Source organism: Cytobacillus sp. EB106-05-05-XG126 (assembly GCF_058791715.1).
In genome coordinates this window covers 26,515-78,031 of record NZ_JBYTDU010000012.1, presented here as the reverse complement: position 1 = coordinate 78,031, position 51,517 = coordinate 26,515, and the positions used below count along the sequence as shown (strand labels likewise).

General features: G+C 45.8%; 47 protein-coding genes. 37 read left to right on the top strand and 10 right to left on the bottom strand.

Translation table 11 applies throughout. The features are described 5' to 3' along the window. Nucleotides 1–124: 124 nt before the first annotated feature. A complete protein-coding gene (gene gerQ / locus AC3WTL_RS21245) occupies nucleotides 125–559 on the bottom strand; it encodes a spore coat protein GerQ (RefSeq protein WP_492369990.1) in 435 nt (144 codons plus the stop codon). Nucleotides 560–811: 252 nt separating this feature from the next. Continuing rightward, nucleotides 812–1,555, bottom strand: a complete 744-nt coding sequence (gene hemQ, locus AC3WTL_RS21240; protein ID WP_035328069.1) for a hydrogen peroxide-dependent heme synthase — start codon at nucleotides 1,553–1,555, stop codon at nucleotides 812–814. Nucleotides 1,556–1,939: 384 nt separating this feature from the next. Between hemQ and pta the strand changes: the two genes are divergently transcribed. Both pta and lipL read left to right on the top strand, forming a co-directional pair. Continuing rightward, the gene (gene pta / locus AC3WTL_RS21235; protein ID WP_197249046.1) at nucleotides 1,940–2,917 is read left to right on the top strand and encodes a phosphate acetyltransferase; all 978 of its coding nucleotides are present in this window, start codon (nucleotides 1,940–1,942) and stop codon (nucleotides 2,915–2,917) included. 256 nt (nucleotides 2,918–3,173) lie between these two features. Beyond that, complete coding sequence (lipL, locus tag AC3WTL_RS21230) at nucleotides 3,174–4,016, top strand: octanoyl-[GcvH]:protein N-octanoyltransferase (protein ID WP_492369989.1); 843 nt, start codon at nucleotides 3,174–3,176, stop codon at nucleotides 4,014–4,016. A 121-nt stretch (nucleotides 4,017–4,137) separates the two neighbouring features. Here the strand turns inward: lipL and AC3WTL_RS21225 are convergent, their stop codons facing one another. Then, nucleotides 4,138–4,890, bottom strand: coding sequence for an RsfA family transcriptional regulator (locus AC3WTL_RS21225; RefSeq protein ID WP_492369988.1), 753 nt, complete (start codon nucleotides 4,888–4,890; stop codon nucleotides 4,138–4,140). Nucleotides 4,891–5,245: 355 nt separating this feature from the next. Here AC3WTL_RS21225 and AC3WTL_RS21220 point away from each other — a divergent pair, with 355 nt between their 5' ends. From AC3WTL_RS21220 to AC3WTL_RS21210, 3 genes are all read left to right on the top strand, one after another. Next, on the top strand, nucleotides 5,246–5,470 hold the full coding sequence (locus tag AC3WTL_RS21220) for a YuzB family protein (RefSeq protein WP_048009460.1): 225 nt from the start codon (nucleotides 5,246–5,248) through the stop codon (nucleotides 5,468–5,470). Between the two features lie 282 nt (nucleotides 5,471–5,752). Further along, a complete protein-coding gene (locus AC3WTL_RS21215) occupies nucleotides 5,753–7,054 on the top strand; it encodes an HD domain-containing protein (protein WP_048009459.1) in 1,302 nt (433 codons plus the stop codon). 41 nt (nucleotides 7,055–7,095) lie between these two features. Then, entirely contained in the window at nucleotides 7,096–7,605 is a 510-nt protein-coding gene (locus AC3WTL_RS21210) for a YwgA family protein (protein WP_197217520.1), read from the top strand. A gap of 300 nt (nucleotides 7,606–7,905) precedes the next feature. On the opposite strand, the gene thmT is transcribed toward AC3WTL_RS21210, so the two are convergent. Then, entirely contained in the window at nucleotides 7,906–8,091 is a 186-nt protein-coding gene (gene thmT, locus AC3WTL_RS21205; RefSeq protein ID WP_009332324.1) for a 2-hydroxymuconate tautomerase, read from the bottom strand. A 184-nt stretch (nucleotides 8,092–8,275) separates the two neighbouring features. Between thmT and AC3WTL_RS21200 the strand changes: the two genes are divergently transcribed. Both AC3WTL_RS21200 and AC3WTL_RS21195 read left to right on the top strand, forming a co-directional pair. Next, entirely contained in the window at nucleotides 8,276–8,935 is a 660-nt protein-coding gene (locus tag AC3WTL_RS21200; RefSeq protein WP_048009457.1) for a site-2 protease family protein, read from the top strand. Between the two features lie 37 nt (nucleotides 8,936–8,972). After that, on the top strand, nucleotides 8,973–9,485 hold the full coding sequence (locus tag AC3WTL_RS21195) for a YwhD family protein (RefSeq protein ID WP_076257049.1): 513 nt from the start codon (nucleotides 8,973–8,975) through the stop codon (nucleotides 9,483–9,485). Nucleotides 9,486–9,668: 183 nt separating this feature from the next. Here AC3WTL_RS21195 and AC3WTL_RS21190 read toward each other — a convergent pair whose 3' ends face one another. Continuing rightward, nucleotides 9,669–11,738, bottom strand: coding sequence for a transglycosylase domain-containing protein (locus AC3WTL_RS21190; RefSeq protein WP_492369987.1), 2,070 nt, complete (start codon nucleotides 11,736–11,738; stop codon nucleotides 9,669–9,671). 258 nt (nucleotides 11,739–11,996) lie between these two features. Here AC3WTL_RS21190 and speE point away from each other — a divergent pair, with 258 nt between their 5' ends. From speE to AC3WTL_RS21155, 7 genes are all read left to right on the top strand, one after another. Next, nucleotides 11,997–12,824 carry a spermidine synthase gene (speE, locus tag AC3WTL_RS21185; RefSeq protein ID WP_095243190.1) on the top strand — a complete coding sequence of 276 codons (828 nt, stop codon included), beginning with the start codon at nucleotides 11,997–11,999 and terminating at the stop codon, nucleotides 12,822–12,824. Nucleotides 12,825–12,881: 57 nt separating this feature from the next. Next, the gene (speB, locus tag AC3WTL_RS21180) at nucleotides 12,882–13,763 is read left to right on the top strand and encodes an agmatinase (RefSeq protein ID WP_226618759.1); all 882 of its coding nucleotides are present in this window, start codon (nucleotides 12,882–12,884) and stop codon (nucleotides 13,761–13,763) included. A gap of 429 nt (nucleotides 13,764–14,192) precedes the next feature. After that, nucleotides 14,193–14,645, top strand: a complete 453-nt coding sequence (locus tag AC3WTL_RS21175) for a YwiB family protein (protein ID WP_035328037.1) — start codon at nucleotides 14,193–14,195, stop codon at nucleotides 14,643–14,645. After that, nucleotides 14,632–16,299 (top strand): arginine--tRNA ligase, encoded by a 1,668-nt coding sequence (gene argS, locus AC3WTL_RS21170; RefSeq protein WP_252220368.1) that lies wholly within the window; start codon nucleotides 14,632–14,634, stop codon nucleotides 16,297–16,299. Before AC3WTL_RS21175 ends, argS begins: the two co-directional genes overlap by 14 nt. A 128-nt stretch (nucleotides 16,300–16,427) precedes the next feature. Further along, nucleotides 16,428–16,607, top strand: a complete 180-nt coding sequence (locus tag AC3WTL_RS21165) for a XapX domain-containing protein (protein ID WP_009332314.1) — start codon at nucleotides 16,428–16,430, stop codon at nucleotides 16,605–16,607. Nucleotides 16,608–17,069: 462 nt separating this feature from the next. Beyond that, nucleotides 17,070–17,972, top strand: a complete 903-nt coding sequence (locus tag AC3WTL_RS21160) for a DMT family transporter (RefSeq protein ID WP_222501454.1) — start codon at nucleotides 17,070–17,072, stop codon at nucleotides 17,970–17,972. A gap of 25 nt (nucleotides 17,973–17,997) precedes the next feature. After that, on the top strand, nucleotides 17,998–18,540 hold the full coding sequence (locus tag AC3WTL_RS21155) for a cysteine dioxygenase (protein ID WP_248350057.1): 543 nt from the start codon (nucleotides 17,998–18,000) through the stop codon (nucleotides 18,538–18,540). A 29-nt stretch (nucleotides 18,541–18,569) separates the two neighbouring features. Here the strand turns inward: AC3WTL_RS21155 and uvsE are convergent, their stop codons facing one another. After that, nucleotides 18,570–19,526 carry a UV DNA damage repair endonuclease UvsE gene (gene uvsE / locus AC3WTL_RS21150; protein WP_222501458.1) on the bottom strand — a complete coding sequence of 319 codons (957 nt, stop codon included), beginning with the start codon at nucleotides 19,524–19,526 and terminating at the stop codon, nucleotides 18,570–18,572. Between the two features lie 30 nt (nucleotides 19,527–19,556). Continuing rightward, complete coding sequence (gene cls, locus AC3WTL_RS21145; protein ID WP_248350049.1) at nucleotides 19,557–20,759, bottom strand: cardiolipin synthase; 1,203 nt, start codon at nucleotides 20,757–20,759, stop codon at nucleotides 19,557–19,559. 257 nt (nucleotides 20,760–21,016) lie between these two features. Here cls and AC3WTL_RS21140 point away from each other — a divergent pair, with 257 nt between their 5' ends. From AC3WTL_RS21140 to pyrG, 11 genes are all read left to right on the top strand, one after another. Further along, nucleotides 21,017–23,128 (top strand): (Fe-S)-binding protein, encoded by a 2,112-nt coding sequence (locus AC3WTL_RS21140; protein ID WP_222501462.1) that lies wholly within the window; start codon nucleotides 21,017–21,019, stop codon nucleotides 23,126–23,128. Between the two features lie 322 nt (nucleotides 23,129–23,450). Beyond that, entirely contained in the window at nucleotides 23,451–24,638 is a 1,188-nt protein-coding gene (locus tag AC3WTL_RS21135; protein WP_222501463.1) for an acetyl-CoA C-acetyltransferase, read from the top strand. A 102-nt stretch (nucleotides 24,639–24,740) separates the two neighbouring features. Then, nucleotides 24,741–24,902, top strand: a complete 162-nt coding sequence (locus AC3WTL_RS21130; RefSeq protein WP_222501465.1) for a hypothetical protein — start codon at nucleotides 24,741–24,743, stop codon at nucleotides 24,900–24,902. Between the two features lie 38 nt (nucleotides 24,903–24,940). Then, entirely contained in the window at nucleotides 24,941–25,792 is an 852-nt protein-coding gene (locus tag AC3WTL_RS21125; RefSeq protein ID WP_197206421.1) for a 3-hydroxybutyryl-CoA dehydrogenase, read from the top strand. A gap of 48 nt (nucleotides 25,793–25,840) precedes the next feature. Further along, the gene (locus AC3WTL_RS21120; protein WP_197246459.1) at nucleotides 25,841–26,971 is read left to right on the top strand and encodes an acyl-CoA dehydrogenase; all 1,131 of its coding nucleotides are present in this window, start codon (nucleotides 25,841–25,843) and stop codon (nucleotides 26,969–26,971) included. Between the two features lie 277 nt (nucleotides 26,972–27,248). After that, a complete protein-coding gene (locus tag AC3WTL_RS21115; RefSeq protein ID WP_492369986.1) occupies nucleotides 27,249–28,388 on the top strand; it encodes an acyl-CoA dehydrogenase in 1,140 nt (379 codons plus the stop codon). 324 nt (nucleotides 28,389–28,712) lie between these two features. Continuing rightward, nucleotides 28,713–29,357, top strand: a complete 645-nt coding sequence (locus tag AC3WTL_RS21110) for a TetR/AcrR family transcriptional regulator (protein ID WP_035328010.1) — start codon at nucleotides 28,713–28,715, stop codon at nucleotides 29,355–29,357. A gap of 49 nt (nucleotides 29,358–29,406) precedes the next feature. Then, nucleotides 29,407–32,673 carry a fused isobutyryl-CoA mutase/GTPase IcmF gene (gene icmF / locus AC3WTL_RS21105; protein ID WP_248350039.1) on the top strand — a complete coding sequence of 1,089 codons (3,267 nt, stop codon included), beginning with the start codon at nucleotides 29,407–29,409 and terminating at the stop codon, nucleotides 32,671–32,673. Nucleotides 32,674–32,808: 135 nt separating this feature from the next. Further along, the gene (locus AC3WTL_RS21100; RefSeq protein ID WP_197246462.1) at nucleotides 32,809–32,985 is read left to right on the top strand and encodes a hypothetical protein; all 177 of its coding nucleotides are present in this window, start codon (nucleotides 32,809–32,811) and stop codon (nucleotides 32,983–32,985) included. Nucleotides 32,986–33,465: 480 nt separating this feature from the next. After that, entirely contained in the window at nucleotides 33,466–34,044 is a 579-nt protein-coding gene (gene rpoE / locus AC3WTL_RS21095) for a DNA-directed RNA polymerase subunit delta (RefSeq protein ID WP_222501471.1), read from the top strand. Between the two features lie 273 nt (nucleotides 34,045–34,317). Beyond that, the gene (gene pyrG, locus AC3WTL_RS21090; protein WP_048009442.1) at nucleotides 34,318–35,925 is read left to right on the top strand and encodes a CTP synthase; all 1,608 of its coding nucleotides are present in this window, start codon (nucleotides 34,318–34,320) and stop codon (nucleotides 35,923–35,925) included. A gap of 125 nt (nucleotides 35,926–36,050) precedes the next feature. On the opposite strand, the gene AC3WTL_RS21085 is transcribed toward pyrG, so the two are convergent. Next, nucleotides 36,051–36,572 carry a DUF2529 domain-containing protein gene (locus tag AC3WTL_RS21085; RefSeq protein WP_222501473.1) on the bottom strand — a complete coding sequence of 174 codons (522 nt, stop codon included), beginning with the start codon at nucleotides 36,570–36,572 and terminating at the stop codon, nucleotides 36,051–36,053. A gap of 211 nt (nucleotides 36,573–36,783) precedes the next feature. Here AC3WTL_RS21085 and AC3WTL_RS21080 point away from each other — a divergent pair, with 211 nt between their 5' ends. The 9 genes from AC3WTL_RS21080 (at nucleotide 36,784) to AC3WTL_RS21040 (ending at nucleotide 46,485) form a co-directional block, all read left to right on the top strand. Then, nucleotides 36,784–37,158: a response regulator gene (locus AC3WTL_RS21080; protein ID WP_172581936.1), complete on the top strand. Its 375-nt coding sequence runs from the start codon at nucleotides 36,784–36,786 to the stop codon at nucleotides 37,156–37,158. Nucleotides 37,159–37,415: 257 nt separating this feature from the next. Next, nucleotides 37,416–38,273 carry a class II fructose-bisphosphate aldolase gene (locus AC3WTL_RS21075; protein WP_048009440.1) on the top strand — a complete coding sequence of 286 codons (858 nt, stop codon included), beginning with the start codon at nucleotides 37,416–37,418 and terminating at the stop codon, nucleotides 38,271–38,273. 146 nt (nucleotides 38,274–38,419) lie between these two features. Continuing rightward, nucleotides 38,420–39,064 (top strand): fructose-6-phosphate aldolase, encoded by a 645-nt coding sequence (gene fsa / locus AC3WTL_RS21070; protein ID WP_048009439.1) that lies wholly within the window; start codon nucleotides 38,420–38,422, stop codon nucleotides 39,062–39,064. A gap of 734 nt (nucleotides 39,065–39,798) precedes the next feature. Further along, complete coding sequence (murA, locus tag AC3WTL_RS21065) at nucleotides 39,799–41,085, top strand: UDP-N-acetylglucosamine 1-carboxyvinyltransferase (RefSeq protein ID WP_048009438.1); 1,287 nt, start codon at nucleotides 39,799–39,801, stop codon at nucleotides 41,083–41,085. A gap of 167 nt (nucleotides 41,086–41,252) precedes the next feature. Further along, nucleotides 41,253–42,215, top strand: coding sequence for a class II fructose-bisphosphatase (gene glpX / locus AC3WTL_RS21060; protein WP_035327992.1), 963 nt, complete (start codon nucleotides 41,253–41,255; stop codon nucleotides 42,213–42,215). A gap of 606 nt (nucleotides 42,216–42,821) precedes the next feature. Continuing rightward, on the top strand, nucleotides 42,822–44,087 hold the full coding sequence (gene rho, locus AC3WTL_RS21055) for a transcription termination factor Rho (protein WP_009332281.1): 1,266 nt from the start codon (nucleotides 42,822–42,824) through the stop codon (nucleotides 44,085–44,087). 166 nt (nucleotides 44,088–44,253) lie between these two features. Then, a complete protein-coding gene (gene rpmE, locus AC3WTL_RS21050; RefSeq protein WP_009332279.1) occupies nucleotides 44,254–44,466 on the top strand; it encodes a 50S ribosomal protein L31 in 213 nt (70 codons plus the stop codon). A 161-nt stretch (nucleotides 44,467–44,627) separates the two neighbouring features. Then, nucleotides 44,628–45,248, top strand: coding sequence for a thymidine kinase (locus tag AC3WTL_RS21045; RefSeq protein WP_035327985.1), 621 nt, complete (start codon nucleotides 44,628–44,630; stop codon nucleotides 45,246–45,248). Between the two features lie 796 nt (nucleotides 45,249–46,044). Beyond that, nucleotides 46,045–46,485, top strand: coding sequence for a hypothetical protein (locus AC3WTL_RS21040; protein WP_222501958.1), 441 nt, complete (start codon nucleotides 46,045–46,047; stop codon nucleotides 46,483–46,485). Between the two features lie 26 nt (nucleotides 46,486–46,511). On the opposite strand, the gene AC3WTL_RS21035 is transcribed toward AC3WTL_RS21040, so the two are convergent. After that, a complete protein-coding gene (locus tag AC3WTL_RS21035; protein ID WP_492369985.1) occupies nucleotides 46,512–47,474 on the bottom strand; it encodes a DMT family transporter in 963 nt (320 codons plus the stop codon). Nucleotides 47,475–47,485: 11 nt separating this feature from the next. Next, nucleotides 47,486–48,139, bottom strand: a complete 654-nt coding sequence (locus tag AC3WTL_RS21030) for a GntR family transcriptional regulator (protein WP_197217556.1) — start codon at nucleotides 48,137–48,139, stop codon at nucleotides 47,486–47,488. 205 nt (nucleotides 48,140–48,344) lie between these two features. On the opposite strand from AC3WTL_RS21030, the gene prfA reads away from it, so the two are divergent. From prfA to spoIIR, 3 genes are all read left to right on the top strand, one after another. Then, nucleotides 48,345–49,418 (top strand): peptide chain release factor 1, encoded by a 1,074-nt coding sequence (gene prfA, locus AC3WTL_RS21025; protein ID WP_035327978.1) that lies wholly within the window; start codon nucleotides 48,345–48,347, stop codon nucleotides 49,416–49,418. Between the two features lie 7 nt (nucleotides 49,419–49,425). Continuing rightward, entirely contained in the window at nucleotides 49,426–50,280 is an 855-nt protein-coding gene (gene prmC, locus AC3WTL_RS21020) for a peptide chain release factor N(5)-glutamine methyltransferase (protein WP_197217558.1), read from the top strand. Between the two features lie 116 nt (nucleotides 50,281–50,396). Beyond that, nucleotides 50,397–51,071 carry a stage II sporulation protein R gene (spoIIR, locus tag AC3WTL_RS21015; protein WP_226618822.1) on the top strand — a complete coding sequence of 225 codons (675 nt, stop codon included), beginning with the start codon at nucleotides 50,397–50,399 and terminating at the stop codon, nucleotides 51,069–51,071. Nucleotides 51,072–51,517: the final 446 nt, after the last annotated feature.

Sequence of the window (51,517 nt, the reverse complement as noted above, 5' to 3'; positions counted from 1 at the left end):
AAATGAACCGCCGTATACCGAACGGTACGTACGGTGGTGTGAGAGGTCGGGGGTTAGTCACCCCCTCCTACTCGATTGCTGAAGATGGCTGAGTTTTTAGCCTTCAGAAGCAAGGCCTTTCCTGTTACCTCGGCGAATATTGCGACAATCCCTGTCCTCCGCCAAATGGGTATTCATATTCGATTTCCTCATCAAACGTCACATAGTCTAAGTAGATCATTGGAAGAAGGATACGCTGCCCTGTTTGAGGATCGCTCAGAATCAGGTGATCCCGCCCGGCTGCCTCAATGAGGCCTTTGAATATTTTGGCGTTCCATTCCGTATTGTTCTCAAATGTGGCATATACTGTGGCAAGTTTCCCTTTGTTCAGGCGAAGAATGTTTTCGATATAGGATTGTTCAAGCGGAAGCATTCCCGGAATAGATGGAGCAGCTGCCATGCCGCCCATGCCAGCGCCTGCACCTGCACCTGGAAACATTCCCCCTGAGCTCGCATTTGGCATGGCTCCGCCTGTTTGTGCCGGCTGAAACTGCGGCTGGGCCTGAAAGTTCTGCGGCATTTGCGTGCCGTCGCTATAACGCTGCTGGTAACCATAATAAGGGTATTGACCATAATTTGATTGACTCAATTTAGTCCCTCCTAAGTATTAAAATCAGCATTTTCTATCCGCGTATTTGAGAGTAGACTGTCGGACAGTCCTGCGGGTTGAATTTAAAATAGAAACTCACTATTTCATTACTATGTAAGGGCATGTTTTTTTATAACCGGAAGAAAAAGAAAAACTCCCAGCCGAAGCCGGGAGCTTTACTTATTATATGTGAAGGAACTTTTCTACTTTGTCCTCTTCCAGGATGTTTCCAACGAAGAAAGAGCCGAATTCGCCGTAGCGTGCACTTACTTCATCAAAGCGCATTTCATAAACAAGCTTTTTAAATTGAAGGACATCGTCAGAGAATAGGGTAACGCCCCATTCGTAATCATCGAAGCCAACAGAGCCTGTGATGATCTGTTTTACCTTTCCGGCATACTGGCGGCCGATCATGCCATGGCTGCGCATCATATTGCGGCGGTCTTCCATCGGAAGCATATACCAGTTGTCATTGCCCTGGCGGCGCTTGTCCATCGGATAGAAGCAGACATGCTTCGCTTTTGGCAATTCAGGATAAAGGCGTGCCAGGATCTGCGGATTCTGGTATGGGTCTTCTCCTGCAGGCAGGTAGTTGCTCAGCTCGACAACAGACACATAGGAATGAACTGGAATCGTGAATTCAGCTAATTTTGATTTGTTGAATTCGTTTTCAATTTCATTCAGCTCTTCCATAGTAGGCCTTAAGATCATCATCATAAAATCAGCTTTTTGGCCGACAATTGTATAAAGGGCATGACTGCCGTTTTTCTCGCTTTGTGTTGTGTTCCACTTGTCCACTAGGGCCATAAATTCGTGGATCGCTGCCTGGCGCTCTTCGCTGGGTACCATTTTCCAAGTTGTCCAATCAACTGTGCGGAAGTCATGTAAACAATACCAGCCATCAAGCGTTACTGCTGCTTCACTCATTATAATCACTCCTAATATGTACTGAAATTCTCATCCCTACTATACCATAGTTTCTCCAATTAACATGTGTACAAAACTTGAAATGTTGGAATTCCTCATGGTGACAGGTACCTATACCAGCTCGCCTAAATGGTGAAGGTGCCTGTCACCGCAAAACCCCGTTTACAAAGAGGGCATTATGGATATCTTAAAAAAGGTATGAAGCTGCGGCAGCAGAAGGATATTTATTATTGGAAATTTACCGAAAACAAAAACATTTTATTTGTAAACGCTAACAGCGGGTGAACTCCTTGAAATTCTTAGGATGAAGAGTATTCTAAGGGAGTATATAGGAGAATTTCTATTAATTTGAACGGAAAAATTATGGCCGTAGGAGGAATTAGCATGAGTGACTTATTCACAGTATTGAAAGAAAAAGTAACAGGGCAGAATTTACGAATCGTTTTTCCGGAAGGACAGGATGAGCGCATTTTAGCGGCTGCCGGCAGATTGGCTGCAGAAAAAATCATCACTCCAATCCTGATTGGAAACATCGCGGAAATTGAAGCGAAAGCAAAAGACATGGATATCAGCCTGGATTCAGCTGAAATTTATGACCCAAACAGCTTTTTAATGATGGATGAGCTTGTGGCTGCATTTATTGAAAGACGCAAAGGCAAAGCGACAGAAGAAGATGCGCGCAGAATCCTTCTGGATGAAAACTATTTCGGAACCATGCTCGTCTATGCGAATAAAGCAGACGGCCTGGTGAGCGGTGCAGCGCATTCGACAGCTGATACAGTGCGCCCGGCACTGCAAATTATTAAAACGAAAGAAGGCGTGCGCAAAACATCGGGTGTCTTTATCATGGTCCGTGATGATGAGAAATATGTTTTTGCCGATTGTGCCATCAACATCTCGCCTGACAGCCAGGATCTGGCGGAAATTGCGATTGAAAGCGCGAAGACAGCCAGAATGTTCGATATCGAACCGCGTGTAGCAATGCTGAGCTTCTCGACAAAGGGCTCTGCCAAGTCTCCTGAAACGGAAAAGGTTTCGGCAGCACTTGAAGCAGCTAAAGTTCGTGATCCGCTATTGATCATCGATGGGGAATTCCAATTTGATGCGGCATTTGTTCCATCTGTAGCAGAGAAAAAAGCTCCGGATTCACCAATCCAGGGTGATGCGAATGTATTTGTTTTCCCTAGCCTGGAAGCCGGCAACATCGGCTACAAAATTGCCCAGCGCCTTGGAAACTTCGAGGCAGTGGGACCAATTCTTCAAGGCTTGAACCGCCCGGTTAATGACCTGTCCCGCGGCTGCAACGAGGAAGATGTCTATAAGCTTGCTTTAATTACAGCAGCTCAGGCTTTAAATCAATAATACAGCATTTTAGAAGCCGGTCCCTTGTGACTGGCTTTTTTGCTATAATGTATCTGGATATGGCTATTGGCCGATAAAGTCTCGATTTTGGCCTGTAAAAAATGATATTTGGCCGGTAAGGGTTCGAATATGGCCGATAAAAGAGATCATTAACCGATAAAGCTGCAGTTAGTCCATCAATCTAAAGGATACTGCGATTAAATAGATAAATTCTGCCGATTAACTCCAAATATCGGCAAAAGGGGATCAAATAAAGATGAATTCGCAACAAGATTTGCTTTTTCAGGAAGAATGGCGGGTCATTGACCAGTCTGCTGCGGGAATCCACTTAAATGCCCTGCACTCATTTGGAATGGATGATACGCTCTGTGCTTCTGTCGGAGCCGGCGGGGCGCCTGCCACTGCGAGGACATGGGTGCATCATAATACGATCGTGCTTGGCATACAGGATACGAAGCTTCCTTTCTTGAATGAGGGCATAAATTTTTTAAAAAGCCAGGGCTATGAAGTGATCGTCCGAAACTCCGGCGGCCTGGCTGTTGTTCTGGATCAGGGAGTCCTGAATATTTCGCTGATATTTCCTGAAAGGGAGAAGGGAATTGATATAAACCGCGGATATGATGCGATGTGGGTGCTCATCCAGGAGATGTTTTCCGATTTTAATATAGAAATAGACGCGCGTGAAATTGTCGGCTCCTATTGCCCAGGAAGCTATGATTTAAGCATCGGGGGACAGAAGTTTGCCGGCATTTCGCAGAGGCGCCTCCGCAATGGGGTGGCTGTGCAAATCTATTTATGCGTGGATGGCAGCGGAAGTGAGCGGGCCGATCTGATTGGCAAATTCTATTCTCTTGCCAGAAAAGAAGAACAGACGAAATTCCAATACCCTGAAATTCAGCCGGCTGTCATGGCATCACTGTCGGAATTGCTGGGGACAGAGCTGACGGTTCAGGATGTGATGCTCCGCTTTCTCCAATCCTTGAAAAAGAAATCCGGCCGCCTTTATGCAGGGCAGCTGACAAATGAGGAGGCAGGCCTGTTTGAGGGCTATTCACGCCGTGTAATGGAGCGGAATGAGAAAGTGCTGGGCAGCGAATAAATAAAAGAAGAGCCGCAGTCGTTATCGATCTGCGGCCCTCCTTGAAAGGAATTGCTGCCATTTTCTCCTGCTCCCGATGCCGGGAACTTCAGCGCCTTGAGGGCAAGGCGCTTCCGCTTTTCTATTCAGCGACTCTCTCCAAATTGCCGTTGCGGTCCATTTTGAACTTGGATGCCGGCCTTTCTTCTTCATCAAACAGAACAAAATTGCGGGCTCTGTTCATGATTTTCATCAGTGTCTCGTAATCTTCCTGAATGGTTACTGTATTCTGCTCCAGCTTGCCGATTTTGCTCTCAAGCTCTTCATTTTGGCTTCTGAGATCCGCATTTTCGCGCTTCAATCTTTCATTCTCATTCTTTAGTATATCAACCTGAATTCCAGAATGATTCAATGTTTGCAAGTATGCGATAACGGTATCCATATCCAGCTGTGCAGGTGCCGTGTAAACCGGATCTGAATAGGTGTAGGATGGAACCGTTTCTGTCTGCACAGGCGCTTCATCCTCTGTGCGCTCCTCGTAAAAGTCTGCTGGTGACGGCGGTACGATTGCATTTGTCTGAACTGGTGCTGCTGAGACCTCCTGCATCGTCGGAACCGGCGGAGAGTATAAGAGTTTTTTCTTGCCGCCCTGATCCTTTCCTAGCATTCTTTGTCTCTGCTTGCGCTGTTTTTTGGCCAGCCCAAGCGCTTTTTCATATTGATGCCTCACCACAGCGTTCCAGCGGAATCCGCATGCTGCTGAGGTGCGGTTCAGCTTGTCTCCAACTTCCTCAAAAGCGTTTAACTGTGTGCTGCCTTCCCTCACATGCCGTAAAACGGTCTCTGCAAGCAATAAATCGTTTTCATCTGTCCAAGCGTCCTGACGTATTTTCATATAACCTCAACTCCCTAAATGATTACTTTTTGCTGTTGCCTTAGTTAAAGGATGGACAAACCTGGCAGATTTTATACAAAGGTGATTAAAAGGATAGTAGATTATTTTAAAAAATTTTATTTTCGCTAGATACGTATGGCAGTTTTGTGAAGTTTACTAAGATTCACCACCCAAGTTAATGATTACAGCTTGCAATGAAGGTCGATTAGTTTTAAAATAGCCTGTAGCAGTTGGGCAGGGCAGTCCTTTACTTTGAATAGGAATGCCGTGCAGCGGACATGCTTTAACGAAGAAGATAAGGCGCAAAAAGCGCAGGGATATATAAAAGATTGACCGCAGAAAGGGTTGTACGAAGATGGCAAACGAATTCCGTGTTTGCGACGATTGTCAGGCAGTAAATCTGAAGACATTGGTACCGCGATTAAAAGAAATAGATCCAGAAGCAAAAATTGATGTCGGCTGCCAGTCCTATTGCGGACCAGGCCGCAAAAAAACATTTGCTTTCGTCAATAACCGTCCCCTTGCCGCACTGACGGAAGAGGAATTGATGGAGAAAATCAATAAAAAGCTGAAAAAATAAAGATCACCCTGACTCCTGTCCTGCGGTGATTTTATTTTTTGCCTGTGTTTATGATTTAACCCTGATTGGTAAATAGACTTAGGAGGCAATATTGTTTTTAGAAAAGTCGAAAAATATTTCTTGGCCTGATGATTGATGTATCGCGGTTTCTGTCGAACAGCCATGAAAAACGGTGAATTTTGTGATGAATTGACACTATAATCGGGATATAATAAGTATACGCCAGAAATTGGGAACAACAGGTTCGGCGTGCGTGGAAACAGGAAAAGCGGAGGGTACGGAATGGCATATTCAGCGGAAAAGTTAAATGAGGAAAAAGTATTCAAAGACCCCGTTCATCGGTACATACACGTCAGGGACAGAGTCATCTGGGATTTAATCGGGACAAAAGAGTTTCAGCGTCTCAGAAGAATTAAGCAGCTCGGGACAACTTATTTAACCTTCCATGGTGCTGAGCATAGCCGCTTTAATCACTCGCTCGGAGTTTACGAGATTGTGCGCCGCATTTCCGATGATGTCTTTTTGGGAAGGCCGGAATGGGATGAAGAAGATCGCATCCTGACTTTATGCGCGGCACTTCTCCACGATTTGGGGCACGGTCCGTTCTCGCACTCTTTTGAAAAAGTATTCGACCTGGATCATGAACATTATACGAGGGCGATCATTCTCGGAGACACCGAGGTCCATCATGTGCTTACAAGGGTAAGTGCCGATTTTCCTCAGAAGGTGGCGGATGTGATTGCCAAAACATCTAAAAATAAGCTGGTCGTCAGCCTGATTTCCAGCCAGATTGATGCGGACCGGATGGATTATCTGCAGCGGGACGCTTATTTTACCGGTGTCAGCTATGGCCATTTTGATATGGAGCGGATCCTGCGTGTCATGAGGCCGCGGGAAGATCAGGTCGTGATTAAGCAGAGCGGGATGCATGCTGTTGAGGATTACATAATGAGCCGCTACCAGATGTATTGGCAGGTGTATTTTCACCCGGTTACCCGGAGTGCAGAGGTCATCCTGACGAAAATCCTGCATCGCGCAAAAGATCTGCATGAACAGAAATACAAATTCAAATATGATCCAATCCATTTTTATTCTTTATTCAATGGGGAGATCACTCTTGAGGATTATATAAAGCTTGATGAAGCTATTATTCTTTATTATTTTCAGATGTGGCAGGAAGAAGAAGATCCGATTCTAAAGGATCTCTGCTGCCGCTTTATGGACAGGAATTTATATAAATACGTGGAATTCGACCCGGCGAAAGAATACAAGAAGCTGGCCGAGCTGTCGGCATTGTTTAAAAAGGCAGGCATGGATCCTGAATATTACCTGGTCGTCGATTCTTCATCTGATTTGCCTTATGACTTTTACCGTCCGGGGGAGGAAGAAGAAAGATTGCCGATTCATCTGCTGCTGAAAAATGGGGATATCCGCGAGCTTTCCCGTGAATCAGAGATCGTAGATGCTATTTCCGGGAAACGCCGAACGGATCATAAGCTGTACTTTCCGGCTGATTTTATTGCAGACGACAGTAAAAAGCCAAACATTAAAAAGCAGATTAAAATGCTGCTGGAAATTGACTAAAACATAGATACGGGAAAAAACGGAGTAGGAGATGAAGAGCTTTGTTAAAGGATCACGCCAAACTAATGCACGCCATTGCAGTCTCTGAAGAAATCGTGGGACGGAAAAAGCTGCAGAAAATGATTTATATCGCCAAGAACATCGCCTTTCCCTTTCAGGAAAGATTTCAATTTCACTTTTACGGGCCATATTCGGAAGAATTGACACTAAGGGTCGAAGAGCTTTGCAACATGGGATTTTTAAACGAAGTAAAGGAAAAAAAGGGCGGTTACTATCAGTATCGCTATACGCTTACTGAAACCGGCAAGGAATTTTTGGGCATCAACACAGTCGATATGCCGAGCCTTCAGGAATGCCTGCTCGATATGAACGGCCAGAATGCCAGATTCCTTGAACTCGTCTCAACGGTGCTTTATTTCAATGACCTGCCTAAGGAAGAAGTGAAAGAAAAAGTCTTCACCCTGAAAAGCAAACAGCGCTACACGGATGAAGAAGTGGAACAGGCGTATCAATATATTGAAAGCTTAAGAGAAAAAGCCGGGCTGCATTGAGTGCCCGGCTTTGTTTTTTGCTGAAAGAGTCTTACCGCACATAAATAGTATTATGAGCGCTGAAATTGGGCTGTGCGCATAGAAAAATTTTTATGTGCACAGAAATTTGTGCTATGTGCACATAAATTCCGGCTATGTGCACAGAAATTTTTTATGCGAAAGTAAAACCATGCTATGCGCAAATAAATTTTTTTATCCGCAAGTAAAATCGTGCTATCCGCAAATATAACCGCCCATTATGCAAAAACTCATAGAAAAAGGCAGTCTCCGTTATAGGAAACTGCCTCTTTTTACGCAATTCTACTGGTCGCTTAAGCGTTTTCCGCCGACAGCGTAGTGGTTTTTGGACATTTCTTCGATAAATACGACGATTTTGTCTTCTGGTGCTCCAGTTGTTTCACTGACGGCCGCTGTTACTTTTTCAGCGAGCGCTTTTTTCTGTTCCTCAGTACGGCCTTCAAGCATTTTCACGGTTACGTATGGCATTTCTATTCCTCCTCATTATGTATGCTTGTTTGTATTTTTCCACTTTTTCCTGCAATGTGCAAGCCTGATTCCCTTTGACCAGGCGTTCATGTATACTTTTAGGTAAATAGCAGCGGCTTTTCCTACATAGTATGTATAAATAAAGCCTGGCTTTTTTAGCCGGCAGGAGAGGGAGTTTTGGCTTTTGGAACAATTTTTGGCGTTTTCTCTCAGGGAGATTCCCTATGTGGCGGTAACATTGATGATTGCCTTTACGGTTCATGAATTTGCCCACGCCTATATGGCTTATAAGTTTGGGGATTCCACTGCAAAAAACCAGGGAAGGTTAACGTTAAATCCCATGCAGCATCTGGATCCGATTGGGACGATCCTGATTTTTATTGCCGGTTTCGGATGGGCCAGGCCTGTACCGGTCAACCGCTTCTTTTTCAAAAATCCGAGGCTTGCCGGGATCTCTGTCTCCATTGCGGGACCGATATCCAATCTTGTGATGGCTGTTCTGGGCTTTTTCATCTGGTATGCCCTTGCCGGAACCGGTCTCGCAGCTTCGTTTCCAGCGTTTGTGGCAGATTTTCTGAACATCTTTATTCAGCTGAATTTGGTGCTGTTTGTATTCAATCTGCTGCCGTTTCCGCCGCTCGATGGCTATAGAATTATTGAGGATCTGGCGCCGGCCCATATTCGCCCGAAAATGACCCGGTTTGAGGCATATGGCTCCGTTATTTTCCTGATTCTTGTCATTACCCCGCTGGATCAATACACCATCCAGCCGATTTTTAACACCGTTTTGCCGGTTCTGGCGAGCGGCCTAAATGATTTTTTCTATGAATTATTTATGACATAATAATAAGAACCCAGTACTTGCATAGGAGGACGTGAAGATGGAAGAAAAAAAGAAAAAGAAAGTCGATTTTAATATTATCAAGAGCGACCCGACAGATGGACATGGCGGATTCGGGGTCGGGACTCTGAGCCTTGATAATGTGACACCGGTCATCATTGATGTGGATGCCGGGGAGGCGTCTATTGAAGTGGGTGCCATGCATGCGCGCAGTCCAGTGGAAAAAGGCATCAAGTTTTTGAAAAGCAAAGAGGAAGTACCAAACGGAAAGCCGTACTGGCTGATTTGGATTACTATTGACCGCAAAGAGGGAGGCGCCTACTATGCAGGTGTTACGGCCTGCGAAATGACGGTCGACAGGGAGATTCGCCGGGGCTACAAATCGCTGCCCGAGCATGTGAACCGCATGGATAAATCGATTAAAAGACATATCATCGTCGATCATATGGACGAGAAATCCAAGAAGGTGCTGGCCGATTTCCTGAAAAACCATGACGCAGGCATGTGGGAAAGATCGGCGGAACAGCTAAAAACAGATTTACAAGCCATTTAGAAAAAAAGTCTAATTTTGTGACGAAATTGTGACATTTTTTTGACGTGATTTTCTAACTACTTGTACAATTCCCATAAAAAAAGTAAACTAATTAACAGTGTGAAGGCACAGTATAGCACTAGGACACGAAAAACCCCGGGATTCGGACCCCGGGGTTTTTCATTTTTTATTTATTAAGGTGTGTCACGAAGCCCACCGGAACAGTTTCTTATACCAAGGTGTCTCCTGCTTCTTTTCAGGCTGCTCTGACTTTTCCTCTTTTTTGTGGTTCAGGTGGTCTGTACAGTATTCCGCAGGTTCTGTGCCTTCTGCGAAGTAGGTAAGGCGCTTGACGGGGCAGTTTTCCCCGGCTATTTTTCCGTTGGCCGGGTCGATGTAGACACCGGCAGTACCTTTAGGTGCCTTGAATTCCTTGGCCGGCTTCCCTTTATGGGCTTCTTCCATGAACCGGATCCAAATGTTTTTGGCATACGTTTTTTCAACGGTTTTAGTGATAACCTGGCCTTTGTCATAGCCGGTCCATACGGCGGTAACCAGCTGAGGTGTAAAGCCTGCCATCCAGCTGTCCGTTTCGGTTGAGCCCGACTTGCCTGCATACGGGCGGGTCATATCGTTGATGACTGTGCTGCCGGTTACCTGGGCATAGCCGTTCAGCTTCCGGTCAAAGATTCCCGTCATCATATGTGTCATGACGAAGGCGAGATCAGGCTTCAGAACCTTCATCTGGAACGGCTCCTGCTCATAGATGACTTCGCCTTTATGATTTTCCACGCGTTTAATCAGCACCGGTGATACCTTTTTCCCTCCATTGGCAAACATGCTGTAGGCGTTCGCCAGCTCAATGACTCTCATACCCGATGTGCCGAGTGCCAGAGAAGGCACCTTCGCCATTTTAGAAGTGATGCCAAACTTCTTCGCTGTATTGACAAGCGTTTCTTCTCCTAAAAATAAATGAGTCTTCACTGCGTACACATTGTCAGATAAAGCCAGCGCCTGAGCCATTGTAATATCGTCATCCGCATATTTGCTGTTAAAATTATGCGGTGTGTAGTCCGGTGTGCCGTCTTCGAAGCGGAATGTCGTCTGCTCGCTCCGGATTGGAGTGGATGGGGTGAATCCCTGCTCCAATGCCGCATAATAAAGCAGCGGCTTGATCGTCGATCCCGGCTGCCTGACGGCCTGGACTGCCCGGTTAAAGGGACTTTCCTCATAATCCCGGCCGCCGACCATCGCTTTGACATAGCCGTTTTTCGGATTCATGGCCACAACCCCGACCTGAATCTCCGAGTCTTTTGAAATCATCTTATCTACTGTTTCTTCCGCGATTTCCTGTTCCTTCAGATCCAAAGTGGTATAAACCTTCAATCCGCCCAATTCAATGGTCCGGTCATCCAGCTTCAGCTGTGTTTTAAGAGCATTGCGGACCGCATCCTGAAAGTAGGGGGCCGTTTTCGCTCTCGGGTGCATGTGCTCCCCGACCAGCTCAAGCTCCTCTGCGGCAGCAAGATCCGCCTCCTTTTGGCTGACCATCCCGTTTTTCACCATGGTCTGCAGAATCACCCTCTGCCGCTGTTCTGCTTTTTCCGCTGATGCGAATGGCGAATAAATGCCAGGACCCTTAGGGATGCCGGATAAAATGGAAGCCTCAGATAATGTAAGCTCTTTGGCATCCTTCCCAAAATAAAACTGGCTTGCTGCCTGTGCTCCATAAGCTCCATTGCCGTAGTAAATCGTATTTAAATAGCCTTCAAGGATTTCCTTCTTTGTATAATTCATCTCAAGCCTTATGGTATAAAAAGCTTCAAGCAGTTTCCGCTTCCAGGTTTTTTCGTGCTCGAGAAACAGGTTGCGGGCATACTGCTGGCTGATGGTGCTGGCCCCCTGAACCTTAGCCATTGCTTTGAGGTCAGCGAGAGCGGCACCGGCAATTCTTTTATAATCAAAGCCATTGTGCTCGAAAAAATTCTTATCCTCAATCGAAACCGTCGCATCAACCAGATGCGGGCTGATATCATCAAGAGGTGCCCAGTAGCGCTTTTGCCCGTTGTGGCTTTCTCCAATCACCGTGCCATCTTCAGAGAAAAATAAAGTCGACTGCGGAACAGAGAGCGGCGGCGGTCCCAGGATTTTGGCATATACCAGAATGCCCCCAATCATCACAGCGGCTAAAGCCATTCCTATTAAGCTAATAATGAGAAATGCACGCAAATATTTCATTGTTTTTCTGAAACGCTGATCGGTCATTAACTCCAAGTGTGGCACCCCCTAAATCTTTCTAAGTGCAATGCGAAAAATAAAATAAGCATAAGTACATAACTTTAGTATTGAAAAAAGAGTCCAATTTTAAACATCTTCTCTATTAAAAAGCGAAATTTTTCTTGCAATTTTGCTAGATTCATCTATACTTTTTCTGTGTTTGTTATTTACATGTTAGGGAAGTATAAAAGATGAAAATGCTTTTTGCTGCTCTTTAGTGATAATTCATTTTTTTATGGAAGGAATGATTAAAGAATGGGACTTTGGTTTACAGAGAAACAAACAGAGAACTTTGGCATTACGATGAAGGTGAAGCGTACTTTACATACAGAACAGACAGAATTCCAGAAGCTTGATATGGTGGAAACAGAAGAGTGGGGCAATATGCTGCTTCTTGATGACATGGTTATGACTTCAATCAAGGATGAATTTGTGTACCATGAAATGGTTGCGCACATTCCTTTGTTCACACATCCAAACCCTGAAAACGTACTTGTAGTAGGCGGCGGGGACGGAGGCGTCATCCGTGAAGTCCTTAAGCACCCAAGCGTGAAAAAGGCGACTCTTGTAGATATCGACGGAAAGGTAATTGAGTACTCAAAGAAATTCCTTCCTGAGATTGCAGGCAAGCTTGATGACCCGCGCGTAGATGTACAGGTGGGCGATGGCTTCATGCACATTGCGGAAAGCGAAAATGAGTATGATGTAATCATGGTTGACTCAACTGAGCCGGTAGGACCTGCGGTAAACCTATTCACTAAGGGTTTCTATGCTGGGATCTCTAAAGCTCTAAAAGAAGACGGCATCTTCGTGGCCCAGTCTGACAACCCTTGGTTCAAAGCGGACCTTATCCGCAACGTGCAGCGCGATGTGAAAGAAATTTTCCCGATCACCCGCCTTTACACTGCCAACATTCCTACCTACCCAAGCGGCATGTGGGCGTTCACAATCGGCTCTAAAAAATACGATCCATTAGAAGTAAGCGAAGAACGCTTCCATGAGATCGAAACAAAATACTATACAAAAGAACTGCATAAAGCGGCATTCGTATTGCCTAAATTTGTTGCAGACTTAGTGAAATAATGGACAGGCTGCTACTCAGAGCAGCCTTCCTGATTACATAAAAAGTGAGGGATGACCTTGGTTCGTTTTGATGAAGCCTATTCAGGCAATGTGTTTATTAAAAGCCATCCTAGTTATGAGGAAAGTGAAGCAGTCATTTATGGCATGCCGATGGACTGGACAGTTAGCTACCGTCCGGGTTCCCGTTTCGGCCCTGCCCGCATCCGCGAAGTGTCCATCGGGCTTGAAGAGTACAGCCCATACCTGGATCGCGAGCTGGAAGAGGTAAAATATTATGATGCCGGCGATATTCCGCTGCCATTCGGAAATCCGCAGAAAAGCATCGATATGATTGAAGAGTTTATCGATCAGCTTCTGGCTGAGGGTAAATTCCCGCTTGGCATGGGCGGAGAGCATCTCGTTTCCTGGCCTGTCATCAAAGCGATGTACAAAAAATATCCGGATCTCGCGATTATCCACATGGATGCCCATACAGATCTTCGTGTGGATTATGAAGGGGAGCCATTATCCCACTCAACACCAATCCGCAAAGCAGCTGACCTGATCGGGCCAGGCAATGTCTATTCTTTTGGCATCCGTTCCGGCATGAAAGAAGAATTCCAGTGGGCGAAGGAAGTCGGCATGCACATCTCCAAATTCGAAGTGCATAAGCCACTGAAGGACATCCTTCCAAAGCTTGCCGGACGTCCAGTCTATGTAACAATTGATATTGATGTACTGGATCCTGCCCATGCGCCGGGAACAGGCACAGTGGACGCAGGCGGCATCACATCAAGAGAGCTTCTTGCTTCTATCCATGAAATTGCCCATTCAGATGTAAATGTTGTGGGAGCTGACCTTGTCGAGGTCGCGCCTATCTATGACCCATCTGAACAAACGGCCAACACAGCCAGCAAACTGATCCGGGAAATGATTCTGGGATGGGTGAATAAAAAATAACGGGGACCTCGGTCTCCGTTTTTTTTTCGTCAAATTTCGGGCGGTGCCTGTCTGGCTCCACAAGGAACGCTTCGACAGCATCATCATCGCACGACTAAAGGCGTTAGCTTTTAGGAGGAGCGCCTGCCCCCTCGAGGTCACAAGCTTGTCTAGTTGCGGCTCCTAGGGACTCGAGACATAAGGCGATCCCTTCCAGAAGGAAAGAACACCTTCTGGAAGGCTTATGCTTGTCGTCCCTGGACAGTCGCCTTCACTTTTCAGGCAATCCTCCCAAAAAGGCAAAGGACGCCTTTCCGTGAGGCTCGTCTTGTGCTTGTCGGGGGTGGGCAAGGCGCTTCCGCTTTTCTTTCTTTCTTTCGCCTCCTTGCACTTTCCCCATCAAGTATTTATACTTATATAGTTATATATGATGAAAAGGATGTGTTGCCGTTGTCCAGTCGCTCAGCGGAACAAATGCCTGTGAAGATTAATGTGAAGACAGATATTCGCAGTGGAGGCAGCAAAGAGACTTTTGAATTGACTGCTTTTGGCCGATACTATATAAAAGATTCCGCCCGTTTCCTTCAGTATGATGAAGTGATGGAAGAGGGAACAGTTAAGACGATTATAAAAATGTCCGATGCAGACGGGCTAATTTTACGAAGCGGCGCCGTGAAAATGAGGCTCCCTTTCAGAATGAATAAAAAGCTCCGCGGCAGCTACGAGACGCCGTATGGAGTGTTTGAGATGGGTACGGTGACCAAGCGGATGGCCCATCAATATGACGGGGAATCCGGCGAAGGTTCGATTGATATTTTATACGACCTGAAAATGCAGGGATCCCAGGCAGGTACATACCATTTGGCGATTACGTTTGAGGAGGAGAACAATGAACATAGTTGAGCAGGTGCAAGGAAAATTAAAGCAGGAAATTAAGGATGCGGTTGTGAAAGCCGGTTTGGCAGCGGAAGAGCAGATTCCCGATGTGATTCTTGAAATCCCGAAGGAAAAGTCGCATGGCGATTATTCCACGAATATGGCGATGCAGCTGGCGCGAGTGGCAAAAAAGGCGCCAAGAGTGATTGCAGAAGAGCTTATTGCTTCTTTTGACAGCTCAAAGGCTTCCATTGAAAAAATTGAAATCGCCGGACCTGGCTTTATCAATTTTTACATGAATAACGCTTATCTGACTGATCTGATTCCGGCCGTTCTGGAAGCAGGAGATCAGTACGGAGAAACAACAGTCGGCAACAATCAGAAGATCCAGGTGGAGTTTGTTTCCGCTAACCCGACAGGGGACCTGCATCTGGGACATGCCCGCGGCGCAGCTGTCGGCGACTCCCTATGCAACATTTTAGACAAAGCCGGCTACGATGTTTCCCGTGAGTACTATATCAATGATGCCGGCAACCAGATCAACAATCTGGCTCTATCAGTTGAAGCCCGTTATTTCCAGGCTCTTGGCTTAGATAAAGAAATGCCTGCTGACGGTTATCATGGCGAAGACATCATCGGCATCGGCAAAAAGCTGGCTGATGAGCACGGCGATAAATATGTAAATGCGGATGAAAAAGAGCGTTTTGACTTTTTCCGTGAATACGGCCTGAAATATGAAATGGCGAAGCTGAAGCAGGATCTTGAAGATTTCCGCGTTCCATTCGATGTATGGTATTCGGAAACATCTCTTTATCATAATGGCAAAATCGACACAGCCCTTCAGGCATTAAAGGATAACGGCCACATTTACGAGGAAGAGGGAGCAACATGGTTCCGTTCCACCACTTTCGGAGATGACAAAGACCGTGTCCTTATTAAAAATGACGGCTCTTACACGTATCTGACTCCAGATATCGCTTACCATAAAGACAAGCTTGAAAGAGGCTTTGAAAAGTTGATCAACATCTGGGGTGCTGACCACCATGGCTACATTCCGCGCATGAAGGCGGCCATCCAGGCTCTTGGTTATGACCGTGATGCGCTTGAAGTCGAGATCATCCAGCTTGTACATCTGTATAAAAACGGCGAGAAAATGAAGATGAGCAAACGTACCGGCAAAGCGGTAACAATGCGTGACCTTGTAGAAGAAGTAGGACTGGACGCAACACGCTATTTCTTCGCAATGAGAAGCGCAGATACACATCTTGATTTTGACCTTGATCTGGCTGTATCCCAATCCAATGAAAACCCTGTTTACTATGCACAGTACGCACACGCGCGTATTTCCAGCATTCTGCGCCAGGGTGAAGAGCAGGGCATGTCTGCTGAAGCGGCAGATTACTCCCTGATTTCTGCGGAAAAGGAAATTGACGTTCTGAAGAAAATCGGCGAATTCCCGCAGGCTGTCGGTGAAGCAGCGCAAAAGCGCATGCCGCACAGAATTACGAACTATATTTATGAACTGGCTTCATCTTTCCACAGCTTCTATAATGCTGAAAAAGTATTGGATGCGGAAAATCCGGAAAGAACGAAAGCACGTCTGGCACTGATCAAAGCGGTTCAGACTACTTTGAAGAACTCCCTGAAATTAATCGGCGTATCTGCTCCGGAAAAAATGTAATAGTGGAAGCTGGCACTTATTGGTGCCGGCTTTTTTCATGTTTTAGACGAAAAAGGGGAAGCTAAAGTCATATGTTTAAGGGTATAGTGAAACTGGTAAAACATAGTAAGTCATTTTAGGAGGGTCTCATGAAAATCGTTCTTTTATCCATTCTTACAGGATTCTTAGTCGGATTCGTCTTTGCTTTCATGAAGCTGCCGATTCCCGCTCCGCCAGCGCTTCCCGGGATTATGGGAATTGTCGGCATTTACCTTGGGTTTAAAGCATATGAAGTGGTTCTGCCTTGGCTGCAGGGGATATTGAGATAGATGGAGAAGGGTGTCCACATGAGTTGCGGGCATCCTTTTTGTCTAAATGTGAACTTTGCAAATAGATCCGGAATGTTTGCAAATAACCCTGGGAAATCAGCAAATAGATCCGGAATGTTTGCAAATAACCCTGGGAAATCAGCAAATAGATCAGGAATATTTGCAAATAAACCATGAAAATCAGCAGACAAAAGCTAAAACTGGCAAGCAAATCAGGAAAACTGCAAACAAAGATGGTATAACTTGCAAACAAACCTAATAAACCTGCAAACAAACAGAAATCCGGACAGCAAACCAAAAGCTAAAGAGCAGCCTCAAAAAAGTAGACAGCAAACCAGCCAAATCAGCAGTCAAATGATAAATATAGGAACTAACCTGTCAAAACTGCCAAAAAAACACCGCATGTTACATCCGGACGAGCATATCATGGTAAAAACCCTTCCGGAAAGGACATGCCCGCCCATGAAGCCACAGTTTGCAGCCTCACTTTATGCAACCATTTCGATCAGTTTTTGGGGAGTCTCTTTTGTCTCCACCAAAGCTGTTTTGGATAAGCTGGACCCTTATACATTAATCATGCTCCGGTTTGCTATTGGAGCGGCTTTTCTGCTCCTGGTGCTTCTTTTGAAAAGATATCCGCTCCAGATTCCGCTTAAATATATTCCCCATTTAATTGTTCTTGGTGTACTTGGCGTTTTCATCCACCAGGTCATCCAGGTCACAGCCTTAGAGACGATAGACGCCTCCTCTGCGGGATGGATTATTTCTTTTTCACCTGTTTTTACCGTGCTTCTCTCCATGATCTTTCTTCATGAAAAATTGACATTCCTTAAGACACTGGGCATTATAACTGCGATTTCCGGCGTGCTCATGGTAACGGGAGCGAGGAGCGGTCAGACGCTGGGATTTGCTTTAAATATAGGATATTTCCTCATGATTCTAAGTACACTGAATTGGGCCGTATATTCCATCCTGGTAAAAAAACTGCACATTAAGCTGCCTTCCCTTGTGGTCACTTTTTATATGAGCCTGCTTGGATGCATGCTGACAATTCCCTTTTTATTGAGAGATAGAGGATGGGAGAAATTCCATCTATTAGCTGGTTCTGAATGGGCCCATATCATGTTTCTGGGCATATTTGTTTCAGGGATCGGCTACTGGTACTGGTCCAAGGCGCTCGAGGTTTTGGAAGCCTCCAAGGTATCCATGTTTATCTACATGGAGCCGCTATTTACCCTTATTGCGGCCATTCTTCTGCTTCGTGAAAAAATTTTCTTCATAAGCATCATGGGCGGAATCATAATTATTATAGGGGTGATCATGGTGAATGGTCAGCTGAAATATTTTTCATGGAAAAAACGATAATCCACATGAAAAGGGGAGTCGTTAAATGAAGGAACGGTTTCAAAGCATTTTGGCTTCTTTAAAATCACCTTCTGCAGATGAACTTAAAAAAGCTTTGGCCTCACTGAATATCAAGCTTGAGGACCTGCTTCCACACTTGCAGCCGGCAGATGGAAAACCCTATTACCGCAAGCTTCTCTATCAAAATGATGAAGTGGAGCTGCTCGTCATGAACTGGTCGGATATCGAATGCGCCCCGCATGATCATGGAAACTCAAAGGGATGGATTCAAGTGATGAATGGAGATTCGGAAAACACTGTTTTTGAAGTGAGGGAAGACGTCCCAATTGAGCTTTTTGCAGAGGTTAAGTCCCAAGGCTCCTTCTTTTATGCGCCTAAAAAAGGTGTGCACAAAATGAAGAGCGCAGGCAGGGAAAACCTTGTCACACTGCACCTTTATTCGCCTCCGATTACGGGTATGAAGGTGTACGATCTGAAAAAATGTGCAGCCTGTGTAGTCTCTGCCGACTGCGGAGCCTGGTGGCCGGAGGAGCAGAGACAGAAGGTAAGGGAAATTCAGTTAAAATAAAAAGGCGTTCCGCACCTGGAACGCCTTCATTATTTCCACTCTACTTCCGCTCCGCCGATTCTTTTCACCCCGCGGATACTGCTGATATCCTCTGTCAGCTTAAGTGCAGCCTTGTCCTTGGCTTTCGCCTCGATCATAAAATCGACATCCTGATTAAAGGTTTTCAGCACGTCGAGAAGGGGCCGGATAAAATCCAGGTCGACATAGTCGGCATGGGACCGAAAGGCCTTTTCCGATTTGGGCGAGGAAATATGAATTTTCGGCTTAAGACCTGTTTTGTCCCATGTCTGGAAAATCTCCGGGAGAATCTCTTCCAGCGGGCGGGTGCTGAGGTTCGCCATATGGTGGTGATAATCGAATACAAGAGGGATGTTTTCCTTTTGGCAGGCCAGGAGAGTTTCCTCCGCGTTATAGGTTTTATCATCATTTTCGAGTGTCATTTGCTCTTTGACATGAGACGGCAGCATCTTTAGACTTTCATGGAACCGGTCAATGGTCGAGAGCTTGTCCCCGTAAGCCCCGCCAATATGGATGTTGATTACGCTTTTCTTTTCGACGCCCATGGCCTCAAACATCCGGTAATGATATTCCATATCTTTAACTGCATTCCGGGTCACATCCTCGCGCGGAGAAGTGAACAGGGTGAACTGATTTGGGTGAAAGCTCACACGGAGATCATGTTTTTTTATCAAATCGCCAATCTCAAGCCATTTATCTTTAAAGGGGGTGACAAAATCCCATAAAACCTCCGGATGGGTGGCCAGAGGCACGATGGAGCTTGAGAGCCGATACAGCTGAATTTCATGGGCGATATTAAAATAAAGCATTCGTAGCGTATTTTGCAGATTCACCGCTGTAACGGCCTTCAGCTTGTCCAGCCTTTCCTCTTCAGGCAGCTGCTGATAGCGTGTAAATGTTAATGTTCTTGCAGGAGATGCCTCCCACAAGCTGATCGCGTGGGAAACATACCCCAGTCTGATTTTCAATTTGCAGCACCTTCTTTATGCCGGCCTCCTTTACAGAAAACTTGCCACAGAACGGGCAAGCATCTCTTTAAATGTCCGTAAAGGATCCAGACGGTTTAATTCTTTTAGGGTCAATCTCTTTGCATTTAGTATGTCTTTGTCTACAATAGCCTGGATTTGCTCTATGAACTCTTTGTCAAAGATAAAGCAATTGATTTCATAATTTAAGAACAGGCTACGCTTATCGAAATTGGCTGTTCCGATATCACTAATCTCATCATCGATTATAATCGCCTTTGCATGGTAAAAGCCCTTTTTGTACTCATACACATAAGCGCCTTCTTTTATCAAGGTTCGCAGATATAAATATGATGCTTCTTTTACAAGAATATGATCTGTCACGCATGGGACGAGAATCTTGACTGTGACGCCGCGTTCCAGGGCATGGAGCAGATCCTTAAAAAGTCTTTTGCCCGGAATAAAATAAGGGGTCCCAATCGTAATGCTCGTTTTCGCATTCCGAATTAAGGAGGAGAAGCTTTCTTCCAGAAAAGCCCCTTTATAAGCCGCAAACTGATGCCGGTATTCACCTGCATGAAGCTCAGGAAAATAGACGCTGTTTGCGAGCAGGTCGGTCTTCGTTGCTTTATACCAGTCAATCAGAAACTCTCTTTGAAGATCCTGCACACCTTCGCCCCAAAATTTTAAATGGTAGTCACGCCACGGGTTCAGCTTTTTATCCTGATTGATGTATTCTTTGCCGATATTAAAACCGCCGCTGTAACCGACCTTTCCGTCAATAACAGTAATTTTCCGATGGTTCCTGGCCTGAAATGAATAAAAGAGAAAAGGAAGCTTTGGCACATGGGCAAACGAAAACTTGATGCCGCTGCTCTTCAGTTCCTTGACGGTTTTTCTTTTGACAGGAAAGCTTCCGGCCCAATCCAGGAGAAGACGGACTTCCACTCCTTCTTTTGCTTTACCCATTAATATGGTTAAAAACTCCTTGCTGATTTTATCATCCTTCACAATATAAAATAAAACATGAATGTGCTTTTGAGCTTTTTTAAGCTCGGAAAATAAATTTTCAAACAAAGCAGGCCCGTCTGCAAACAGCTCCATATCAGACTGCCGGATAGGGCATGCGGTCCGCTCCAGCTTTTTCATATGGCTTTTCCGGCCCCATGTAAAATCGATATAGAGCCACAGGAGTATGATGAGTAAAACGGCCATAATGATATTCCAGACAGTCATTGCGATCTTCCTCTCGACAGGGTTTTCCCGTTAGTATTTCCTGCCGTGCCATTTCTATCATGGATTCTTGCCAAACAGGGAGGACTTTTCCTCTTTAAAAAAGAAATTAATAAATGGAAATAATAAAATTTTTTGAACAAGTTTTAAGAAAAATGGTTGACTGAATGCTCATTCATAATATAATGGGAGTAAGAGTAAATTCAGAAAATTATACTGTTTTTTAAATTTTCTAAGATGAGGAAAGGAGCACCATGCCCATGAACGGTTTATTGTGGATCAACTTAATTGCATTCCTTCTTGTAACCGCTTACGCTATCAGCCTGTTTGTCTATGTTGTGAAGACGCGGATTGAATATATTAAGCTTGGCAAAAAGGTGGAGTTTGACGGCAAGGTGAAAGAGCGCCTTGAAAAGATCTGGGTCAATGTTTTTGGCCAGAAAAAGCTTTTAAAGGATAAGAAAAGCGGCATCATTCACGTGATGTTTTTCTACGGCTTCATTCTTGTCCAATTCGGAGCGATTGATTTTATTATAAAAGGAATTAAGCCAGGTGCACACCTGCCGCTTGGACCTTTATATCCCGGGTTCACCTTTTTCCAGGAAATTGTGACCCTTACGATCCTTGTTGCGGTCATCTGGGCTTTCTACCGCCGTTATGTGGAAAAGCTTGTCCGCTTAAAGCGCGGATTCAAATCAGGTCTCGTCCTTATTTTTATCGGAGGGCTCATGCTTTCCGTCCTGCTTGGCAATGGCATGAGCATGATCTGGCATGGCCATGAAGGAACCTGGACAGAACCGGTTGCTTCCCTGATTGCCGGCGGATTCTCATGGATGGGCGAAACAGCCTCAATTGCTGTCTTTTATATCGCATGGTGGATTCATTTATTATTCCTGCTTGCATTCCTGGTGTATGTGCCTCAATCCAAGCACGCTCACTTAATCGCCGGACCGGCCAACGTATATTTCAACCGTCTGGACAATCCGGGGAAATTAAAGGCAATCGACTTTGAAGATGAATCACAGGAAAGCTTTGGTGTCGGAAAGATTGAAGATTTTACACAGCATCAGATGATTGACTTCTATGCGTGTGTGGAATGCGGACGCTGTACCAATATGTGTCCGGCAACCGGCACTGGAAAGATGCTTTCGCCGATGGATTTAATCCTGAAATTGCGTGATCATTTAACAAATCACGGTGCTGTTGTCACGTCGAAGCAGCCTTGGGTGCCGACATTCGCTTTTTCCAACACGAAAGGCAATCAGCTTGCCCTTGCAGCTGCCGGCCAGGGTGCAGAAGAAGCTGCAGCTGGCCTTGCATACAGCCCAAGCCTGATTGGCGAAGTCATTACCGAAGAAGAAATCTGGGCTTGTACGACTTGCCGAAACTGTGAAGACCAATGTCCGGTAATGAATGAACATGTTGATAAAATTATCGATCTGCGCCGCTACCTTGTGTTAACTGAGGGTAAAATGGACGCTGACGCACAGCGCGCCATGACCAATATCGAGCGCCAGGGCAATCCTTGGGGACTGAACCGCAAGGAGCGTGAAGACTGGAGAGAAGCACGTGAAGATGTTCATGTGCCGACAGTGAAGGAAATGAAAAAGGCGGGAGAAGAGTTCGAATACTTATTCTGGGTTGGTTCCATGGGCTCTTACGACAACCGCAGCCAGAAGATCGCTCTTTCCTTTGCGAAACTGATGAATGAGGCCGGTGTGAAGTTCGCCATCCTTGGCAACAAGGAAAAGAACTCTGGTGACACACCAAGACGTCTTGGAAACGAGTTCCTGTTCCAGGAGCTTGCCACTAAGAACATTGAAGAGTTTGAGAAAAATGAAGTGAAAAAGATCGTCACGATTGATCCTCATGCCTACAACATCTTCAAAAATGAGTATCCGGATTTCGGGTTAGAGGCAGAGGTTTTTCACCATACTGAAGTTCTTGCCCAGCTTGTGGAAGAGGGCAAGCTGAAGCCGCAATATGCTGTAGAAGAAACGATTACCTTCCATGATTCCTGCTATCTGGGACGCTACAACGAGGTGTATGATCCTCCGCGTGAAATCCTTAAGAGCATCCCGGGCGTCAAGCTTGTGGAAATGGAAAGAAACCGCGAAACCGGCATGTGCTGCGGAGCGGGCGGCGGCCTGATGTGGATGGAAGAAGAAACCGGACACCGCATCAACGTATCACGCACAGAGCAGGCATTGGCAGTAAATCCATCCGTGATTAGTTCAGGATGTCCATACTGTTTAACCATGCTCTCTGATGGAACGAAAGCTAAAGAAGTGGAAGAACAGGTTCATACGTATGATGTTGCTGAAATTCTTGAAAAGTCTGTTATAGGTGAAAGCCGGAATGTAGCATCTTAATATATTGAAAGCGGAAATTGAAGCACAGCCAAAATTCCTGTAATGCATTTTGACGAAAAATGTTTTTGCCTGAATTTTGTGTAAAGTGTTTCAATTTCTGCTATTTTTCTAGTAAAATAGAAAATGATAAAGCGCTTACAATTTTGCTGGGTGACTGAAGATCGGGTAAATCCTTTTGTCGCAGTCCTTTCGAGCGAGCGTTCAGTCAATAACCAGCACCTTCACAAACAGTTAACTTCAACTAGACCTGCAGCAGAGACTCTATTTTTTTCTAATCAATTTTTCGAACATTTTAAATTAATAGTACAAGGAGCGATTCTTTATGGGGAAAACCGTAATTCTTAGCGGAGTAAGAACACCATTTGGAAAATTTGCAGGAGGTCTCAGCAGCTTTACAGCTTCTGATCTTGGCGGATTTGCAGTTAAAGAAGCGCTGAACCGTGCCGGCGTTAACCCGGAGGATGTTGACGAAGTGATTATCGGAACCGTTCTCCAGGGAGGACAGGGGCAAATCCCTTCACGCCAGGCTGCCAGAAAAGCAGGCTTGCCGTGGGAAGTGAAAACAGAAACGATCAATAAAGTGTGTGCTTCCGGCATGCGAAGCGTCACATTAGGAGACCAGATCATCCGGGCAGGTGATGAGGAAGTCATCGTAGCCGGCGGCATGGAGTCCATGAGCAACGCGCCATACATTTTGCCAAAAGCACGCTGGGGCCTGCGCATGGGTGATTCAACGGTCAAGGATTTAATGGTCCACGACGGTTTAAGCTGCAGCTTCACAGGCGTCCATATGGGAACGTACGGAAACTCGACAGCGAAAGAATTCGAAATCAGCCGTGAAGAGCAGGACAATTGGGCACTGAGAAGCCATGAACGTGCACTTGCTGCAATCGAATCCGGCAAACTGGCAGAAGAAATCGTTCCGGTGGAAGTTCCTCAGCGAAAAGGGGAACCGGTCGTTGTTTCTCAGGATGAGTCTCCCCGTAAAGATACTTCTTTAGAAAAGCTCGCCAAGCTCGGATCTGTTTTTAACTCCGACGGAACGATCACTGCCGGTAATGCGCCTGGCGTCAACGACGGAGCAGCAGCATTGGTATTGATGAGCGAAGAACGTGCAGAACGCGAAGGCAAAAAACCGGAAGCTTATATTCTCGGCCATACAGCTCTTGCTGTGGAAGCCAAAGACTTCCCGCAGACACCGGGCCTTGTCATTAATGCTCTTTTGAAAAAGACAGGAAAAACCCTTGAAGAGATTGATCTATTTGAAATAAATGAAGCATTTGCAGCTGTGGCACTTACAAGCGGAAAAATTGCCGGCCTTGATGCTGAAAAAGTAAACGTCAACGGCGGGGCCGTGGCTCTTGGCCACCCAATTGGCGCGAGCGGTGCAAGAATTATTCTGACCCTGATGCACGAACTGAAGCGCCGCGGAGGCGGAATCGGCATTGCGGCTATCTGCAGCGGCGGCGGCCAGGGCGATGCGGTGATGATTGAGGTTCCGAAGAAATAATCTGCTTTAGTAAGGCGGCTGCTTCACGGAAAAAGCCGTCTTACCGGACAAAAAATCGGTGCAGCGGCCCATTTATCGGCCCAAATCAGGTATTTACCGGCCATGCGAATAAAACGCCCGGCGGAACGAACATTTACCGGCCTAAATTGGCTATTTACCGGCCGATTCTATAAAAATACCGGCCAAGAAGCAGAATTTACCGGCCATATCAGCAAAAATACCGGCCAAACAGAGAAACGATTTGGGCAATTGATCACCTATTAAAAATTTACCGGTCAAACCCAAGAACGGAGGATACAAAAATGAACGTAAAAAACATTATGGTAATCGGTGCTGGACAAATGGGTTCAGGAATCGCACAGGTTTGTGCACAGGCAGGCTATAGCGTCATTTTAAACGACTTAAAGCCGGAGTTTGTGGAACGCGGCATTGCTGTGATTAAAAAGAATCTTTCCCGCCAGGTGGAAAAAGAGCGCATGACAGCGGACGAGATGGAAGCAGTACTCAAAAATGTAACCGCTTCAAGCGATCTTCAGGACGCCAAAAACGTAGAGCTCGTCATCGAAGCAGCGGTTGAAAACATGGAGATTAAAACGAAGATCTTCAGCCAGCTGGATGAAATTGCACCAGAGCATGCGATTCTGGCAAGCAACACGTCATCCCTTCCGATTACAGAAATCGCAGCAGCAACCAAGCGTCCGGAAAAAGTAATCGGCATGCATTTTATGAACCCGGTGCCGGTGATGAAGCTTGTGGAAATCATCCGCGGCCTTGCGACAGCTGACGAAGTGTACCAAACGATCGAAGACATCACGAAGACACTCAAAAAAGTGCCGGTAGAAGTAAATGATTTTCCAGGATTTGTATCCAACCGCATCCTGATGCCGATGATCAATGAAGCAATCTTCACGCTTTACGAAGGGGTCGCGACAAAAGAGGCCATTGATGAAGTGATGAAGCTTGGCATGAACCATCCAATGGGGCCGCTGACTTTGGCTGACTTCATTGGCCTGGACACATGCCTGTATATTATGGAAACCCTGCATGAAGGCTTTGGCGATGATAAATACCGCCCATGCCCGCTGTTAAGAAAATATGTAAAAGCCGGCTGGCTTGGCAAGAAGACAGGCAGAGGCTTCTACGTTTACGAATAAACCATTAGCCTTGGCCACCAGACCCAGGGAGCATCGGAGGGTATACAAATGAACCTGAGATTTACTGAAGAGCAGGAAATGATGAGAAAAATGGTGCGCGATTTTGCTCAGGCAGAAATCGCCCCTTTTGTTGAAAAAATGGAGCAGGGCGAGTTTCCAAGGGAGATTCTCCGCAAAATGGGCGAGCTTGGCCTGATGGGGATTCCCATTCCTGAAAAATACGGCGGATCGGAAATGGACTTTACCTCTTATATTATCGCCATCCATGAACTGTCCCGCGTAAGTGCAACGGTTGGCGTTATTTTATCGGTCCACACATCGGTTGGAACAAACCCAATCCTTTATTTCGGTACGGAGGAGCAAAAGCAGAAATATATTCCGAAGCTTGCTTCAGGCGAGTATCTCGGCGCTTTTTGCCTCACAGAACCGAGCGCAGGCTCGGATGCCGGAAGCTTAAAATCCCGTGCGGTAAAAGACGGAGATCATTATGTCATTAATGGTTCAAAAGTGTTCATCACGAATGCCGGCGAAGCAGATGTATATATCGTATTTGCTTCCACAAATCCGGAGCTTGGCAGCAAAGGCATCTCAGCTTTCATTGTCGAGAAGGATACGCCAGGCCTTGTGTTTGGAAAAGATGAGCACAAAATGGGTCTGCACGGCTCCAGAACATTGCAGCTGACATTTGAAGATATGCGGGTTCCGGCTGAAAATCTCCTCGGCAATGAAGGAGAGGGCTTCAAGATTGCGATGGCTAATCTGGATGCCGGACGGATTGGGATTGCTTCACAGGCACTTGGAATTGCAGAAGCAGCTTTTGAAGCAGCCGCGGGTTATGCAAAGGAACGTGTACAGTTCGGTAAGCCGATCGCTGCTCAGCAGGGTGTCGGATTTAAACTTGCAGACATGGCGACAAGCGTTGAAGCAGCAAAACTATTAATCTATCGCGCAGCAGATATGCGCCAGCGCGGCATCAAGTGCGGACTCGAAGCCTCCATGGCAAAGCTGTTTGCATCCAAAACGGCAGTGGACGTGACAACAGAAGCCATCCAGGTTTTCGGCGGCTACGGCTACACAGAGGATTACCCGGTTGAGCGCTACTTCCGCGATGCAAAAATTACCGAAATCTATGAAGGCACAAGCGAAATTCAGCGGATTGTCATCAGCAAACAGCTGTAAAAGAGTCTTTTTCAAAAGGCTGTTTTCGCAAAGGTTCTTACTATTTGTATTATATTTACTGAGTTGATTGTAGCGGAAGGGGCGAGACTCCTGCGGGAGTAGCGGGACAGATGAGACCCCGCAGAGGCGTAGCATCGAGGAGGCTCAACGCACGCCCCGCGGAAAGCGAGCATCCTGGAGCGGAAATCAACGGACACATTGATATCGAAAAAAACAATTTATACGGAAAGAGCCTTTCAAAAAAATCAATGAATCCATATAAAGCGAGGGACCAACAATGAATTTCCAATTAAGTGAAGAGCATGAGATGATCAGAAAAATGGTGCGTGATTTTGCCAGGAACGAAGTGGCTCCGACAGCTGCTGAACGCGACGAAGAAGAACGCTTTGACAGAGAGATTTTTGACAAAATGGCGGAGCTTGGCTTAACAGGGATTCCGTGGCCTGAAGAGTACGGCGGAATCGGCAGTGATTACCTGGCTTACTGCATCGCAGTTGAAGAGCTATCCAGAGTGTGTGCATCTACAGGTGTAACTCTTTCTGCCCATACGTCCCTTGCAGGCTGGCCGATCTTCAAGTTCGGCAACGAAGAGCAAAAGCAAAAATACTTAAAGCCAATGGCACAAGGTGAAAAAATCGGGGCATACGGCCTTACTGAGCCGGGCAGCGGATCTGATGCCGGCGGAATGAGAACGACAGCACGTCTTGAAGGCGATCATTACGTCTTAAACGGCAGCAAAATATTCATTACAAACGGCGGAATTGCAGATATCTATGTCGTGTTTGCCCTGACAGATCCATCCTCCAAGCATAAAGGAACAACTGCGTTCATCGTGGAAGCAGGCTTTGAAGGCTTCTCTGTCGGCAAGAAGGAAAAGAAATTGGGAATACGTTCATCACCTACAACTGAGATTATTTTTGAAGAGTGTAAGGTGCCGGCTGAGAACGTGCTTGGCAATGTAGGCGAAGGCTTCAAAGTTGCCATGATGACACTGGATGGCGGCCGCAACGGAATCGCTGCTCAGGCAGTCGGAATCGCTCAGGGTGCACTGGATGCTTCCATCGAATACGCTAAAGAACGCCACCAATTCGGCAAGCCAATCGCTGCCCAGCAGGGAATCGGCTTTAAGCTGGCTGACATGGCAACAAGCATCGAAGCTTCAAGACTATTAACTTACCAGGCAGCATGGCTGGAATCAGAAGGACTTCCATACGGAAAAGAATCTGCCATGTCCAAACTTCTTGCGGGCGACACGGCCATGAAAGTAACAACAGACGCCGTTCAAATCTTTGGCGGCTACGGATATACAAAGGACTACCCGGTAGAACGCTACATGCGCGACGCCAAAATTACACAGATTTACGAGGGTACACAGGAAATCCAGCGACTCGTAATCTCTCGTATGGTAACCAAATAAGTTCTTAAAAGGGCTGTTTTGAAGATAGTTGTACATTAGAGCTGCTGACTAAGTTTTAAGTAATGAGTTGATTGGAGCGGAAGGTGCGAGATCCTCGAAAATGCTATAGCATTTTCTTCGTGCGGTGTTTTTTTCGGGGAAGTTTATTCAACGTCCTGCGGGAGTAGCGGGACAGGTGAGACCCCGCAGGCGCGCAGCGTCGAGGAGGCTCACCGCCTGCCCCGCGGAAAGCGAGCAGCCTGGAGCGGAAATCAACGGGCATAATTCATAAGCTAAAACAAATTTATAAACAGGCATATGAATGGTGGGAGGCGGTAGGTAACAATGAAAAAACGGGAAGTGCAGGCTTCTGTTAAAGATGAGCGTCTTGTCAAAAAAAGACGCGATCAGATGATTAAAGGTGCCGTCACCCTTTTTATCCAAAAAGGGTTCCATCGTACAACAACTAGAGAGATCGCAAAGGCATCTGGTTTTAGTATTGGAACGCTTTATGAATACATCCGGACAAAGGAAGACGTCCTGTACCTGGTTTGCGACAGCATTTACGACCAGGTCGCCGAACGGCTTCAGAAAGGCCTTGATACAAAACAGGGCACACTTGAAAGCCTGAAACAGGGCATCGCCGATTACTTCAAAGTGGTCGACGAAATGCAGGATGAAGTGCTAGTCATGTACCAGGAAGTAAAGGCGCTGACAAAAGACGCCCTTCCATATGTGCTCAAGAAAGAAATTGAAATGGTTGGCATGTTCGAGCATGTCATTACCCTTTGCGTGGAGAACGGAGAACTGGACCTGCCGGAGGAAAAAATCAAAATGATCGCCCATAACATTTTTGTCCAGGGGCAAATGTGGGCATTTCGCCGCTGGTCCCTGCAGAAAATGTACAGCATTGAGGAGTATATCCAGCTGCAGACCAATCTTCTTTTCCAGGGAATAAAGGATTCGGGCAAGGTCTCGGAAAAAGCTTAAGAATAGTGCGCATGGCTTAGCCTTGCGTTTACGGACAAGGGGGAGAACGATGAGCAATCCAGAAGTCTATAAGCCGAAAAATCATATTCGTTTTGTGACGGCTTCCAGTCTATTTGACGGGCATGATGCTTCCATCAACATTATGCGCCGCATCATCCAGGCAAGCGGGGCAGAGGTCATCCACCTCGGGCATAACCGTTCTGTGGAGGAAGTCGTAAATGCTGCGATTCAGGAAGATGTGCAGGGAATCGCCATTTCCTCTTATCAGGGAGGACATGTGGAATACTTCAAATATATGTATGATCTTCTGAAGGAAAGAGGCGCATCCCACATCCGCATTTATGGCGGCGGCGGCGGTGTCATTATCCCGAAGGAAATCAAAGAATTGCATGACTACGGAATCGCGAGGATTTTCTCGCCGGAAGACGGCCGTCTGTACGGTCTTCAGGGCATGATTGATCAAATGATCAAGGAATGTGATTTCCCGACGTTTACAGCGGAAGCATCCGAGCAGATTGAAAAGCTTCAGGATGGGGAAACCAATGCCATTGCCAAGCTGATTACACTGGCTGAGCATCAGGTAACAGTAGGCAAGGAAGCGGCAGCTGCGCTTGAGCCGGTTATGGAGAAAGTGAAATCCCTCGAAAAGCAGGTTCCGGTTGTAGGGATTACAGGAACAGGCGGTGCCGGAAAGAGCTCGCTGACAGATGAGCTGATCCGCCGTTTCATCAATGAAATTCCAGAGAAAAAAGTCGCGATTCTTTCAGTAGATCCGACAAAGCAAAAAACGGGTGGAGCCCTTCTTGGCGACCGTATCCGCATGAACGCCATTTTTAATCCGCGCGTCTACATGCGCAGCCTGGCAACAAGAAATTCCCGCAGTGAGCTGTCGCTGGCGATTCAGGATGCGATTTCTGTTGTCAAAGCAGCCGGTTTTGATTTGATTATTGTGGAAACAAGCGGAATCGGGCAGGGAGATGCCGGCATTACCGAAATTTGTGATGCTTCGATGTATGTCATGACAAGTGAATTCGGTGCGCCATCCCAGCTTGAAAAAATTGATATGATCGATTATGCAGATTTGATCGTCATTAATAAATTTGAACGCAAAGGCTCAGAGGATGCGATGCGCCAGGTGCAAAAGCAGTACCAGCGCAGCCGGATGCTTTTTGAAAAAGAGCTTGAAGACATGCCGGTCTACGGAACCATTGCAAGCCAGTTCAATGACCCGGGGACAAACGCTGTGTTTGCGGCACTGGTCGAAACGATTAATGAAAAAGCAGGTACAGACTGGAAGACAAGTTTTACAAAGAACGCAAAAGTTGAAAAGCAGAATGTTATTATTCCGAATGAACAGCGCTATTATCTCCGCGAAGTATCTGAAGCGGTCCGAGGCTACCATAAGAAAGCCGAGGAGCAGGCGGATCTTGCCCGAAAACTGTTCCAGCTTGAGGGGGCATTGCTTGCTGTAAAGGAACAAGAAGGAAACGAAGAAGTCATTGCTTCGCTTGAAGCCATTAAATCAGCAGCAGAAGAAAAGCTGTCGGCTGAAACAAAGAACATTCTGGCAGGCTGGGAAGATCTGAAGGAAAAATACTCAGGCGAGCAATTTGTAACTAAAATCCGCGATAAAGAAATCGTGACGGTTTTAAAAACAAAGAGCTTATCCGGGCTTTCCATTCCAAAAGTGGCACTGCCTAAGTACAAGGATTACGGAGAAATCATCCGCTGGGTATACAGAGAAAACGTGCCGGGTTCTTTCCCGTATACAGCGGGTGTATTCCCGTTCAAGCGCGAGGGTGAAGATCCGAAGAGACAGTTTGCCGGAGAAGGGACACCGGAACGGACAAACCGCCGCTTCCATTATCTGTCCAAAGATGATGCCGCAAAGCGCTTGAGCACAGCCTTTGATTCGGTAACCCTCTACGGGGAAGATCCTGACTACCGACCGGATATTTACGGAAAAGTCGGGGAGAGCGGCGTCAGCATCTGTACACTGGACGATATGAAGAAGCTGTATGCCGGTTTTGACCTGTGCCATCCATCTACATCTGTATCAATGACGATCAATGGGCCAGCGCCGATTATTTTGGCGATGTTCATGAACACAGCGATCGAACAGCAGATTGAGGCAAAAGAGCAGGAGCTTGGCCGTGTGCTGACACTTGAAGAGTTCACCGAAGTCAGGGCGCAAACGCTGCAGACTGTCCGCGGGACGGTTCAGGCTGATATTTTAAAAGAGGATCAGGGACAAAATACTTGTATCTTCTCGACAGAGTTCGCATTAAGAATGATGGGGGATATTCAACAGTACTTCATTGACCACAAGGTCCGCAATTACTACTCTGTATCCATTTCCGGCTACCATATCGCCGAAGCGGGCGCTAACCCGATTTCACAGCTTGCCTTTACACTGGCAAACGGTTTTACGTATGTGGAGTACTATTTGAGCAGAGGCATGAACATCAATGATTTTGCACCAAACCTTTCATTCTTCTTCTCGAATGGACTGGATCCGGAGTATACCGTGCTCGGCCGTGTGGCCCGCCGCATCTGGGCAACGGTTATGAGAGATAAATATGGTGCGAACGAGAGGAGCCAGAAGCTGAAGTACCATATCCAGACTTCAGGACGTTCACTGCATGCACAGGAGATCGATTTTAACGATATCCGCACAACGCTGCAGGCGTTAATGGCGCTTCAGGATAACTGCAACTCGCTTCATACCAATGCGTATGATGAAGCCATCACGACACCGACGGAAGAGTCTGTCCGCCGGGCAATGGCCATCCAGATGATCATTACAAAAGAGCATGGCTTATCGAAAAATGAAAACCCGCTTCAGGGCGCCTTTATCGTGGATGAGCTGACAGATCTTGTGGAAGAGCAGGTGCTGAGAGAGTTTGAACGCATCAATGACCGCGGCGGCGTTCTCGGTGCCATGGAAACTCAATACCAGCGCGGAAAAATCCAGGATGAGTCCATGTACTATGAAATGAAAAAGCATACCGGCGAGCTTCCAATCATCGGAGTTAACACTTACTTGAACCCAAATCCTCCATCAGAGGACGAAATGAACAATATGGAGCTTGCAAGGGCAACGAAGGAAGAAAAAGAAACACAAATCCGCAATCTGCGCAGCTTCCAGGAGCGCAACAAAGACAAATCGGAAGAGGCACTGAACCAATTGAAAGAAGCAGCAGTCAGCGGCGGCAACATTTTCGCCGAGCTGATGGAAACCGTCAAAGTGGCAAGCCTCGGCCAGATTACCCGTGCATTATACGAAGTGGGCGGGCAGTACCGGCGGAATATGTAAAAACAGGGCCTGCAGTTGCAGGCCCTTGTTTTCTGCACTATATTTTAATATAGAATTAATATAAAATACATCCATATCCTATATAATGGAATCAATACATAGCAATGCACTTCGGGAAACCTGGGATGTGAAAATATGAAAAAAATCTTGCTCTACGCAGCCATACTTGCCGCTGCTGCAGGTGTTTACTTTTTATATGGAAAACAGCTGGGAGCGATAGCATTCTTCCTGCTCTCCATCTACTTCACCTGGCTCGCCTATAAAAAATGGGACAGACCGCTGAGGGGCAGGAGAAAGCGGAGGGCAGATTAGCTTCTTTTAACGGATAATCTTAAAAAAGTTAATTGTCTTGCGAATACAATGAGAGTTTTCTGCTGAGTTAATTGGAGCGGAGGGCACTTGATCCTCGAAAATGCTAACGCATTTTCTTCGTGCGGTGTTTATCCGAGGAAGCCTATTCAATGTCCTGCGGGAGGAGAGGGAGCGGGAGACCCCGCAGGCGAAGCCGAGGAGGCTCCCGTTCCTCCCCGCGGAAAGCAAGAGCCCGCAGCGGAAATTTACGGACATCATTCAAAGCCCTATTAAGATAATTTAAAATCAAGAATAAATCGCATAAAAATACTCAGAACAGCAGATATAACTGGCATAAACCGTAAAAATTTGTTTATAATGAAGAATATGCCTTCTTGCAGGCTGTCCGCATGCATTTGCAGGGCCCTGCGGAAATTCAACTTATATGGTTTATTATTTGCGCGTTTATGAGCGTTTACATAGGGAAAGGAAGTGCTGATATTGAGTTTGGAACAGTTCTCAAAAGAAGAATTGCAGGAAATGTCATTAATCGAAGTGGCTTATGAACTTCTGACAAGCAAAAAAGAACCAATGGCCTTTAATGACATCATGAATGAAGTAGCTAAACTTATGAACCTTTCAGAGGAACAAGTCAAGGGAAAAATTGCACAGTTCTATACAGATTTAAATATAGATGGCCATTTCATCGGATTGGGCGATAACCGCTGGGGTCTTCGTTCATGGTATCCGGTTGACCAATATGAAGAAGAAGTCGTAACGGTAATCAAGCCTAAGAAGAAAAAGGCGAAGAAAAAGGGCGACGACGATCTTGATCTTGAAGATTATGATGAACTGGATGAAGAGGATATCGACTACGATGATATCGACGGATTCGATGATGATGACCTGACTGAAGACGATGATGATCTTCTGGACGATGACGATGATCTTGAAGATGATGATGATTTCGAAGACGATGAAGATATCGTAGAAAAAGATGAAGAATTCGACCTTGGCGATGATGACGAAGAGCTTGAGGAAGATGACCTCGACGCTGACGAAGACGAAGAAGATTTATAACCTTGACTTTTCGTTTCAGGGCTTGTAGAATACTTTTTGGGCTCCTTAAAAAAGGACGATTCGTTTAGACGCTAATAGCGCTCCCTTACTTACTTAAGTAAGAGGAGCGCTTTTTATTTTTTTTACAGGCCATGTGCCTTTTCAAGAAGAGCTAAACCATCCCTTTGCGATAAGCTTCCGCTGAAAAACCGGAGGCTGAACAATAGAATTTTTATCATCAAGTTTTTAAACCGGCATCATTATGCACAAACTGATATCAAGGGGGAATTTTTCATGACTAAGTATATTTTTGTTACGGGCGGAGTTGTTTCGTCACTGGGAAAAGGAATCACGGCAGCATCGCTTGGCCGCCTGCTGAAAAACAGAGGGTTAACGGTTACGATTCAGAAATTCGATCCTTACATAAATGTGGATCCGGGAACAATGAGCCCGTACCAGCATGGTGAGGTGTTTGTAACAGGTGACGGCGCAGAGACTGACCTGGACTTAGGCCACTATGAGCGTTTTGTTGATATTAACCTGACAAAGTACAGCAGTGTTACGACTGGTAAAATTTACTCCACTGTCCTTAGAAAAGAGCGCCGCGGCGACTATAACGGCGGAACGGTACAGGTAATTCCGCATATCACAAATGAAATCAAGGATAAAGTTTTCCGTGCAGGCCATGAAACGAATTCTGATGTGGTCATCACAGAAATCGGCGGAACAGTAGGGGATATTGAGTCACTTCCATTCCTTGAAGCGATCCGCCAAATTAAGAGTGATATCGGCCGCGATAATGTAATGTATATTCACTGTACACTGGTTCCTTACATCAAGGCAGCAGGCGAAATGAAAACAAAGCCGACACAGCACAGTGTTAAAGAACTAAGAAGCCTTGGCATTCAGCCAAACGTAATTGTTCTGCGTACTGAAATGCCAATTTCCCAGGATATGAAGGACAAAATTGCCCTATTCTGTGATATCGATAAAGAAGCAGTTATTGAAGCAACAGATGCGGATACTTTATATTCTATCCCGCTATCTCTTCAAGATCAGAAGCTTGATGAAATCGTCTGCAAGCATTTGAAGCTGGATTGCGGAGAAGCAGAGATGACCGAGTGGAAGCAGCTGGTTGACAAGGTTCTAAACCTTTCAAGGAAAACCAAGATTGGCCTTGTCGGTAAATATGTTGAATTGCAGGATGCTTACATTTCTGTTGTTGAAGCCCTAAAACATGCCGGTTATGCCTTTGATTCTGATATTGAAATCAAATGGATCAATTCTGAAGAAGTGGACAGCACGAACGTGAATGAACTGCTTCAGGACGTGGACGGAATCCTGGTTCCGGGCGGATTTGGCGACCGCGGCATTGAAGGGAAAATCCTTGCCATTCAATATGCGCGCGAAAACAAAAAGCCATTCCTTGGCATCTGTCTTGGCATGCAGCTGGCTTCCATTGAATTTGCAAGAAACGTACTGGGTCTTGAAGGGGCGCACTCAGCAGAAATTGCTCCTGAAACACCGCATCCAATTATCGACCTTCTGCCTGAGCAAAAGGATATTGAGGATTTAGGCGGAACTCTAAGACTTGGTTTACAAGCTTGTAAATTGAATGAGGATACAAAAGCCTTTGACGCATACCAGGATGAAGTGGTATATGAGCGTCATCGCCATCGCTATGAGTTCAACAACCATTACCGCCAGGATATGGAAAAAGCAGGCTTTGTCTTCTCCGGTACAAGCCCGGATGGCCGCCTGGTGGAAATCATCGAAGTCAAGGATCACCCTTGGTTCGTCGCTTCCCAGTTCCATCCTGAATTTATCTCAAGGCCAACTCGCCCTCAGCCATTATTCCGTGAATTTGTCGGGGCATCATTGAAGTTTAGCGAGGAACTATAATATATGAAAGATCCCTCCGGATTCGGAGGGATCTTTTGTTTGGCCATGCGCACGCAAACCGGCTGTATTTGTGCGTAACTAGTGAATGCCTATGCGCAGCCGAGGCACGGTGAAACCCGCAAAATCTATTCAAACTCCGCCAAAATCTCATCAATTGTAAACTTAATTCCATAATACACAAACAAAGCAGCCATGGAGGCCGGATAGCCGAAGCGATTGCCCTCTTCATCAGGCAGAAGGCCTTTCGCAAGCTTTAAATCTATATGAACATCAGCAAAATCAGCCAGGCTGCCGCCATTTTCAGTTCTTAAAGTGCTTACTGCCACAAAAGGGACCCCTTTTTCGGATAAAGATTTTGCCAGAGCGGCTGCATCTTCGTCATCCGAATATCTTGAAAAGATGATGACCCGGTCTGTTTCAGAGACTTCGGAATCTTTCTCCAAAATCGCTGCAACTCTAAGCGGCTCTTGGCTTTGCATGGCTTCATAGCCGATTGCAGCCATTTCCTTAGTTCCATAAATATATATTTTCCCATCACCGGCAGCAGCCTGGGCCAAAAGGCGGGCGCTGTCCTCTATGGAAAACTCTTCTTTTTCCTGAAGTCTTTTAAATAAGCCTGTCAGCTGGGTAGAAAACATCTTCAGCAAATCCGTTCACTCCTTCATCTTTTCCTGCGGTTCTATTATAGAGAATAGGGAAGGAAAGGTAAAATAATCAAAGGTAATTGCTAAAATAAGAAGGAATAATCATCTTTCACAGAGAAATTAGCTGTAGGAGAATGTATAGTTAAGTGACCTGCAGTCATAATTCAGTATGGTTTTAAACCTAAGTGCTTTTAATACGACAGAAAGAGGTGGCTTGATGAAAGGGAAAATTTTAATCGTAGATGATCAGTTCGGAATCCGTATTTTACTTAATGAGGTACTGCAGAAGGAAGGGTACGACACATACCAGGCTGCCAATGGAGTCCAGGCTCTCGACATTGTTTCCAAGCATTCGCCTGATCTTGTTCTTCTTGATATGAAAATACCGGGAATGGACGGGATTGAAATTTTGAAAAGAATGAGAGTAGTGGATAAAGATATCCGCGTTATTATCATGACGGCTTACGGTGAACTCGATATGATTCAGGAAGCAAAGGATCTGGGTGCTCTTACTCACTTTGCGAAGCCATTCGATATCGATGATATCAGGGCGGCAGTAAAAAAATATTTGCTTGTCCCTAACTCGTAATAAGCCAAAAATATCCGTTTTTAACCTGAAATTCCAACACGATAAAAATGATAGCGTTTGCTTTATGACATTTCATAAAAACGCGCTGGAATAATGGCTTTTCTAAGTCCTTTTTGGTATGATAACAGATGAATTCCAAAGGGTCGTCTCAGTTTAGCGGACTATTTTAAGGGTACATATTCGTTAGTGTTAAGGGGAAAACTTTAACAGTATTTAGTCTGTTGAACTTAAACGATTATCAATAAGGAGGAAGAAAAATGCCTTTAGTTTCTATGACTGAAATGCTTAATAAAGCAAAATCAGAAGGCTATGCAGTAGGTCAATTTAACTTAAACAACCTTGAGTTCACTCAAGCGATCCTGCAGGCGGCAGAAGAAGAAAAATCACCGGTTATCCTTGGTGTTTCCGAAGGTGCTGCACGCTACATGGGCGGTTTTAAAACGGTTGTAAAAATGGTTGAAGGACTGCTTGAAGATTATAAAATTACCGTTCCTGTGGCTATCCACTTAGACCACGGTTCAAGTTTTGATAAATGTAAAGAAGCAATCGATGCCGGATTCACATCTGTTATGATCGATGCTTCCCATGATCCATTCGAACAAAACGTGGAGACTACTTCAAAAGTAGTTGAATATGCACATTCAAAAGGCGTTTCAGTAGAAGCAGAGTTAGGAACTGTCGGCGGACAGGAAGACGATGTTATTGCTGATGGCGTTATTTATGCTGATGCAAAAGAATGTGAAGAGCTGGTTAAGCGCACAGGCATCGACTGCCTAGCTCCGGCACTGGGTTCTGTTCATGGACCATACAAAGGTGAGCCTAACCTTGGCTTTGCTGAAATGGAAGAGATCGGAAACCTTACAGGTGTTCCTCTGGTTCTTCATGGCGGTACTGGAATCCCGACAAAGGATATTCAAAAATCCGTTTCTTTAGGAACTGCTAAAATCAATGTAAACACTGAAAACCAAATTGCTTCCGCGAAACGCGTTCGTGAAGTATTGGCAGCAGATACAGAAGTATACGATCCGCGCAAATACTTAGGACCGGCACGCGAAGCGATTAAAGAAACAGTAATCGGCAAAATGCGCGAATTTGGTTCTTCAAACAAAGCATAATAAAATAACTGCACGAGAAACCGCTTCTGGAATTAGGAGCGGTTTGCCTTATTTATTGAGGCGAATATGCATGTAAGGCTTTACAGAATCGCAGCTTTATTTAATAATACATAGATATCAGAATATTTTATAAGGTGGGATTTTATATGAAGTTTTTCATCGATACAGCGAACATGGACGAAATTAAAGAAGCATATGCCCTTGGGGTAGTTGCCGGAGTAACAACCAACCCATCATTGGTGGCAAAGGAAAAGAATGTATCCTTCCCTGACCGTCTTCGTGAAATCACGGAATTGGTGCCAGGCTCAGTGAGTGCCGAGGTTATCGCTCTTGATGCTGAAGGCATGATTAAAGAAGGAAGAGAGCTTGCAGCGATTGCACCGAACATCACAATCAAGGTGCCAATGACACCGGATGGTTTGAAAGCCGTAAGCGCCTTTTCAAAAGAAGGCATTAAAACAAATGTAACGCTGATCTTCAGTGCAAACCAGGCGCTGCTTGCTGCAAGAGCAGGTGCTACATACGTTTCCCCATTCCTTGGACGCTTGGACGATATTGGCCACAACGGTCTTGATCTGATCTCCACAATTGCAGAGATCTTCGCGATTCATGACATTGATACAGAAATCATTGCGGCTTCCATCAGACATCCTCAGCATGTGACGGATGCAGCATTAAGAGGAGCTCATATCGCGACAATTCCTTATAAGGTCATCCAGCAATTATTCAACCATCCTCTGACAGATAAGGGAATCGAAGCGTTCCTCGCAGACTGGAACTCAAGAGGATAAAGTGAAACTTCAATCAGTTGGGAGTGCTTTTCTCCCTGCTGATTGTTAGTTGAGGCCCACAGGAAGTGGGTCACAAAGACGTTGCCACAGGACAAGGAAAGCTACGGCAGCGATACATCGCACGACCGAAAGCGGCAGCTTTTGGGAGGATGTGGCGTTATTAGTCTTTGTTCTTCTTTTCGGGCCTTTACGGGCAGTTTGACCCCCCTTATCCTCCATTGATTTCTTTGAGTCTTGAAGTGGGGGGGTTACTGCCCGTTAGACTGAGATAAGCTTTCTTCGGAAAAATAACTTTAGGAAACTGGCTTTGTTTCGGTGCTGAATCGAATCAATGCCAGCCCCATTACTTGTACCCCGGTTTTTAGTGCTTCTTTCTTAATTTTAACTTTTTTTGAATACAATACATGAGATTTGATTTTTCGTGTAAACTATAAGATAAAGATAATGTCGGATTCTGTAAAAAACATATGGAAAATTGTTCCTTTTGCAACTTGCAATGTTGCAAAATGCAGATACATGATAATATGTAAGTGCATATTTTCCCAAAGACTATATTTTTCCGATATTAAAAAAAGACAAGCCTATTGGGTTTCTTATAGAAGCTATGGCTATTTCCTGCCAAATTTGGTTAGAAAAGTAGTGTGTAGCTTTTGCTGTAAGGGCTATCAATTTTTTAAATATTGAAGTCAAATTCCAGCATATGTGTTTAACAACGGCTTAGAAGGGAGTTACAAATGGAAAAGCTAATGATTGCAGGTGGATATCCTTTAAAAGGCACTGTCCGGATCAGCGGGGCGAAGAATAGTGCCGTCGCATTGATTCCAGCTACCATTTTAGCGGAATCGCCTGTAACAATTGAAGGTTTGCCGGATATTTCGGATGTACAAATTCTAAAAGATTTGCTTGAAGAAATAGGGGGCACTGTCGAATTCTCTGAAAATGATATGACAGTTGATCCCTCTTCCATGATTTCCATGCCTTTGCCGAACGGAAAAGTAAAAAAACTGCGTGCTTCCTATTATTTAATGGGAGCGATGCTCGGCCGATTTAAAAAAGCGGTTATTGGACTTCCAGGAGGATGCCACCTCGGGCCAAGACCAATCGATCAGCATATAAAAGGGTTTGAAGCACTTGGCGCGCGTGTGACCAATGAACAGGGAGCCATTTACCTTCGTGCCGATGAACTGCGCGGAGCCCGTATTTATCTCGATGTTGTCAGTGTGGGAGCAACCATCAATATCATGCTTGCCGCTGTCAGGGCAAAAGGCAGAACCATTATCGAAAATGCCGCAAAAGAGCCTGAAATCATTGATGTTGCTACGCTTTTGACCAATATGGGCGCGAAAATCAAGGGTGCCGGCACTGATGTAATCCGCATTGATGGCGTGGATCATCTGCATGGCTGCCAGCATACGATCATCCCGGACAGGATTGAAGCGGGAACGTATATGATTGTTGGTGCAGCGGCCGGAGAAGGCGTGCTGATTGACAATGTCATCCCTCATCATCTTGAGTCCTTAATTGCAAAACTGCGCGAAATGGGCGTTCAGATTGAAACGAACGATGACCAGGTATTTGTCGGGCCAGCTGAGAAAATGAAAGCTGTGGACATTAAAACACTTGTCTATCCAGGCTTCCCTACAGACCTGCAGCAGCCGCTGACTTCTCTGTTAACGGGAGCAGAAGGGACAAGCATGGTCACTGATACTATTTATAGTGCCCGTTTTAAGCATATTGATGAGCTGCGCAGAATGAATGCCAATATTAAAGTGGAAGGGCGCTCTGCGATCATCAATGGGCCTGTTCAGCTTCAGGGTGCTAAAGTTAAGGCGAGTGATCTGCGCGCAGGCGCAGCACTTGTAATTGCCGGCTTGATGGCGGAGGGAGTTACCGAAGTCACAGGCTTAGAGCATATTGACAGAGGCTACAGCCACCTGGTTGAAAAGCTGAATGGACTTGGTGCCACAATTTGGCGCGAAGAAATGAGCAAGGAAGAAATGGAACAAATGAAGAACGCGTAAATAGAACACCTTTGAATGTTGACAGCTGACTGATTAATACTTGAGGGAAAATCAAAGTAAAATCAGCAGACAAATATAAATTAAGGCGGGCTATTGCGGTGCCGGGGGTAAGAATCCGGTCCGCATTTGCCATGCTGCCAGCCTTAGAATCCGGGGAGGAAAAATCGATGGAAAGAAGTTTGTCAATGGAATTAGTTCGCGTAACGGAAGGTGCCGCTTTAGCATCAGCACGCTGGATGGGCCGCGGATTAAAGGATGAAGCGGATGATGCCGCTACTTCTGCAATGAGAGATGTATTCGATACAGTGCCAATGAAGGGGACAGTCGTTATCGGGGAAGGCGAAATGGATGAAGCGCCAATGCTTTATATCGGGGAAAAGCTTGGGACAGGCTATGGTCCGCGTGTAGATGTCGCTGTTGATCCGCTTGAAGGCACTAACATCGTAGCATCCGGCGGCTGGAATGCATTAGCTGTTCTTGCGGTAGCTGACCATGGAAATCTTCTGCATGCTCCGGATATGTACATGGACAAAATTGCAGTCGGTCCTGAAGCGGTTGGACAAATTGATATTAACGCTTCTGTTTTGGATAATTTGAAAGCGGTGGCAAAAGCCAAAAACAAGGATATCCAGGATGTTGTGGCGACAGTGCTTAACCGTGAGCGCCATGAACACATCATCAGCCAGCTTCGCGAAGCAGGTGCCAGAATTAAATTAATCAACGATGGCGACGTGGCTGGAGCCATTAATACTGCCTTTGATGAAACGGGTGTCGATATTCTGTTCGGATCCGGCGGAGCACCAGAAGGCGTGCTGGCAGCTGTTGCCCTAAAGTGCCTTGGCGGGGAAATTCAGGGGAAACTTCTTCCGCAAAATGACGCAGAGGCTGAGCGCTGCTTGAAGATGGGCCTTGATATTAATAAAGTCCTTCTAATGGAAGACCTGGTAAAAGGCGATGACGCGATTTTTGCTGCAACAGGCGTAACAGATGGTGAGCTTTTGAAAGGCGTACAGTTTAAAGGCTCATATGGTTCAACCCATTCAATTGTTATGCGTGCCAAATCAGGAACGGTCCGCTTTGTCGAAGGGCGCCATAGTTTGAAGAAAAAGCCTAATCTTGTTATTAAATAAATATATCGCAGTCTAACGGGCAGTAAGACCCCCCTTCAAGACTCAGAGGAATCAAAGGAGGATAAGTGAGGTCAAACTGCCCGTAAAGGCCCGATTGGTGAGATACAGTGAAACTTGCCGACGCGCAGGCAGAGGCTTAGTTGAACCAATCGGGTTCGTAGTGTCGATTGATCGAAGCGCTAGCGGAGATCTTAGCGACACTAGAACGCGACTAACAATCAGTGGGGGAAAAGCACTCCCACTGATTGAAGTTTCACTTTAAATAAACAGATAGAAAATGAGTGCTGGCTGCATTGCGCCAGCCTGCTCATTTTCATTTCCTTCCTGCTATATTTTCCATATCAAATTTTGTTATTGATTAATTTTCATATTAAGGGGTAAAATAGAGATTGTTTTTCATGGAATAGGATACCTCAAAATTTTAACCGAAAACGGACAGCAAACCGTTCCATTCCTCGAAACCTTTAATTAAGAACATAATGATAGAATCTTCAGCTATTTTCAGTGCCTCAAAGTATCTTTCCCTTTCCTTTCATATAAAGTCCAATAATTTGAACAGCTGCATATGGAGGAAATAATTGAAAATTTCAAAAGTGTGGTGTAAAAATGGGTTTAAACATTTCAAGTTTAGAAAATATGAAGCTTAAAGAGCTTTATGAACTTGCCCGTGAATATAAAGTTTCTTATTACAGCAAGTTATCGAAAAAAGAATTAATTTTTGCCATCCTGAAAGCAAGAGCAGAACAGGAGGGCTACTTCTTCATGGAAGGTGTCCTGGAGATCATTCAGTCAGAAGGATTCGGCTTCCTTCGTCCAATCAACTATTCACCAAGCTCAGAGGATATTTATATTTCCGCTTCCCAGATCCGCCGTTTCGATTTGAGAAACGGAGATAAGGTTTCAGGTAAAGTCCGTCCTCCAAAAGAAAATGAGCGTTATTTCGGCCTGCTGCAGGTTGAAGCCGTGAATGGCGATGATCCCGAATCAGCAAAAGAGCGCGTTCACTTTCCTGGTCTGACACCACTTTATCCAAACCGCCATATGAAATTGGAGACAGGTACAAGACAGCTGTCTACAAGAATTATGGACCTGCTTGCACCGGTTGGATTCGGTCAGCGCGGTCTGATTGTCGCGCCTCCAAAAGCAGGTAAGACCATGCTATTAAAGGAAATAGCCAATAGCATTACAACCAACCACCCGGAAGCGGAATTGATCGTGCTATTGATTGACGAGCGCCCGGAAGAGGTAACAGACATCGAGCGTTCAGTTGCAGGCGATGTAGTCAGCTCCACATTTGATGAAGTGCCGGAAAACCACATTAAAGTGGCCGAGCTCGTTCTTGAACGTGCTATGCGCCTTGTTGAGCATAAGCGTGATGTTGTGATTCTGATGGACAGCATTACAAGACTGGCAAGAGCCTATAACCTGGTTATTCCTCCAAGCGGCAGAACCCTGTCCGGCGGTATTGACCCGGCGGCATTCCACCGTCCAAAGCGATTCTTCGGTGCAGCCCGAAACATTGAAGAGGGCGGAAGTTTAACGATTCTGGCAACTGCACTCGTTGACACGGGTTCACGGATGGATGATGTCATCTATGAAGAATTCAAAGGGACGGGCAATATGGAGCTGCACCTTGACCGTTCACTGGCTGAAAGAAGAATCTTCCCGGCCATCGACATCCGCCGCTCCGGCACGCGAAAAGAGGAACTTCTTATTCAGAAGGATCACCTGGACAAGCTGTGGGCAATCCGCAAGTCCATGTCGGATTCACCGGATTTCGCCGAAAAACTGCTTCGCAAGCTAAGACAGACAAAATCAAACGAAGAATTTTTCGCTAACCTTGCAGAAGAAATGAAGGCTAAGCGTTCGTAATTAAAATTCCATCTGGAAATTAAAGGATGCGGAATTCACTTATTGCAAAAAATGTATGGACTTGTTATAATGATGACAGTGTGTTTTTGAAGTTTACGGCAATTCATGATTGCCCGTAATATATAACTCTGTTTCGAATGATTCAGGGCGGAAGGAGATGAAAAGAATGAAATCAGGAATTCATCCTAACTATAAAAAAGCAATGGTGAAATGTGCTTGCGGTAACGAGTTCGAAACCGGTTCTGTTCAAGAAGAGATCCGCGTTGAAACTTGCTCTGAGTGCCATCCATTCTACACTGGACGTCAGAAATTCGCTGAAGCCGGCGGACGTGTTGACCGTTTCAATAAGAAATACGGCATTAAGTCAGAACAAAAATAATAAACAACAAAAACAGGCAAGTTAACTTTCTTGCCTGTTTTTTATTGCAAAATAAGCCGTTATGAAGAATTCAAGTAAGCTTAACAGCTCGACCCCTTTCTTCATAAAAAAAGTCAAAACAAGCCATTCTATTAGTTAGAACGAGGAAGGAGAGGCCGTTCATGTACGTTATGAATCATCACGGATGGGTGGAAGTCATTTGCGGCAGCATGTTCTCTGGCAAATCAGAAGAACTGATTCGCCGTGTGCGCAGAGCTCAGTTCGCCAAACAGCAAATCGCTGTATTTAAACCGCAGATTGATAACCGATATAGTGATGAAGCTGTCGTTTCACATAATGGAACTTCGGTCATAGCTAAACCCCTGACCCAGTCTACCGATATTTTTAAATACATTACACCTGAAACTGATTTGATTGCTATTGATGAAGTGCAATTTTTTGATGATGAAATTGTCAAAGTCATTCAGCACCTGGCTGACAGCGGGCATCGTGTCATTGCTGCCGGACTTGACCAGGACTTCCGCGGGGAGCCGTTTGGCCAAATGCCTGCAATCATGGCGATAGCAGAATTGGTAACAAAGCTTCAAGCTGTCTGTGCCGTCTGCGGATCACCTGCAAGCCGCACACAGCGCCTGATCAATGGAAATCCAGCTTCATATGATGATCCGGTTATTTTAGTTGGCGCCTCAGAAGCCTATGAACCGCGTTGCCGCCATCACCATGAAGTTCCCAAATCACCCAATGTTCTAGAAAAACAGAAGACAACCGAGTTTTTATCATAAATTTATACTTAACGATCTCTCTGCCCTGGCATGTTCCGGGCAGTTTTTTTATTTTGCCGAGTAGAATTGGTTGCCATGAAGAGTTCATGAAGCCGAAAAGCAGAAGATCCGCGAAAAATCCGTGAGTGATTCCGAACTTGGGTCATCTTCAGACACAAAAAGTAAAATCCGGGAGACTGAGTTTGAACTTGAGTTAACTTCAGACACAAAAAGCGAAAATCTGGGAGTTTGATTCCGAACTTGGGTCAACTTCAGACACAAAAAGCGAAAATCCCGGAATTTGAGTCCGAACCTGGGTCAACTTCAGACACAAAAAGCGAAAATCCGGGAGACTGAGTCCGAACTTGAGTTAACTTCAGACACAAAAAGCGAAAATCCCGGAATTTGAGTTCGAACCAGGATCAACTTCAGACACAAAAAGCGAAAATCCCGGAATTTGAGTCCGAACTTGGGTCAACTTCAGACACAAAAAGCGAAAATCCCGGAATTTGAGTCCGAACCAGGATCAACTTCAGACACAAAGAGCAAAAATCCGGGAGTCAGAGTCCGAACCTGGGTTAACTTCAGACACAAAGAGCAAAAATCCGGGAGTTTGAGTCCGAACCAGGGTCAAATTCAGACACAAAAAGCGAAAATCCAGGAGTCAGAGTCCGAACCTGGATCAACTTCCAGATACAAATGGCCGCCATGTCTTCAGCCAAATTAAAAATCAATGCCTTCACACCCCAGCTCTGCCTTATTTTGGGCCGCACAAACATCCCTCTAGCGGACATGCTATAAAAAGGAGGTGTAAGAAATGAAGAAACTGAGTATTTTCCTTTTGATGCTCGTATTTACGGCTGGCTGTGCCAACAATAAGGCAACTGAGAGTGAGTATGACCATGAGAGCCGGGATGGTGTTTCATTTATCAATAATGACCTGGACCGCACGGAGGACAATGATACAATGGACCGGACGATGAGCGGTGACCAGAACCCGAACTTTATCAATTTTGACGGCAAACGCCTGGATAACCAGGATGATATCGACCAGGCCCGCAAGGTGATTGCTGCTCATGAAGGATTCCGTCCTGGAGCTGTCTGGGTTAATGGAGAAGATATGTGGGTGACAGCTTATCGACGAGGCAATATGACCCATCAGGAAAAAATAGATTCTCAAGCCCAACTGCACAAAATGCTGATCAAGGCTCTGCCCCGTTATCATATTGAAGTGAAGGTTCAGGAAGACCGCACGTAAAATGCCCTGGTTACCAGGGCATTTTTTTACGCAGCTTTTCTTTTTAAAATAGCGTTGTTCGAGGACACAAAACTGTGCAGCGCCATACCAACAATGACAAGGGCCATCCCTGTTAAAGAAATTCCAGATGGCAGCGGGCTTGACAGCAGCGCCACTTCACCGAGTACAGCGAAAAGAACCTCGAGAGATTGGGTTGCTTCCACAGCTCCCAGCTTTTGCATATTGCCCCGGACTAGGTCTGTTGCTGCAAAGAATAATACTGTAGCAAAAACTCCAGAAAAGAGAGCGACTAAACCGGATTGAGTGACCTGACTGAAACTGGGCACTCCGCTTGTTGCAAGGGCGGCAAATGAAAGCAGGATCCAAAATGGAAGACTGGCAATTGTCATACCGAGCACACGCTGGTAGGCGTCAAGCCGATTCTCACACACATCCATCATTTTACGGTTGCCTAACGGGTAGGCAAAGGATGCAATAATCAAAGGAATGATGACAAGCAGCGTATCCCGCAAAGAAATGGAGGATGCGTGCTCCACCTGCATAACCGCAACTCCAAGAAGAATAACCACGCTCATCATCATTCCGCGAAAAGGAATTTTCCCTCTTACTTTCACCGTTCCATTTCCGGTTTGAAACGCAACGAAAAAAAACGGTGCAAGCAGGGAACCGGAGATAATCGTAATCTGCCAGGTTCCGGCAATCAGCCAGCCGGGTCCATAGGCTGCCGCAAAACATAAAGGTGCGTAAAATAAGCCAAAGCCTACAAAGCTCCATAGCAGCCACGGCCCTGGGGCCTTTTTCATTTCAATAAATAATGGCCGCAAATTTCCCCTGAATGCCACAATGGCAACCAACAGTGGAATCATAAAAAAATAGCGGAGCGATGCACTCCATAGCCAGCTCCCGCCATCCATTTCCATTGCCCGGTTCAATACAAAAGTGAAGGCAAAGAAGAAAGCGGAGCAAACGCCTAAAAGAATAGCCTTCATAGGAGTTCACCTCATTTCCCTGTTAATAGCCCGCCAAGACTCAGCCAATTTTCCTCCACCAGCCTGGATGCCAGCTGTTCCTGGCCTTTCCTGCTGGCTTCCATAATTTTTTTATGCTGCTCAACAGATTTCAGCCCATTCAAAGATCCGAATTGAGCAATTTCCAGACGCTGAATTTTGGGCATAATCCTCTTTAATGCTGAGATAATTTCGGGATTATCTGCAGCAGAAAGATAAACCTCGTGGAAGGCTTCATCTGCTTTTACTGCACCAAGAATATCCTGTTTTTTCATGGCTGCCTCCAGATTTTTATTGGCTGCCTCAAGCCTTGCAAAATCACTTGGCATTAAGCGGGGAACGCCAAGTCTGGCACCTAAAGCATGCAGGGAAGCTGCCACCGGAAAGGCGTGGCTGGCACCATCTTCATTTAGAGGTGTGACACGAGTAGAGGAACCGGGCGTTGATACAACGAGCCCTTCATCCTCAAGCCTCTTTAAGGCTTCCCGGACAGGAGTGCGGCTGATCCCAAAGTCTTCTGCAAGCTCTTTGTCATGAAGGCGCGAACCCGGTTCAAAATCAAGCTGGATAATATTTTTCTTGAGTGTTTCGTAAACTTCATCTCTAAGGGACAAACGTTTGATAGGTGTAATGTTTTTATTTTTCATAAAACCAATATATCGGATATCGCAATATCCCGCAATGATTTTTCTGAAAATTCCTGGAGAAAAGAAAGCCATGAATCGTTTTGACTGTAACTATCAGCTATACTATAATTAGAATGTTAAGCTGTTACGGCTGTAAAATAAAATTAACTATACCCCGCCGGGAAATCCCCCGCGGTTATTGGATAAAAAATTGAGGTGAATGGCTGTGTTTGATCGTCTTCAATCTGTCGAGGACCGTTATGAAAGATTAAATGAGCTTTTGAGCGATCCGGAAATTGTCAATGATCCAAAAAAGCTTCGGGAATATTCAAAAGAACAGTCCGGTATTCAGGAAACTGTTGACACATACCGCGAATATAAAGAAGTGAAAGAGCAGTATCAGGATGCGCGTGCCATGCTTGAAGAGAAGCTGGATGCAGAAATGCGCGAAATGGTAAAAGAAGAGCTGGCTGAGCTTGAAGATAGAAAAGAGGACCTGGAAGCGCGTCTGAAAATCCTCCTCATTCCAAAAGACCCGAATGATGATAAAAACGTTATTATGGAAATCCGCGGTGCTGCGGGCGGTGATGAAGCTGCCTTGTTTGCAGGTGACCTATATCGCATGTACAGCCGCTTTGCTGAGACGCAGGGCTGGAAGATCGATGTCATTGAAGCCAGCTCTACGGGTGTAGGCGGCTATAAGGAAATCATCTTCATGATCAACGGAAATGGCGCATATTCCAAGCTTAAGTTTGAAAATGGCGCACACCGTGTTCAGCGTGTACCGGAGACTGAATCTGGCGGGCGCATCCACACTTCTACGGCAACGGTTGCGGTTCTTCCGGAAGCAGAAGAAGTGGAAATCGACATTCATGAGAAAGATATCCGTGTGGATACATTTGCTTCAAGCGGACCGGGCGGACAGAGTGTTAACACGACAATGTCGGCTGTTCGTTTGACTCACTTGCCGACAGGTACGGTTGTATCCTGCCAGGATGAAAAGTCACAGATCAAAAATAAAGAAAAAGCGATGAAGGTTCTTCGTGCCCGTGTTTATGATAAGTTCCAGCAGGAAGCACAGGCTGAATATGACCAGCAGCGTAAATCAGCAGTTGGTACCGGAGACCGCTCTGAGCGTATCCGTACGTACAACTTCCCGCAAAACCGTGTAACCGATCACCGCATCGGCTTAACGATCCAAAAGCTTGATCAGATCCTTCAAGGAAAGCTTGATGAGGTTATTGATGCGCTGATCGTGGAAGAGCAATCTGCCAAGCTGGACAGTGCATCCAATGAGTAATTCAGCGATGAAAGTATATGAAGCCCTCAATTGGGCTTCTTCTTTTTTAAGGAAGTCAAATCGTGATGAGAATGCCGGTGAGCTGCTATTGCAGCATTTTATGAAAATGAGCAGGGCCAGCTTTCTGGCTAATCTGCGCGAAGAATTGCATCCGGAGGTCCTCGCTGAATTCCAGAGAGCTGTGCAGGCACATGCAGCGGGCCAGCCTGTGCAGTATATCATCGGCTCTGAGGAATTCTACGGGCGCACCTTCCAGGTGAATGAAGATGTGCTTATCCCAAGGCCGGAAACAGAAGAACTGGTTTATAACGCTCTGCAGAAGATAAACAAGCTGTTTGGCACCGCAACTGGGCTTGAGATGGCGGACATCGGCACCGGAAGCGGAGCGATTGCTGTTACGATGAAGCTCGAGAAACCGGAATTAACTGTCACGGCCACAGATATCTATGGGCCGACTCTTGAGCTTGCTCAAAAAAATGCAGAACAGAATGGCGCAGAAATCAAATTTTTCCAGGGAGACCTTCTCCAGCCCCTCATCTCAAAAGGAAAGAAATTTGATATCATTCTATCAAACCCTCCGTATATACCGGAAAAGGATATCGAGTGGATGTCAGATGTAGTCACCAAGCACGAGCCGCATCGTGCCCTTTTTGCAGGGGAAGAGGGACTGGATCTATACAAGCGCTTTATGGCAGAGCTGCCAGCTGTCATCAAAGACCGTGCCCTCATCGGCTTCGAGGTAGGAGCCGGCCAAAGTGCAGCAGTTTCTGCACTACTGCAAAAGACTTTTCCACAGGCCAATATCGAAACCATCTACGATATAAACGGCAAAGACCGGATGGTTTTTGCGGAAATTGGGTGACAGGCACCACCCGAATTTTGTCGAATAATAGAAACTAGAAAAATATTAATTTTAATAGTTTAAGAATCTGCCATCCTGTCCACACTGTGGATAGTGAAGGGATGGTGGCGGAAATGATGAACACAAAAACGATTGTGAAATTATATGTACTGATTTTATCCTTAGGAACTATATTAAGTTTATATATACCACAGACAGAAGTGACAGCAGATGAACCGATGGTCATACCAAATGAGGCTATCAGGCTGCGCATTCTGGCCAATAGCGATAATGAAGAGGACCAGGCGGTTAAAAGAAAAGTAAGGGACGCAGTAAATGCAGAAATCACAGAGTGGGTGGCAGAGCTGACTTCAATAGAAGATGCCCGCGAACTGATCCAGTCCAGATTGCCTGAGATTCAGAAGATTGCCGAACAAGTAGCAGCTGAAGAAGGATCGAACCAAAGTGTAAATGCCGACTTTGGAAAAGTCAGTTTCCCGACGAAATTATACGGACAATTCTTATATCCTGCAGGCGAGTATGAAGCGATCCTTATCACTCTTGGTGAAGGAAAAGGCGCCAACTGGTGGTGCGTGCTATTCCCTCCTCTATGCTTCCTTGACTTCTCAAACGGTGTAGCGGTAAGCGAAGGATTTGAAGAAGGAGAAAAGAAGGGAGTAGTACAAGCAGAAGAAATCGCGGCTGACACAGACTCCGAAAAAGAAACCCCTCCTGTTTACACGGAGGAAGATGAAGAACCAGTAGAAGTAAAATTCTTTTTAGTAGAAATATGGGAAAAAATCTTTGGTTAAGCCCTGCTGCAGAGCAGGGTTTTTCTTTTTTGTGGCGGGTTCACAGTCAGCTTCGGACAGTGGGAGCGGGAAAAGTGGATATAGAGTCCGAACACGGCTCAACTTCAGACAGAGCAGGCGGGAAACCTGGAATTTGAGTCCGAACCTGGGTCAACTTCAGCCACAAAAGGGGGAGAAAGCGCTGGTAGAGTCCGAACCTGGGTCAACTTCAGGCACAAAAGGGGGAGAAAGCGCTCGTAGAGTCCGAACCTGGGCCAACTTCAGACACAAAAGGGGGAGAAAGCGCTCGTAGAGTCCGAACCTGGGTCAACTTCAGACACAAAAGGGGGAGAAAGCAACCGTAGAGTCCGAACCTGGGTCAACTTCAGCCACAAAAGGGGGAGAAAGCGCTCGTAGAGTCCGAACCTGGGCCAACTTCAGACACAAAAGGGGGAGAAAGCGCTCGT

Coding starts and splice junctions, on each gene's coding strand:
- AC3WTL_RS21165 (WP_009332314.1), top strand. CDS start 16,428: ATGAAAATCGTTCTTTTATCCATTCTTACAGGATTCTTAGTCGGATTC.
- spoIIR (WP_226618822.1), top strand. CDS start 50,397: ATGAACACAAAAACGATTGTGAAATTATATGTACTGATTTTATCCTTA.
- gerQ (WP_492369990.1), bottom strand. CDS start 559: ATGCCGCAGAACTTTCAGGCCCAGCCGCAGTTTCAGCCGGCACAAACA.
- AC3WTL_RS21125 (WP_197206421.1), top strand. CDS start 24,941: ATGAACGTAAAAAACATTATGGTAATCGGTGCTGGACAAATGGGTTCA.
- AC3WTL_RS21120 (WP_197246459.1), top strand. CDS start 25,841: ATGAACCTGAGATTTACTGAAGAGCAGGAAATGATGAGAAAAATGGTG.
- AC3WTL_RS21155 (WP_248350057.1), top strand. CDS start 17,998: ATGAAGGAACGGTTTCAAAGCATTTTGGCTTCTTTAAAATCACCTTCT.
- thmT (WP_009332324.1), bottom strand. CDS start 8,091: ATGCCATACGTAACCGTGAAAATGCTTGAAGGCCGTACTGAGGAACAG.
- AC3WTL_RS21135 (WP_222501463.1), top strand. CDS start 23,451: ATGGGGAAAACCGTAATTCTTAGCGGAGTAAGAACACCATTTGGAAAA.
- lipL (WP_492369989.1), top strand. CDS start 3,174: ATGAATTCGCAACAAGATTTGCTTTTTCAGGAAGAATGGCGGGTCATT.
- AC3WTL_RS21045 (WP_035327985.1), top strand. CDS start 44,628: ATGTACGTTATGAATCATCACGGATGGGTGGAAGTCATTTGCGGCAGC.
- rho (WP_009332281.1), top strand. CDS start 42,822: ATGGGTTTAAACATTTCAAGTTTAGAAAATATGAAGCTTAAAGAGCTT.
- glpX (WP_035327992.1), top strand. CDS start 41,253: ATGGAAAGAAGTTTGTCAATGGAATTAGTTCGCGTAACGGAAGGTGCC.
- AC3WTL_RS21220 (WP_048009460.1), top strand. CDS start 5,246: ATGGCAAACGAATTCCGTGTTTGCGACGATTGTCAGGCAGTAAATCTG.
- AC3WTL_RS21115 (WP_492369986.1), top strand. CDS start 27,249: ATGAATTTCCAATTAAGTGAAGAGCATGAGATGATCAGAAAAATGGTG.
- argS (WP_252220368.1), top strand. CDS start 14,632: ATGAACATAGTTGAGCAGGTGCAAGGAAAATTAAAGCAGGAAATTAAG.
- cls (WP_248350049.1), bottom strand. CDS start 20,759: ATGACTGTCTGGAATATCATTATGGCCGTTTTACTCATCATACTCCTG.
- murA (WP_048009438.1), top strand. CDS start 39,799: ATGGAAAAGCTAATGATTGCAGGTGGATATCCTTTAAAAGGCACTGTC.
- AC3WTL_RS21225 (WP_492369988.1), bottom strand. CDS start 4,890: ATGAAAATACGTCAGGACGCTTGGACAGATGAAAACGATTTATTGCTT.
- pta (WP_197249046.1), top strand. CDS start 1,940: ATGAGTGACTTATTCACAGTATTGAAAGAAAAAGTAACAGGGCAGAAT.
- AC3WTL_RS21215 (WP_048009459.1), top strand. CDS start 5,753: ATGGCATATTCAGCGGAAAAGTTAAATGAGGAAAAAGTATTCAAAGAC.
- AC3WTL_RS21160 (WP_222501454.1), top strand. CDS start 17,070: ATGAAGCCACAGTTTGCAGCCTCACTTTATGCAACCATTTCGATCAGT.
- pyrG (WP_048009442.1), top strand. CDS start 34,318: ATGACTAAGTATATTTTTGTTACGGGCGGAGTTGTTTCGTCACTGGGA.
- speE (WP_095243190.1), top strand. CDS start 11,997: ATGGGACTTTGGTTTACAGAGAAACAAACAGAGAACTTTGGCATTACG.
- AC3WTL_RS21035 (WP_492369985.1), bottom strand. CDS start 47,474: ATGAAGGCTATTCTTTTAGGCGTTTGCTCCGCTTTCTTCTTTGCCTTC.
- AC3WTL_RS21040 (WP_222501958.1), top strand. CDS start 46,045: ATGAAGAAACTGAGTATTTTCCTTTTGATGCTCGTATTTACGGCTGGC.
- AC3WTL_RS21110 (WP_035328010.1), top strand. CDS start 28,713: ATGAAAAAACGGGAAGTGCAGGCTTCTGTTAAAGATGAGCGTCTTGTC.
- prmC (WP_197217558.1), top strand. CDS start 49,426: ATGAAAGTATATGAAGCCCTCAATTGGGCTTCTTCTTTTTTAAGGAAG.
- rpmE (WP_009332279.1), top strand. CDS start 44,254: ATGAAATCAGGAATTCATCCTAACTATAAAAAAGCAATGGTGAAATGT.
- AC3WTL_RS21100 (WP_197246462.1), top strand. CDS start 32,809: ATGAAAAAAATCTTGCTCTACGCAGCCATACTTGCCGCTGCTGCAGGT.
- fsa (WP_048009439.1), top strand. CDS start 38,420: ATGAAGTTTTTCATCGATACAGCGAACATGGACGAAATTAAAGAAGCA.
- hemQ (WP_035328069.1), bottom strand. CDS start 1,555: ATGAGTGAAGCAGCAGTAACGCTTGATGGCTGGTATTGTTTACATGAC.
- icmF (WP_248350039.1), top strand. CDS start 29,407: ATGAGCAATCCAGAAGTCTATAAGCCGAAAAATCATATTCGTTTTGTG.
- AC3WTL_RS21075 (WP_048009440.1), top strand. CDS start 37,416: ATGCCTTTAGTTTCTATGACTGAAATGCTTAATAAAGCAAAATCAGAA.
- AC3WTL_RS21195 (WP_076257049.1), top strand. CDS start 8,973: ATGGAAGAAAAAAAGAAAAAGAAAGTCGATTTTAATATTATCAAGAGC.
- AC3WTL_RS21140 (WP_222501462.1), top strand. CDS start 21,017: ATGAACGGTTTATTGTGGATCAACTTAATTGCATTCCTTCTTGTAACC.
- AC3WTL_RS21030 (WP_197217556.1), bottom strand. CDS start 48,139: ATGAAAAATAAAAACATTACACCTATCAAACGTTTGTCCCTTAGAGAT.
- AC3WTL_RS21130 (WP_222501465.1), top strand. CDS start 24,741: ATGCGAATAAAACGCCCGGCGGAACGAACATTTACCGGCCTAAATTGG.